This is a genomic window from Bradyrhizobium sp. USDA 3650 (assembly GCF_054057395.1).
In genome coordinates this window covers 3,926,127-3,981,989 of record NZ_JBSRZG010000001.1, presented here as the reverse complement: position 1 = coordinate 3,981,989, position 55,863 = coordinate 3,926,127, and the positions used below count along the sequence as shown (strand labels likewise).

General features: G+C 62.0%; 57 protein-coding genes, 1 tRNA gene and 1 pseudogene (2 of these 59 running past the window's edge). 31 read left to right on the top strand and 28 right to left on the bottom strand.

All coding sequences use genetic code 11. The features are described 5' to 3' along the window. Window positions 1-240, top strand: the end of a protein-coding gene (locus ACVIN2_RS18515; RefSeq protein WP_456766641.1) for a CarD family transcriptional regulator. 603 nt of this gene lie to the left of the window's left edge; only the last 240 of its 843 coding nucleotides appear in the window; its start codon lies beyond the left edge, outside the window; it ends in the stop codon at window positions 238-240. Between the two features lie 116 nt (window positions 241-356). Here ACVIN2_RS18515 and ACVIN2_RS18510 read toward each other — a convergent pair whose 3' ends face one another. Continuing rightward, on the bottom strand, window positions 357-728 hold the full coding sequence (locus ACVIN2_RS18510) for a winged helix-turn-helix transcriptional regulator (protein ID WP_456766640.1): 372 nt from the start codon (window positions 726-728) through the stop codon (window positions 357-359). Window positions 729-837: 109 nt separating this feature from the next. On the opposite strand from ACVIN2_RS18510, the gene ACVIN2_RS18505 reads away from it, so the two are divergent. Then, a complete protein-coding gene (locus tag ACVIN2_RS18505; RefSeq protein WP_456766639.1) occupies window positions 838-1,548 on the top strand; it encodes a glutathione S-transferase family protein in 711 nt (236 codons plus the stop codon). A 37-nt stretch (window positions 1,549-1,585) separates the two neighbouring features. On the opposite strand, the gene ACVIN2_RS18500 is transcribed toward ACVIN2_RS18505, so the two are convergent. From ACVIN2_RS18500 to cyoA, 7 genes are read right to left on the bottom strand one after another with little or no spacing between them, the layout of a single operon-like run. Next, window positions 1,586-2,119 (bottom strand): response regulator transcription factor, encoded by a 534-nt coding sequence (locus ACVIN2_RS18500; RefSeq protein WP_027515183.1) that lies wholly within the window; start codon window positions 2,117-2,119, stop codon window positions 1,586-1,588. Then, window positions 2,109-3,488 carry an ATP-binding protein gene (locus tag ACVIN2_RS18495; RefSeq protein ID WP_456766638.1) on the bottom strand — a complete coding sequence of 460 codons (1,380 nt, stop codon included), beginning with the start codon at window positions 3,486-3,488 and terminating at the stop codon, window positions 2,109-2,111. The genes ACVIN2_RS18500 and ACVIN2_RS18495 overlap by 11 nt, the downstream gene beginning before the upstream one ends. Then, on the bottom strand, window positions 3,460-4,320 hold the full coding sequence (locus tag ACVIN2_RS18490) for an SURF1 family protein (RefSeq protein ID WP_456766637.1): 861 nt from the start codon (window positions 4,318-4,320) through the stop codon (window positions 3,460-3,462). Before ACVIN2_RS18490 ends, ACVIN2_RS18495 begins: the two co-directional genes overlap by 29 nt. A gap of 13 nt (window positions 4,321-4,333) precedes the next feature. After that, on the bottom strand, window positions 4,334-4,714 hold the full coding sequence (gene cyoD / locus ACVIN2_RS18485; protein ID WP_456766636.1) for a cytochrome o ubiquinol oxidase subunit IV: 381 nt from the start codon (window positions 4,712-4,714) through the stop codon (window positions 4,334-4,336). Beyond that, window positions 4,711-5,340 (bottom strand): cytochrome o ubiquinol oxidase subunit III, encoded by a 630-nt coding sequence (gene cyoC, locus ACVIN2_RS18480; RefSeq protein WP_007599270.1) that lies wholly within the window; start codon window positions 5,338-5,340, stop codon window positions 4,711-4,713. Before cyoC ends, cyoD begins: the two co-directional genes overlap by 4 nt. Continuing rightward, window positions 5,341-7,338 (bottom strand): cytochrome o ubiquinol oxidase subunit I, encoded by a 1,998-nt coding sequence (gene cyoB, locus ACVIN2_RS18475; protein ID WP_247405786.1) that lies wholly within the window; start codon window positions 7,336-7,338, stop codon window positions 5,341-5,343. A gap of 11 nt (window positions 7,339-7,349) precedes the next feature. Further along, window positions 7,350-8,510: a ubiquinol oxidase subunit II gene (cyoA, locus tag ACVIN2_RS18470; RefSeq protein ID WP_456766635.1), complete on the bottom strand. Its 1,161-nt coding sequence runs from the start codon at window positions 8,508-8,510 to the stop codon at window positions 7,350-7,352. 182 nt (window positions 8,511-8,692) lie between these two features. On the opposite strand from cyoA, the gene ACVIN2_RS18465 reads away from it, so the two are divergent. After that, window positions 8,693-10,018 (top strand): MFS transporter, encoded by a 1,326-nt coding sequence (locus ACVIN2_RS18465; RefSeq protein WP_007604615.1) that lies wholly within the window; start codon window positions 8,693-8,695, stop codon window positions 10,016-10,018. A 9-nt stretch (window positions 10,019-10,027) separates the two neighbouring features. On the opposite strand, the gene ACVIN2_RS18460 is transcribed toward ACVIN2_RS18465, so the two are convergent. Both ACVIN2_RS18460 and ACVIN2_RS18455 read right to left on the bottom strand, forming a co-directional pair. Next, window positions 10,028-11,419: a M48 family metalloprotease gene (locus tag ACVIN2_RS18460; RefSeq protein ID WP_018452960.1), complete on the bottom strand. Its 1,392-nt coding sequence runs from the start codon at window positions 11,417-11,419 to the stop codon at window positions 10,028-10,030. Window positions 11,420-11,550: 131 nt separating this feature from the next. Continuing rightward, entirely contained in the window at window positions 11,551-12,390 is an 840-nt protein-coding gene (locus ACVIN2_RS18455; protein ID WP_456766634.1) for a thermonuclease family protein, read from the bottom strand. Between the two features lie 204 nt (window positions 12,391-12,594). Between ACVIN2_RS18455 and ACVIN2_RS18450 the strand changes: the two genes are divergently transcribed. The 3 genes from ACVIN2_RS18450 (at window position 12,595) to ACVIN2_RS18440 (ending at window position 15,489) form a co-directional block, all read left to right on the top strand. Continuing rightward, window positions 12,595-13,800 carry an ABC transporter substrate-binding protein gene (locus ACVIN2_RS18450; RefSeq protein WP_018452962.1) on the top strand — a complete coding sequence of 402 codons (1,206 nt, stop codon included), beginning with the start codon at window positions 12,595-12,597 and terminating at the stop codon, window positions 13,798-13,800. A 136-nt stretch (window positions 13,801-13,936) separates the two neighbouring features. Beyond that, window positions 13,937-14,725 (top strand): enoyl-CoA hydratase, encoded by a 789-nt coding sequence (locus ACVIN2_RS18445; RefSeq protein ID WP_456766633.1) that lies wholly within the window; start codon window positions 13,937-13,939, stop codon window positions 14,723-14,725. Between the two features lie 2 nt (window positions 14,726-14,727). After that, window positions 14,728-15,489: a hypothetical protein gene (locus ACVIN2_RS18440; protein ID WP_456766632.1), complete on the top strand. Its 762-nt coding sequence runs from the start codon at window positions 14,728-14,730 to the stop codon at window positions 15,487-15,489. 177 nt (window positions 15,490-15,666) lie between these two features. Here ACVIN2_RS18440 and ACVIN2_RS18435 read toward each other — a convergent pair whose 3' ends face one another. The 3 genes from ACVIN2_RS18435 to ACVIN2_RS18425 are packed head-to-tail and all read right to left on the bottom strand — an operon-like array spanning window position 15,667 to window position 18,743. Beyond that, window positions 15,667-16,485, bottom strand: a complete 819-nt coding sequence (locus ACVIN2_RS18435; RefSeq protein WP_456766631.1) for an enoyl-CoA hydratase/isomerase family protein — start codon at window positions 16,483-16,485, stop codon at window positions 15,667-15,669. A gap of 15 nt (window positions 16,486-16,500) precedes the next feature. Then, the gene (locus tag ACVIN2_RS18430) at window positions 16,501-17,661 is read right to left on the bottom strand and encodes an acyl-CoA dehydrogenase family protein (RefSeq protein WP_456766630.1); all 1,161 of its coding nucleotides are present in this window, start codon (window positions 17,659-17,661) and stop codon (window positions 16,501-16,503) included. Between the two features lie 17 nt (window positions 17,662-17,678). Further along, the gene (locus ACVIN2_RS18425) at window positions 17,679-18,743 is read right to left on the bottom strand and encodes an acyl-CoA dehydrogenase family protein (protein ID WP_456766629.1); all 1,065 of its coding nucleotides are present in this window, start codon (window positions 18,741-18,743) and stop codon (window positions 17,679-17,681) included. Window positions 18,744-18,982: 239 nt separating this feature from the next. Here ACVIN2_RS18425 and ACVIN2_RS18420 point away from each other — a divergent pair, with 239 nt between their 5' ends. Continuing rightward, the gene (locus tag ACVIN2_RS18420) at window positions 18,983-19,768 is read left to right on the top strand and encodes an SDR family NAD(P)-dependent oxidoreductase (protein ID WP_456766628.1); all 786 of its coding nucleotides are present in this window, start codon (window positions 18,983-18,985) and stop codon (window positions 19,766-19,768) included. 130 nt (window positions 19,769-19,898) lie between these two features. Here ACVIN2_RS18420 and ACVIN2_RS18415 read toward each other — a convergent pair whose 3' ends face one another. Both ACVIN2_RS18415 and ACVIN2_RS18410 read right to left on the bottom strand, forming a co-directional pair. Further along, entirely contained in the window at window positions 19,899-20,171 is a 273-nt protein-coding gene (locus ACVIN2_RS18415; protein ID WP_196236584.1) for a GlsB/YeaQ/YmgE family stress response membrane protein, read from the bottom strand. 31 nt (window positions 20,172-20,202) lie between these two features. Further along, window positions 20,203-20,784 carry a YidB family protein gene (locus ACVIN2_RS18410; protein WP_456766627.1) on the bottom strand — a complete coding sequence of 194 codons (582 nt, stop codon included), beginning with the start codon at window positions 20,782-20,784 and terminating at the stop codon, window positions 20,203-20,205. A gap of 158 nt (window positions 20,785-20,942) precedes the next feature. Here ACVIN2_RS18410 and ACVIN2_RS18405 point away from each other — a divergent pair, with 158 nt between their 5' ends. Continuing rightward, window positions 20,943-21,944 (top strand): 2-dehydropantoate 2-reductase, encoded by a 1,002-nt coding sequence (locus ACVIN2_RS18405; RefSeq protein ID WP_456766626.1) that lies wholly within the window; start codon window positions 20,943-20,945, stop codon window positions 21,942-21,944. A gap of 36 nt (window positions 21,945-21,980) precedes the next feature. After that, on the top strand, window positions 21,981-22,196 hold the full coding sequence (locus ACVIN2_RS18400) for a hypothetical protein (RefSeq protein ID WP_456766625.1): 216 nt from the start codon (window positions 21,981-21,983) through the stop codon (window positions 22,194-22,196). A 165-nt stretch (window positions 22,197-22,361) separates the two neighbouring features. Here the strand turns inward: ACVIN2_RS18400 and ACVIN2_RS18395 are convergent, their stop codons facing one another. Further along, entirely contained in the window at window positions 22,362-22,994 is a 633-nt protein-coding gene (locus tag ACVIN2_RS18395) for a hypothetical protein (protein WP_456766624.1), read from the bottom strand. 208 nt (window positions 22,995-23,202) lie between these two features. On the opposite strand from ACVIN2_RS18395, the gene ACVIN2_RS18390 reads away from it, so the two are divergent. From ACVIN2_RS18390 to ACVIN2_RS18355, 8 genes and pseudogenes are all read left to right on the top strand, one after another. Beyond that, the gene (locus tag ACVIN2_RS18390; protein ID WP_456766623.1) at window positions 23,203-24,720 is read left to right on the top strand and encodes an AMP-binding protein; all 1,518 of its coding nucleotides are present in this window, start codon (window positions 23,203-23,205) and stop codon (window positions 24,718-24,720) included. A 42-nt stretch (window positions 24,721-24,762) separates the two neighbouring features. Beyond that, entirely contained in the window at window positions 24,763-25,401 is a 639-nt protein-coding gene (locus tag ACVIN2_RS18385; RefSeq protein WP_456766622.1) for an RraA family protein, read from the top strand. A gap of 137 nt (window positions 25,402-25,538) precedes the next feature. After that, window positions 25,539-26,462 (top strand): hypothetical protein, encoded by a 924-nt coding sequence (locus tag ACVIN2_RS18380; RefSeq protein WP_456766621.1) that lies wholly within the window; start codon window positions 25,539-25,541, stop codon window positions 26,460-26,462. Window positions 26,463-26,482: 20 nt separating this feature from the next. Continuing rightward, window positions 26,483-26,854, top strand: coding sequence for a cupin domain-containing protein (locus tag ACVIN2_RS18375; protein ID WP_247283068.1), 372 nt, complete (start codon window positions 26,483-26,485; stop codon window positions 26,852-26,854). 47 nt (window positions 26,855-26,901) lie between these two features. Beyond that, a complete protein-coding gene (locus ACVIN2_RS18370; RefSeq protein WP_456766620.1) occupies window positions 26,902-27,858 on the top strand; it encodes a tripartite tricarboxylate transporter substrate-binding protein in 957 nt (318 codons plus the stop codon). Between the two features lie 97 nt (window positions 27,859-27,955). Beyond that, window positions 27,956-28,032: transfer RNA gene (locus ACVIN2_RS18365), tRNA-Arg, on the top strand. 464 nt (window positions 28,033-28,496) lie between these two features. Further along, window positions 28,497-29,223, top strand: a pseudogene (locus tag ACVIN2_RS18360) (SOS response-associated peptidase). A 115-nt stretch (window positions 29,224-29,338) separates the two neighbouring features. Continuing rightward, window positions 29,339-31,492, top strand: coding sequence for an exonuclease domain-containing protein (locus tag ACVIN2_RS18355; RefSeq protein ID WP_456766619.1), 2,154 nt, complete (start codon window positions 29,339-29,341; stop codon window positions 31,490-31,492). Window positions 31,493-31,550: 58 nt separating this feature from the next. Here ACVIN2_RS18355 and ACVIN2_RS18350 read toward each other — a convergent pair whose 3' ends face one another. Next, window positions 31,551-32,813 (bottom strand): Gfo/Idh/MocA family protein, encoded by a 1,263-nt coding sequence (locus ACVIN2_RS18350; RefSeq protein WP_456766618.1) that lies wholly within the window; start codon window positions 32,811-32,813, stop codon window positions 31,551-31,553. A gap of 250 nt (window positions 32,814-33,063) precedes the next feature. Here ACVIN2_RS18350 and ACVIN2_RS18345 point away from each other — a divergent pair, with 250 nt between their 5' ends. Next, window positions 33,064-33,288 (top strand): hypothetical protein, encoded by a 225-nt coding sequence (locus tag ACVIN2_RS18345; protein ID WP_456766617.1) that lies wholly within the window; start codon window positions 33,064-33,066, stop codon window positions 33,286-33,288. Window positions 33,289-33,467: 179 nt separating this feature from the next. On the opposite strand, the gene ACVIN2_RS18340 is transcribed toward ACVIN2_RS18345, so the two are convergent. The 3 genes from ACVIN2_RS18340 to ACVIN2_RS18330 form a co-directional block, all read right to left on the bottom strand. Beyond that, window positions 33,468-33,869, bottom strand: a complete 402-nt coding sequence (locus ACVIN2_RS18340) for a hypothetical protein (RefSeq protein WP_456766616.1) — start codon at window positions 33,867-33,869, stop codon at window positions 33,468-33,470. Between the two features lie 42 nt (window positions 33,870-33,911). Further along, complete coding sequence (locus ACVIN2_RS18335; protein WP_456766615.1) at window positions 33,912-34,175, bottom strand: recombinase family protein; 264 nt, start codon at window positions 34,173-34,175, stop codon at window positions 33,912-33,914. A 206-nt stretch (window positions 34,176-34,381) separates the two neighbouring features. Next, window positions 34,382-34,699: a recombinase family protein gene (locus tag ACVIN2_RS18330; RefSeq protein ID WP_456766614.1), complete on the bottom strand. Its 318-nt coding sequence runs from the start codon at window positions 34,697-34,699 to the stop codon at window positions 34,382-34,384. Between the two features lie 388 nt (window positions 34,700-35,087). Here ACVIN2_RS18330 and ACVIN2_RS18325 point away from each other — a divergent pair, with 388 nt between their 5' ends. Beyond that, complete coding sequence (locus ACVIN2_RS18325; RefSeq protein WP_456766613.1) at window positions 35,088-35,351, top strand: hypothetical protein; 264 nt, start codon at window positions 35,088-35,090, stop codon at window positions 35,349-35,351. Window positions 35,352-35,380: 29 nt separating this feature from the next. Here the strand turns inward: ACVIN2_RS18325 and ACVIN2_RS18320 are convergent, their stop codons facing one another. Both ACVIN2_RS18320 and ACVIN2_RS18315 read right to left on the bottom strand, forming a co-directional pair. Continuing rightward, a complete protein-coding gene (locus ACVIN2_RS18320; RefSeq protein ID WP_456766612.1) occupies window positions 35,381-36,391 on the bottom strand; it encodes an ion channel in 1,011 nt (336 codons plus the stop codon). A 186-nt stretch (window positions 36,392-36,577) separates the two neighbouring features. Continuing rightward, on the bottom strand, window positions 36,578-37,558 hold the full coding sequence (locus tag ACVIN2_RS18315) for a catalase family peroxidase (protein WP_456766611.1): 981 nt from the start codon (window positions 37,556-37,558) through the stop codon (window positions 36,578-36,580). A gap of 404 nt (window positions 37,559-37,962) precedes the next feature. Between ACVIN2_RS18315 and ACVIN2_RS18310 the strand changes: the two genes are divergently transcribed. Together ACVIN2_RS18310 and ACVIN2_RS18305 are read left to right on the top strand one after the other, a co-directional pair. Next, window positions 37,963-38,538: a hypothetical protein gene (locus ACVIN2_RS18310; RefSeq protein ID WP_456766610.1), complete on the top strand. Its 576-nt coding sequence runs from the start codon at window positions 37,963-37,965 to the stop codon at window positions 38,536-38,538. A 65-nt stretch (window positions 38,539-38,603) separates the two neighbouring features. Continuing rightward, window positions 38,604-38,819 (top strand): diguanylate cyclase domain-containing protein, encoded by a 216-nt coding sequence (locus tag ACVIN2_RS18305; protein WP_456766609.1) that lies wholly within the window; start codon window positions 38,604-38,606, stop codon window positions 38,817-38,819. A gap of 492 nt (window positions 38,820-39,311) precedes the next feature. Here the strand turns inward: ACVIN2_RS18305 and ACVIN2_RS18300 are convergent, their stop codons facing one another. Beyond that, entirely contained in the window at window positions 39,312-39,512 is a 201-nt protein-coding gene (locus ACVIN2_RS18300; protein ID WP_456769891.1) for a hypothetical protein, read from the bottom strand. Between ACVIN2_RS18300 and ACVIN2_RS18295 the strand changes: the two genes are divergently transcribed. From ACVIN2_RS18295 to ACVIN2_RS18280, 4 genes are read left to right on the top strand one after another with little or no spacing between them, the layout of a single operon-like run. Continuing rightward, window positions 39,456-39,830 (top strand): hypothetical protein, encoded by a 375-nt coding sequence (locus ACVIN2_RS18295; RefSeq protein ID WP_456769755.1) that lies wholly within the window; start codon window positions 39,456-39,458, stop codon window positions 39,828-39,830. The genes ACVIN2_RS18300 and ACVIN2_RS18295 overlap by 57 nt on opposite strands. After that, window positions 39,757-39,990, top strand: a complete 234-nt coding sequence (locus ACVIN2_RS18290) for a helix-turn-helix domain-containing protein (RefSeq protein ID WP_456766608.1) — start codon at window positions 39,757-39,759, stop codon at window positions 39,988-39,990. Before ACVIN2_RS18295 ends, ACVIN2_RS18290 begins: the two co-directional genes overlap by 74 nt. 1 nt (window position 39,991) lies before the next feature. Then, window positions 39,992-40,180: a winged helix-turn-helix domain-containing protein gene (locus ACVIN2_RS18285; RefSeq protein WP_456766607.1), complete on the top strand. Its 189-nt coding sequence runs from the start codon at window positions 39,992-39,994 to the stop codon at window positions 40,178-40,180. A gap of 7 nt (window positions 40,181-40,187) precedes the next feature. Beyond that, on the top strand, window positions 40,188-41,441 hold the full coding sequence (locus tag ACVIN2_RS18280; protein ID WP_456766606.1) for a tetratricopeptide repeat protein: 1,254 nt from the start codon (window positions 40,188-40,190) through the stop codon (window positions 41,439-41,441). 107 nt (window positions 41,442-41,548) lie between these two features. On the opposite strand, the gene ACVIN2_RS18275 is transcribed toward ACVIN2_RS18280, so the two are convergent. Beyond that, a complete protein-coding gene (locus tag ACVIN2_RS18275; protein ID WP_456766605.1) occupies window positions 41,549-43,339 on the bottom strand; it encodes an adenylate/guanylate cyclase domain-containing protein in 1,791 nt (596 codons plus the stop codon). A 378-nt stretch (window positions 43,340-43,717) separates the two neighbouring features. Between ACVIN2_RS18275 and ACVIN2_RS18270 the strand changes: the two genes are divergently transcribed. After that, on the top strand, window positions 43,718-44,221 hold the full coding sequence (locus ACVIN2_RS18270; RefSeq protein ID WP_456766604.1) for a T6SS effector amidase Tae4 family protein: 504 nt from the start codon (window positions 43,718-43,720) through the stop codon (window positions 44,219-44,221). Between the two features lie 348 nt (window positions 44,222-44,569). Here ACVIN2_RS18270 and ACVIN2_RS18265 read toward each other — a convergent pair whose 3' ends face one another. Then, window positions 44,570-45,688, bottom strand: coding sequence for a hypothetical protein (locus ACVIN2_RS18265; RefSeq protein ID WP_456766603.1), 1,119 nt, complete (start codon window positions 45,686-45,688; stop codon window positions 44,570-44,572). 403 nt (window positions 45,689-46,091) lie between these two features. Between ACVIN2_RS18265 and ACVIN2_RS18260 the strand changes: the two genes are divergently transcribed. Both ACVIN2_RS18260 and ACVIN2_RS18255 read left to right on the top strand, forming a co-directional pair. Continuing rightward, window positions 46,092-47,462: an IS1182 family transposase gene (locus ACVIN2_RS18260; RefSeq protein WP_026233905.1), complete on the top strand. Its 1,371-nt coding sequence runs from the start codon at window positions 46,092-46,094 to the stop codon at window positions 47,460-47,462. 246 nt (window positions 47,463-47,708) lie between these two features. Further along, on the top strand, window positions 47,709-48,158 hold the full coding sequence (locus ACVIN2_RS18255) for a YybH family protein (protein WP_456766602.1): 450 nt from the start codon (window positions 47,709-47,711) through the stop codon (window positions 48,156-48,158). Here ACVIN2_RS18255 and ACVIN2_RS18250 read toward each other — a convergent pair. From ACVIN2_RS18250 to ACVIN2_RS18240, 3 genes are all read right to left on the bottom strand, one after another. Then, window positions 48,109-48,549 carry a hypothetical protein gene (locus ACVIN2_RS18250; protein WP_456766601.1) on the bottom strand — a complete coding sequence of 147 codons (441 nt, stop codon included), beginning with the start codon at window positions 48,547-48,549 and terminating at the stop codon, window positions 48,109-48,111. The two genes, ACVIN2_RS18255 and ACVIN2_RS18250, sit on opposite strands and share 50 nt — an antisense overlap. Window positions 48,550-48,809: 260 nt before the next feature. Further along, a complete protein-coding gene (locus ACVIN2_RS18245; protein WP_456766600.1) occupies window positions 48,810-49,838 on the bottom strand; it encodes a hypothetical protein in 1,029 nt (342 codons plus the stop codon). A gap of 295 nt (window positions 49,839-50,133) precedes the next feature. Then, window positions 50,134-51,930 (bottom strand): SUMF1/EgtB/PvdO family nonheme iron enzyme, encoded by a 1,797-nt coding sequence (locus ACVIN2_RS18240; protein WP_456766599.1) that lies wholly within the window; start codon window positions 51,928-51,930, stop codon window positions 50,134-50,136. Window positions 51,931-52,131: 201 nt separating this feature from the next. On the opposite strand from ACVIN2_RS18240, the gene ACVIN2_RS18235 reads away from it, so the two are divergent. From ACVIN2_RS18235 to ACVIN2_RS18225, 3 genes are all read left to right on the top strand, one after another. After that, window positions 52,132-53,613, top strand: a complete 1,482-nt coding sequence (locus ACVIN2_RS18235; RefSeq protein WP_456766598.1) for a caspase family protein — start codon at window positions 52,132-52,134, stop codon at window positions 53,611-53,613. Between the two features lie 26 nt (window positions 53,614-53,639). Next, on the top strand, window positions 53,640-54,866 hold the full coding sequence (locus ACVIN2_RS18230; RefSeq protein WP_456766597.1) for an OmpA family protein: 1,227 nt from the start codon (window positions 53,640-53,642) through the stop codon (window positions 54,864-54,866). Window positions 54,867-54,985: 119 nt separating this feature from the next. Then, window positions 54,986-55,863, top strand: the 5' portion of a protein-coding gene (locus ACVIN2_RS18225) for a DUF4399 domain-containing protein (protein ID WP_456766596.1). The gene runs 22 nt beyond the window's last position; only the first 878 of its 900 coding nucleotides appear in the window; its start codon is at window positions 54,986-54,988; its stop codon lies off the right edge, out of view.

Sequence of the window (55,863 nt, the reverse complement as noted above, 5' to 3'; positions counted from 1 at the left end):
CAGTCCTACAGCGAACGCCAGCTCTATGAAGCCGCGCTCGACCGTCTCTCCCGCGAGATCGCGGTGGTGCAGCACTCGACCGAGACCGAAGCGGTCAAGGAGATCGAGGCCCAGCTCGCCAAGAGCCCGCGCCGCACCGGCGCCAAGTCCGAAGCCGCCGAAGGCGAAGGCGATGCGGACGCCGAGGGCGAGAGCGACGAGACCGATGGCGGCGCCACGGTCGCCGACGAGGCCGCGTAGGCCTCTCGCGCGTTCATCGCAACAGATCAAAAGCCCGGCCATTTGGCCGGGCTTTTTGTTTCGGAGGGGCGGTCAGCGGGCGGAATTGCTTTGAGCCTATGCGGTCCTGAACGGGATCAAATCCGCGACGCGCTTCCCGAAGCGCCGCGCCCGGTCTCGCGGTGGTCTCCGCCCGCGTCAGTCGCAACCGTTGACCACCAGGCGCCCAACGCATCGATCAACGGCACCAAGGTGTGGCCGGCGGCGGTCAGATCGTACTCGACCCTCAAGGGGTATCCGTCGAATTCCGTGCGGGTCACGATCCCGGCGTCCTCCAGTTTGCGAAGCTCGAGGGCGAGCATCCTGTGCGAGATGGTCGGATTGTCCCGACGCAAATCGCTGAACCGTTTGGTGCCCTGCTTCAAATAGTAGATCAGAAGCGTGGGCCACCGGCCGCTCAGGATCTGCATCACTTCCTCGATGGGACATCTCGAAACGAGATCTTTCATCGGCGGACTCCAGGTTACAAAAATGTTCGCAATTTACATGATGGAGCGAGCGACTAGGGTTCGGGACCGCTGCGCAGCGTGATCATAAGAAATCACGGAGAATAGATCGATGGACCCAATCCTACTTTACGGCTTCCCGATGGGAAGCTCCATGGGACTCGTTGCAGCTCTTGAATGGCTGGGCAGGCCATATCGCCTGTGTCGCGTCGACATGCTGGGCGAGATGCTGAGCCCGTCATATGCCAGGATCAATCCCCGACACGAGACGCCTGCACTCATCACGGACGAGGGCAATGTGCTGACGGAAACCATGGCGATCGCGGCTTGGCTCGAAGCCCGGGACACCGAACGGCGCATCAGCTTTGATCCGTTGTCGCCGCAAGCCGATCGCATGCACCAGCTGATGGCGTTCGTGAACACCGGCTTTACCGGCGCCTTCGCGCCGCTTTGGGTCGCAATGGAAGGCGTGGCGATGGACGACACCATGCGCTCGGCTTTGCGGGACTTCGGAAGGAGAAAGGTGATCGAACGCCACGACAAGCTCGAAGCCATGATCGAACCGACAAGGTTCCTGCTCTGCGACCGGCCGACCCTCGCGGACGCCTTGCTGGCAGGTGTGGCGCGCTGGCTCGACTTCCACGCCGTCGCGGAGAGGAGCCGCTGGCCAAAGCTGGCGGCGCTGCGCCAACAACTCGAGGCCGATCCCGGGGTCATCTACGCCACCGCTGTGGAGAGCGGGAGCAATGATTCGGGAGCAGGTCCCTGCGCAGGCCATATCGCGCTGGCCGACATCATCGCCCGATATGGCAGGCAAGCCTAGCCAGTGGGGAGGAGGAGCGGCTTCGATCCGCTCCTCCCTACTTCACCGGCCGCTTCTCGAGCTTCCGCGCCAGGGTCCGGCGGTGCATCCCGAGCCGTCTTGCGGCTTCCGAGATGTTGAAATCGGTCTCGATCAGGGTCTGGTGGATGCGTTCCCATTCCAGCGTCTTGATCGATGTCGGCCGGGCGTCGAGCGCGACCTCGGCATTACCTGCGGCCTTGTTGAAGGCGGCCTCGATGTCGTCGGTGTTCGACGGCTTGGCCAGATAGTGGCAGGCGCCGAGCTTGATGGCCTCGACGGCGGTGGAGATGCTGGCAAAGCCCGTCAGCACCACGATCAGCATCTCCGGATCGTGCGTGTGCAAGAGCTCGACGCAGGCCAGCCCAGAGGCGCCCCCGAGCTTGAGGTCGACGACGGCATAGCCGAACGATCGCTCTTCCAGGACCTTCCGCACCTCCTCGATCGAGGCGGCGAGCACGACCTCGTAGTCGCGGCGCTCGAACGAACGCTTCAGGGTGCGCGCAAAGCCGGCATCGTCCTCGACGACGATCAGCGAACGGTCAGGCGTCAAAGCTGCCTCCGATCGCGAGCGTTGCGAGCGGCAGCGTGAGGCGGACCGTCGCGCCGCGCTTCCTGTGGTTCTCGGCGGTCACGCTGCCCCCTAACTTGCGCACCACGTTCACCACCAGGAACAGGCCGAGCCCGCCGCCGGCGCGGCCCTTGCTCGACTGATAGGGCTTTCCGAGCTGGGCCAGCATCTCCGGCGCAAAGCCGGGGCCGCGATCGCTGATCGACAGCACGAGATGATCGCCCTCGCGCCCGGCAACGAGCTCGACCCAGTCGCGCGAGACCTCGTAGGCGTTGTCGAGCACGTTGAAGATCACCTGCTTCAGCGCGACGTCCGAGACGATCGCGACGTCCTCGCCGAAGGTGTTGACGAAATACAGCGTGCGTGCCGAGCGCGCGTCGCGCCACTCTTCCACCAGCGCGGTGACGAAAGCCGCCACCGTCGTCGGCGACGATCCTTCGCCGCGGGCTTCGCCCGCCGACACCAGGATGCCCGTCACGATCGACTTGCAGCGTTGCAGCGAGGTCTCCATCTCCGCCAGGTCCTCGGCCAGCTCCTGATCGGCCGCGAGGTCGGGCATGCGGCGCCAGTCGCCGAGGATGACCGAGAGCGAGGCGAGCGGCGTGCCGAGCTCGTGAGCCGCGCCGGAGGCGAGCAGGCCCATGCGCACGATATGATCCTGCTCGGCGGCATGCTGGCGCAGCGCCGCCAGATGCGCGTCGCGCTCGCGCAAATTCCTGTTGATGCGGGTGACGAACACCACCAGCAGCACGGCGTTGAGCACGAAGCCCAGCAGCATGCCGGCAACCGTGAGCGTGTAGGTCTCGCTCAGCGGGTTCGGCGGCAGATCGAGCGGCCGATAGGCGACGGTCAGCCAGACGAAGCTCGCGCAGGTCAGCGCGACCAGCGACCAGGTCGAGCGGCCATCGAGCAGCACCGCGCCCAGCGTCACCTGGAGCAGGAACAGCGAGGTGAAGGGATTGGTGGCGCCGCCGCTGAGGTAAAGCTGCGCGGTCAGCGCGGCGACGTCCAGCATCAGGGCGACCAGCAGCTCGTTGTTGGTGATCGCGGCGCGATGGCGCACCCAGACCAGGCTGGAGATGTTGAGAAATATCAGGGCTCCGATCACCGCGCCCATCCGGGTGAGGGGCAGGGGAATGCCGAGCCAGACATGCACGCCGCCGATGGTCACGATCTGGCCGACCACTGCGGTCCAGCGCAGCTGGATCAGCAGCGCCATGTTCTTGCGGTTGGTCTCGTCGTCGGTCGGCGCAGCGCCGATCAGCTCGCTGCGCGCGTCCGCCTGCGATTGCAGCGTGACGGCGTCATGCGTTCTTCCGTCGTCAGGTGGGCTCGACGATCGTTCCAGCATCTGATCCCGTCCTGCGGGCGCCGGCATCGGAGCCGCCGACCGCTTCGTGGACGAAGCCGCTCCAGGGCTTCCTGCGGCGGAACAGTCCGCCGCCGAATGTGACGATAAGTCTGCCGGCTAGCATGAAAGCCAGGGCAAACCACGTCAGCGCGTAGATCAGGTGGTTATTGGGAAAGCTGATCACGGTCAATCCGCCGATTGGGCCGCTGCCGGATTGTGATCCAGCGTCGGCATCGACGAAGAAGGGCGCGACATGGTCGAGGCCGCGTGCCGCCGCAATCGCAGCGACATCCCGCGAATACCAGCGATTGTGCTCCGGCACGTTGGTCCTGAGGAATCCGCCTTTTGGCTCCGTGATGCGCAAGAGGCCGGTGATCTCGACCTGGCCGTCCGGATTGCCGTCCCGGCGCGTCGAGGCGTCGCGCCGCTCGGACGGCACGAAGCCACGGTTGACCAGGACCAGCGTGCCGTCGCTACGCTGAAGCGGCGTCAGCACCCAATAGCCCGGACCTTCGTCGGTGACGGCCTGAACCAGGGTCTCGCGATCATGCAGGAAACGGCCGGAGACGCTGACGTGCCTGTATTCGTCGTTTGCGGCGGAGACGGTCGGCCATGCCGCCGGCGAGGGGATCGGCTGGGCCGGAGCATGAACGCGCTGCTCGACGCGATCGATCAGCGCCAGCTTCCAGGCGCGGCGCTCGACTTGCCAGACGCCGAGCGCGATCAGAACTGCAATGGCCGTGAGCGAGAGGACCGCGAGCCACAAGGACGGGCGCGCGACCTTTCCGCGAGCCCCGTTTGCCTTGCTTGTCACGGTCCGGGTCTTGCTCACTTCAGAGCCTCGCTCATTTCATACCGGTCATCTGGTGGATCGGCATCATGTTGCTGTTGAGGTGGTTCATCACCCACAGCGAACCGGACAGCGCGATCACCACCATGACGATGGTGAAGATCAGCGCCATCATGCTCCAGCCGTTCTCGGACGTCGTGTTCATGTGCAGGAAGTAGATCATGTGCACGACGATCTGCACGACCGCGAAGGCCATGATCACGAGCGCGGTGATCTGCTTGCTCGGAAGCGCGCCGCTCATCACCAGCCAGAACGGGATCGCGGTGAGCACGACCGAGAGCACGAAGCCGAGCATATAGGTCGAGAACGAGCCGTGGGCGTGGCTGTCACCGTGGTGATGATCGTCCGCGTGGGCGGCGTTGATATCGGTGTTCATCGCAGAACTCCCAGAAGATAGACGAAGGTGAAGACGCCGATCCAGACCACGTCCAGGAAGTGCCAGAACATCGACAGGCACATCAGGCGGCGGCGGTTGGCCTCGATCAGGCCGAACTTCCAGACCTGCACCATCAGGGTCACCAGCCAGATCAGGCCGCAACTGACGTGCAGGCCGTGAGTGCCGACCAGGGTGAAGAAGGCGGACAGGAAGGCGCTGCGCTGGGGCGTCGCGCCTTCATGGATCATGTGGGCGAACTCGGACAGCTCGATGCCGATGAACGCGGCGCCGAACAGGCCGGTGATCGCCAGCCAAATCTGGGTCTGCGCGATCTTGTTCTGCTGCATCGTCAGCATGGCGAAGCCGTAGGTGATCGACGACAGCAGCAGCATCGAGGTGTTGACCGCGACCAGCGGCAGCTCGAACAGATCCTTCGGCGCCGGACCGGCGGCGTAATTGCCGCCGAGCACGCCGAAGGTGGCGAACAGGATTGCGAAGATGAGACAGTCGCTCATCAGATAGATCCAGAAGCCGAGCGAGGTGCTGTAGCCTTCCGGATGCGGGTGTTCGTCGGCGAGGTAGAACACCGGCTCGCCGGTTTGCGTGGGATTGACAGCGACAGTCATTTACTTGGCTCCGGCGAGCAGTTTGGTGCGCGCGTCCTCGGCCCGGATGACGTCCTCGGCCGGAATGTCGAAATCGCGGTGATAGTTGAAGGTGTGACCGATGCCGACGGCGAGCATCGCGATGAAGCTCGCGGCCGCCAGCCACCAGATGTACCAGATCAAACCGAATCCCATCGCGGTGGCAAAGCCGGCGAGGATGATGCCGGTGCCGGTGCTGCTGGGCATGTGGATCGGCTTGAACCCGGTGAGCGGGCGCTGATAACCGCGCCTCTTCATGTCCCACCACGCGTCATTGTCGTGAACGACGGGAGTGAAGGCGAAGTTGTAGGCCGGCGGCGGCGAGGAGGTCGCCCATTCTAGCGTACGCGCATCCCAGGGATCGCCGGTGACGTCCTTGAGCTGCTCGCGCCTGAGAAAGCTGACGGCGAACTGCATCAGCATTGAGAGGATGCCGAGGAAGACCAGGAAGGCGCCAATGCCGGCGACGATGAACCAGATCTGCAGGCTCGGGTCGTCGAACACGCGGAGCCGGCGGGTCACGCCCATCAGGCCGAGCACATACAGCGGCATGAAGGCGAGATAGAAGCCCGTGACCCAGAACCAGAACGACAGCTTGCCCCAGAACGGGTCGAGCTTGAAGCCGAACGCCTTCGGGAACCAGTAGCCGATACCGGCGAACGCGCCGAACACCACGCCGCCGATGATCACGTTGTGGAAGTGCGCGATCAGGAACAGGCTGTTGTGCAGGACGAAGTCGGCCGGCGGCACTGCGAGCAGAACGCCGGTCATACCGCCGAGCACGAAGGTCAGCATGAACGCGATCGTCCACATCATCGGCAGCTCGAAGCGGATGCGGCCGCGATACATCGTGAACAGCCAGTTGAACATCTTCGCGCCCGTCGGGATCGAGATGATCATCGTGGTGATGCCGAAGAAGGAGTTGACGCTGGCGCCAGACCCCATCGTGAAGAAGTGGTGCAGCCAGACCAGGTAGGACAGGATGGTAATGACCACCGTGGCGTAGACCATCGAGGTGTAGCCGAACAGCCGCTTGCCCGAGAAGGTCGATGTCACTTCCGAGAAGATGCCGAAGGCGGGGAGAACCAGGATGTAGACCTCGGGATGACCCCAGATCCAGATCAGGTTCACATACATCATCGGGCTGCCGCCGAAATCGTTGGTGAAGAAGTTGGTGCCGACGTAGCGGTCGAGCGAAAGCAGCGCGAGCACGACGGTCAAAACCGGGAAGGAAGCGACGATCAGCACGTTGGTGCAGAGCGCGGTCCAGGTGAACACCGGCATCCGCATCATGGTCATGCCGGGGCACCGCAGCTTGACGATGGTGCAGATCAGGTTGATGCCGGACAATGTCGTTCCGACGCCCGCGACCTGTAGTCCCCATATGTAATAGTCGACGCCGACATCCGGACTGTAGCCGATGTTCGACAGCGGCGGATAAGCGAGCCAGCCGGTGCGGGCGAATTCGCCGATGAACAGCGAAGCCATCACCAGCACCGCGCCGCCGACCGTCATCCAGAAGCTGAAATTGTTCAGGAACGGGAACGACACGTCGCGCGCACCGATCTGGAGCGGCACGACGAAGTTCATCAGGCCGGTGACCAGCGGCATCGCCACGAAGAAGATCATGATCACGCCGTGGGCGGTGAAGACCTGGTCATAGTGATGCGAGTTGAGATAACCCTCGGAGCCGCCGAAGGCGAGCGCCTGCTGCAGCCGCATCATCAACGCGTCGGCGAAGCCGCGCAGCAGCATCACGATGCCGAGGATCATGTACATGATGCCGATGCGCTTGTGGTCGACGCTGGTGAACCACTCGCTCCAGAGATAACCCCAGACGCGGAAATAGGTCAGGCCGGCAAGCATGATGAGGCCGCCGGTCGCCACCACCGCAAAGGTGCCGACGACGATCGGCTCGTGCAGCGGCAGCGATTCGAAGGTGAGCCGGCCGAAGATGAGCTTGAGAAGATCAGGAGACATGCGGGATCTCTTTACGAATCTGACTTCGGACGTTGTCCGAGGAAGAAGGACGAGGACTTCAGCGGTGTGAACGTCGGCCGCTTCAGGCCGGCGCCGAGCAGCGGCGCGGTGTCGACAGGCGCCGCGATGGAGGCGGTGGTCCTGCCCTGCGGCGCCTCGGGCGTGCAGGTGCCGGCGACGAAGCTCGGCTCCGGCCCAAGCGCCGTGCCGCGGCGGGCGTATTTGTCGTAGGCCAGCGGCAGGGTGTTGTTCAGGCCCTCATGGCCGAGGCCGCCCTTGGCGTCGATCGCCATCATCTCGCTCTGGCACATCTTGCCGGTCTCGACGCACATGTTGAGGATCAGGCGGTAGAGATCGGAATCGACGGTGCCGAAGCGCCGCACCGGCTCGTTCTGGCTGGGCTTTTCGAGCTGGAGATATTCGGCGCGGCCGAGCGAGCCGCCGCCGGACTTGGCGCTGGCGATCCAGGCGTCAAAGCCCTTGTCGTCGAGACCCTGGAAGTTGAAGTGCATGCCGGAGAAGCCGGCGCCGCTATAGTTCGCCGAAAAGCCCCGGTAGGTGCCGGCGTGGTTTACGACGGCGTGGAGCTTGGTCTCCATGCCCGGCATCGCGTAGATCTGGCCGGCCAGCGCGGGGATGTAGAACGAGTTCATCACCGAGGACGCGGTGATGCGGAAGTTGATGGGGCGATCGACCGGAGCTGCCAGATCGTTGACGGTGGCGATGCCGTAGTCCGGATAGATAAAGAGCCACTTCCAGTCGAGCGCGACGACGTCGACCTCGAGCGGGGCCTTGGACTGGTCCACGGCGCGGTCGGCATGGATGCGGCCGAGCGTGCGATAGGGGTCGAGCAGATGCGTGCCCATCCAGGTCAGCGCGCCCAGGCAAACGATGATCAAGAGCGGCGCCGACCAGATCACCAGCTCGAGGCTGGTCGAGTGGTCCCATTCCGGCTCGTAGCGGGCGTCGGTGTTGGACTGGCGGTAGCGCCAGGCGAATAGCACCGTCAACGCCATCACCGGGACGACGATCAGGAGCATCAGGACGGTGGAGATGATGACGAGGTCGCGCTGCTGCGCGGCGATATCGCCGGCCGGCGCCAGCACGACGTAGTTGCAGCCGCTGAGCGCAACCGCCAGGGGTAGCAGCGCCAGGATCTTGAAACGGGACACGGGCCGAGCCTTATGAGAATGAGTTTCTTTTGCGGGACCAAGGGGTAGCTGCGGCGCAGCAATCCGGACATTGGACAATTTGTCCAATGTTGCAGTGCGGGATGTTGCGCCAGACAGGGCTAGGTTGCCTGGCGCCTTGCCGGGCGGTCGGCTTTGGTTTTCAGGACGTTAAGGGCGCACGAATGGCGATGGCACAGACCCCCGCAATGGCAGACCACTCGGGCGAGCACGGCCACGACCAGGCCAGTCCAGGCGAGATCGCTATCGGCGTCATCATCGGCCGCACCTCGGAATTCTTCGACTTCTTCGTCTTTGCGATCGCCTCGGTGATCGTCTTCCCGCGCCTGGTGTTTCCGTTCACGAGCGAACTGACCGGCACCCTCTATTCCTTCATGATCTTCGCGCTGGCCTTCATGGCCCGGCCGATCGGCACCGTCATTTTCATGACGGTCGACCGCGAATACGGCAAGACGGCCAAGCTGATCTCGGCACTGTTCCTGCTCGGCACCGCCACCGTCGCGATCGCGTTCCTGCCCGGCTATCACGAGATCGGCGCTGCCGCGATCTGGCTGCTGGCGCTGGCGCGCATCGCACAGGGTCTGGCCTGGGGCGGCGCCTGGGACGGCATGGCCTCGCTGCTGGCGCTGAACGCGCCGCCTTCGAAGCGTGGCTGGTACGCGATGGTGCCGCAGCTTGGCGCGCCGCTCGGTCTGATCGTGGCGAGCGGGCTGTTCGCCTATTTCGCCGGAAATCTCTCGGCCGACGATTTCTTCGACTGGGGCTGGCGCTATCCGTTCTTCGTCGCCTTTGCCATCAACGTCGTGGCGCTGTTCGCGCGCCTACGCATGGTGACGACGGAAGAATATGCCTCGCTGTTCGAGACCCGCGAATTGCAGCCCTCGCGCATCTCCGAGACCGTCGCGCGCGAAGGCCAGAACATCATGCTCGGTGCGTTTGCGCCGCTGGCAAGCTTCGCGCTGTTCCACATGGTCACGGTGTTTCCGCTGTCCTGGGTGTTCCTGTTCACCCGCGAAAGCCCGGTGCGCTTCCTGATCATCGAGATCGTCGCCGCCGTGTTCGGCGTCGGCGCGATCGTGCTCTCCGGCGTCATCGCCGACCGCGTCGGCCGCAAGTCGCTGTTGATGGGATCGGCGATCGCGATCGCGATCTACAGCGGCTTCGCCCCGCAACTGCTCGATGCTGGCGCGTTCGGCGAGACCATCTACATGGTGATCGGCTTCATCCTGCTCGGCCTGTCGTTCGGCCAGTCGTCGGGCGCGATCGCGTCGAACTTCAAGCAGGCCTATCGCTACACGGCCTCGGCGCTGACCTCCGACATGGCCTGGCTGTTCGGCGCAGGTTTCGCACCGCTGGTCGCCCTGTTGCTTGCGACCAATCTCGGCGTCATCGCTTCGGGTGCGTACCTACTGTCAGGCGCGTTCTGGACCTTGCTCGCGCTCTGGCTCAGCGGCCAGCGCGAGGCCGGCGACATGGACGCGGGCGGTTAGGCTCAAGCCTCAATCCGCCACGACCTTCACACGATCACGCACCTTCACCTGCGCGTTGCGATCGAGGCCGTTGAGGACGCGAAAACGCTCGGCCGGGTGATCGACGCCGGCCATGCGGTGGGAGAGCGATTCCACGGTGTCGCCGGGCTGCACGGTGATGACCTTGATGCGCAGCGGGCGCGCGGCCTGGATCTCGTCGAGCGTCAGGCGGCGGAATGAACCGACGGTCTCGCGCGCATTGCGCTCGCTCTCGGTCGATTTCTGCCGGGCCGCGAAGATGAAGCGGTAGACGTCGCTGCCGAAGCGCAACGCATAGACCTTGAACTGCCACTGGTCGCCCTTGGCGGTGGCGGACGCAGCCGGAAAACCGTTGATGGTGATGTCCTCGGTGGAGGCCTTCTCGACGCCCTCCATCCAGCCGGAATTCAGGTAATCGCCGAGCGACTGTTCGGCCGGCACCCGCACGACGTCGAAACGCATCGCCTGCGAGCCGCCGTCGCGCACGCCGATCACGGCCTGCGCGGTATTGTCGAGCGTAAAATTATCCGGTGCCTGGAAGGTGAAGCCGAGCTTCGGATGCAGGAAGCGCCGGCCGCGGACAAAGCCTTCGCTGGGGTCTTCGCCGTAGACGAGATTGTCGATCGCGGCGAGATAGGTCTCGCGGTCGCGCTCGCCGCCCTCTGGCGCAGCGTATTGCCGCGCGATGGTCTGCGCGTTCTGCACGCGCTCGGGCGTTGCCGGATGCGACGAGGTGAAATCCTGTGCGCGCGGATCGAGCGAGGTCTTGCCGACCTTCAGCTCGGCATTGCGCTCCATCGCCGAGAGAAAGCGTGCGGCACCATAAGGGTCGAAGTGGGCCTTGGCGGAGATGCCGACGCCGACGCCGTCGGCCTCGAACTCCTGATTGCGCGAAAAGCTCGCCATGGTCAGCTTGGTCTTGGCGAGCGCGAGCGCCGTGAGATCGGGATCGTTGCTCATGTCGGTGACGACGCGGGTGACGATCGCGGCCTGGCGGGCCTGGTCCTCGCGCATCGCGGCGTGCTTCGACAGCACATGCGCCATCTCGTGGCTGAGCACGGAGGACAATTCCGAGGTGTCGCTCGCCAGCGCAAGAAGACCGCGCGTGACATAGAGCTGGCCGTTCGGCAGCGCGAAGGCGTTCACCGCGCCGGAATTGAGGATCGTGACCCTGTAACCCTGGTCGGGGCGGTCGGACGCCGCGACCAGCCGGTCGACGGTCTTGGTGACCAGCGATTCGAGCCTGGGGTCGTCATAGGTGCCGCCATAGCTCGCCAGGATGCGCTCGTGCTCCTTCTCGGTGGCGGGGGTCTGCGCGACGGCCGGCTTCGGCTTGGGCATCGCGACGGTCGGCGGGGCCGCCGCGGTCTGGAATCGGCCCATATCGCCGCAACCGGCAAGGGCTGAACCCAGCACGAGGCATAGCACAGCCGGCGCTGCCCGCAGGCGGCGTTCACCTCGTCCGTGCCGTCCTAGCACCCCATTCACGTCGCTTAACCCGTGCCTGGCCCCTTTTAGGGCCTTACCCCTGTCGGCTCGTTTGCGCCCAGCAACTCGATTTGTCCCACGAGGCGTACATCGATACGCGGCCCCGTATTCCCCTCAGCCCAGCCCCGGACACGAATACGTTTATTTTCCAGAGACTTAAGGGCGATCCCGGCGCTTTCGAACGCGGGTACCATGCGCTTTGAAATAGTCACGGCGAAGCCGCGTGTCCAGATTCGTCCGAAGTTGAGGTAGGTCATTGCCCCAGCTTGCCGGACCGACAGGACTTTGCCCTCGACCACCACAAAACGCCCGATCCCCGCCAAAATATCGTCCGGACTTTCCGCGTTTTTTATGGCCGACGGGTCAGCCCAGCTGCCCTTTTTTTGGCGCCTCGCCTCGGCCTCCGCCGCCATCAGGGCGGCCGCGCAGTCCTTATCGGCGATCTCGGCGGAGACGATGGCGTCGCCCTGGGCGAGGAGCGTCGCCTGCACGGAGATGTCGCTCTCGCCGACAAAGACCAGCGCGCCCTGGCGACCATAGCGGTCGGGCGTGTCGTCGGCGCTGCGGAGGATCACGTCGCGACCGACCAGCAACGAAGTCAGCGCCTGCTTCGTGGTCGCGGTCGGCTCGATGCCGGTCAAGCGGATTTCCCGGCCGTCATCGAGACGCAGACTGCGCGCATCGATCGCGGTGACGCGGCCTTCGCCCTGGGACTCGAACTGGCACGGCGTGGCGGACGCACCGCAAGCCGCGACCAGAAGACATGCGACGATGAGATGAAGCAGTCGCGTCACGTTGCCCGGAAAGGTTGCGTTGCGCTCCAACCATAACCCAAGCGCGGTGGGGCGCGAAGACTGTTTGTTCATACTCCGTCATTGCTTCGCTGCGCTCGCAATGACGGCGGAGGCACTCTTCCGCATCTCGTCATTCCGCTTTGCGGAAAGCGCGTGTCGATCGTTCATCTGCATCGTCCCGCGCGCTTGCTGCGCTGTCGCGCATGCGGCATGATTGCGACAACACCAATAACCAAGCCGCCATTAGAGACAGGCGATCAAGGGAGGTCTTTTTCGATGAAGCATGTTTTGTCGGGCATTTTCGCTGCTGCGCTGGCGCTGAGTGCAAGCGCCGTGCAGGCGCAGGACAAGCCGCCACTGAAGATCGGCGGCATTCTCGACATGTCGAGCCTGTATGCCGACATCACCGGCCCCGGCAGCGAGACCGCGGCCAAGATGGCCGTGGAGGACTTTGGCGGCGAGGTGCTCGGCCGCAAGATTCAGGTGCTGGCCGCCGACCACCAGAACAAGGCCGATCTCTCCGCCAACATCGCCCGCGACATGCTCGACAATCAGGGCGTCGAGATGATCTACGACGTCGCGGCCTCCGCGACCGCGCTTGCCGCCGGCGAGATCGCCAAAGCGCGCAACAAGATCATCATGTTCAACGGCCCGGGCTCGATCCGCCTCACCAACGAGGCCTGCGGTCCCTATACCATTCACTACGTGTTCGACACCTACGGCCAGGCCAATGTGACCGGCCTTGCGGCCGTGAAGTCGGGCCTCGACACCTGGTACTTCCTCACCGCCGACTACGCCTTCGGTCAGGATCTGGAGAAGGACACCAGCGCGGTCGTGACCAAGACCGGCGGCAAGGTGCTCGGCAGCGTGCGCCATCCGCTCAACACGTCGGATTTCTCGTCGTTCCTGCTCCAGGCCCAAGCCTCGAAGGCAAAGGTGATCGGGCTCGCGAACGCCGGCGGCGACACCGTCAACGCCATCAAGCAGGCGGCCGAGTTCGGCATCACCAAGGGCGGCCAGAAGGTCTCGCCGCTGCTCGCCTTCGTGACCGACATCGACTCGATCGGGCTCGAGACCGCGCAGGGCCTGTTGCTGGCGGAAGCCTTCTACTGGGATCTCAACGATGACACCCGCGCGTTCTCGAAGCGCTTCCAGGAGCGCATGAAGCGGCCGCCGACCTCGGCGCAGGCCGGCGTCTATTCTTCGGTGACGCACTACCTCAAGGCCGTGAAGGCGGCCGGCACGACCGACGCCGCGACGGTGATGAAAGTGATGAAGGAGACGCCGATCAACGACTTCTTCGCCAAGAACGGCAAAATCCGCGAGGACGGCCGCATGTTGCACGACATGTACCTGTTCGAGGTCAAGAAGCCGTCGGAATCCAAGGGCCGCTGGGACGACTACAAGCTGCTCGCCACCGTACCCGGCAGCGAGGCGTTCCAGTCGCTCGAGCAGTCGCGCTGTCCGCTGGTGAAGAAATAAACCTCGTCATTGCGAGGAGCGAAGCGACGAAGCGATCCAGGCTGTCTCCGCGGAAACATTTCTGGATTGCTTCGCTTCGCTCGCAATGACGAGTGTGGTGATAGACTAAGCAAAACAACGACAAGGGAGACGTCCCATGAACGACATGGTCCTGCAGAAGCTTGAAGGCGGGCTGCTCACCATCACCATGAACCGGCCCGAGCGGAAGAACGCGCTCAACCCGGACATGGTCGCCGGGCTGGTCGTGGCGGCACGGCGCGCGGCGGATGATCCGGAGGTGCGCGCGGTCTTGTTCAAGGGCGCGGGCGGCAGCTTCTGCGTCGGCGGCGACGTCAAGTCGATGGCCGAGGGCCGTGCGCCGCTGCCGTTCGAAGTGAAGATGGCGAACCTGCGCCGCGGCATGGAAGTGTCGCGCATCCTGCACCAGATGCCAAAGCCCGTGGTGGCACAGCTCGATGGTGCTGCGGCCGGCGCGGGTCTGTCGATGGCGCTGTCGTGCGACCTCCGCGTCGCCTCCGAATCCTGCAAGATCACGACCGCCTTCGCAAAGGTCGGCTTCTCCGGCGATTACGGCGGCACCTATTTCCTCACTCAGCTCCTCGGCAGCGCGCGGGCGCGCGAGCTCTATCTGACCTCGCCGGTGCTGACCGCGAAGGAGGCTCATGCGATCGGGATGGTGACCAAGGTCGTGCCCGACGCGGAGATCGACGCGGCCGCGCACGAGCTCGCACTGTCGCTGGCGCAAGGGCCCTCGATCGCGCTCGGCTTCATCAAGCGCAACATCAATAATGCCGAGCATCTGGCGCTGGAGGATTGCTTCGATGGCGAGGCAATCCACCACACCCGCTGCAGCGATACCGAGGATCACAAGGAAGCTGCAAAGGCGTTCGTCGAGAAGCGCAAGCCGGCCTTCAAGGGCGCATGACGATGGGCGCCTATATGCGGTTGCGGCAGATCTGCCTGGTCGCGCCGCAGCTCGCGCCTGTGATCACCGATATCGCTGATATCATGGGCCTCGCCGTCTGCTATCGCGACGGCAACGTCGCGAAGTACGGCCTGGAGAACGCGCTGCTGCCAGTCGACGCGATCCTGCTGGAGGTGGTCGCGCCGTTCAAGGACGGCACCACTGCCGGCCGCTTCATCGAGAAGAGCGGCGGGCGGGGCGGCTACATGGCGATCTTCTGCTGCAACGATCCCGACGAGCGCGGTCGTAACGCTAACGCGATGGGCGTGCGCACCGCCAATGTCATCGACCATGCGCCCTATCACGGCGTGCAGCTCCATCCCCGCGACTGCCGCGCCGCCTTCATCGAGTTCAACCACACCGAAGGCAGCGACGACATTTTGGGGCCTTATCCGCCGGCGGGGCCCGAGTGGCAAAAATTCATCCGCAAGGACGTGACGCAGGCGTTGACGAGCGTGGAAATGCAGAGCCCGGATCCGCAAGGGCTGGCCGAGCATTGGGGCAAGATCATTGGTGTTGCGCCGAGTGGCGGTGCCGACGGTGGGGCCGAGCTGAAGCTGCCCAATGCGAGCTTTCGCTTCGTCAAAGGCGCCAGCGAAATCATGAGCGCGCTGGAGTTTCGGGTCGCCGATGTGGCCGGCGTGCTGCATGCTGCCAGGGCGAAGGGACATGCCGTGGCAGGCAACGAGTTTTTGCTCGGTGGGGTGACGTTCCGCGTCAGTTGAGTGCTTGGTCGTGATCCGTCACCCTGAGGTGCTCGCCCCTTCGGCGAGCCTCGAAGTGCGACGGCCACCGGCGGGGCCGCTCATCCTTCGAGGCTCTCAGCGCGATGCTCGGCATCGCGCTACTCGCACCTCAGGATGACGGATCGAGAGAGGGCGTGCGGCGCGACCCTGCCGCAATCACCGCCCCCTGAAATTCGCCGTCCGCCGTTCTTCCGTGGCTTTCACGCCTTCCTTGAAATCCTCCGTCGCGCGCAGCCGGGTCTGCTCCTCGAGTTCGTGATTGGTCGCGGCCATCACGCGATCGGCCAGCCCCGCGCGCATCGTGGCGCGGGTGGAGACGAGGCCGAGCGGGGAGCATTCGGCGATTTCGCCGGCGAGCTTCAGTGCGGCCGCCTTGACCTGGTCCTGCGGCACCAGTTCGTTGGCGAGGCCCCATTTGAAGGCCTCTTCGCCGGTGACGCGGCGACTGGTGTAGAACATCAGCTCGGCGTTGTTCTTGCCGATCAGCTCGGGCAGCGTCACGGTCAGGCCGAAGCCGGGATGGAAGCCGAGCTTGGTAAAGTTCGCGGAGAAGCGCGCTTCGGGGCAGGTGACCCGGAAGTCCGCCGAGACCGCGAGGCCCAATCCGCCACCGATGGCGGCGCCCTGCACGGCCGCGACGATCGGCTTCTTGGCGCGGAAGATGCGCACGGCCTGGATGTAGAGATGGTTGATCGCCCCGAGGCTGTCGGCCGGATCGCCCTTGGCCGTCTTGTCGGCTTCGCGCGCCTCCTGAGCCTGCCGTGCCGGGTCCTGGAAATTCGCGCCGGCGCAAAACGCCTTGCCCTGCGCCGACAGTACCGAGGCGCGAATCTCGATGTCGCGATCGAACGCGTCGAGCGCGTCCGCGATCTGGTTGATCAGCGAAATGTCGAAGAAGTTGAGCGGCGGGCGGCGGATCTCGATGGTGCCGACGTGACCAACTTTCTCGACGCCGATATCTTTGTAAGTGCTCATGATGTCCTCGAATGATTAGCGCAAACCAAGCCCGCGGGCGATGATGCCGCGCAGCACCTCGGTGGTGCCGCCCTGGATGGTGAGTTTCGGCGCGGTCTTGATGGCGAAGTCGAGCTGCCGCTCCAGCGTCTCGCGGTTGGTCGCGGTCTCCTCGACGAAGGCGGCGAGATCGCGCACGCGGTGCGGCAGCTGCTGTTCCCACACCGTGCCGATGTCCTTGACGATGGAGGCTTCGACGACCGGCTCCTTGCCGGCTTGCAGCATGCCCGCGACCGAGACCGACATGCGCCGCATGGTGTGGAGCTGCGCCACCAGCCGGCCGATGCCTTCGGCACTGCGGGTATCAGGATTGGGACCAACCGCGCGAACCAGCTCGGTCAGCACGTAATAGGTCTCCAGGAAGCGCTCGGGGCCCGAACGCTCATAAGCGAGCTCGCTCGTCGCCTGCTTCCAGGCGCCGTCGACTTCGCCGAGCACGTGATCGTCAGGCACGAAGAAATCGGTGAACACGACCTCGTTGAACTCGTACTGGCCGGTGATCTGGCCGATCGGGTTCACCTTGATGCCGGGCTGCTTCATCTTGACCAGGAACTGGGTCAGGCCGTGACGCCGGTTTTCCTCGGTCGGCTGCGACGTCCGGAAGATCGCGATCATGTAGTCGGCGATATGCGCCGACGAGGTCCAGATCTTGGTGCCGTTGATGAGATAGCCGCCGTCGGTCTTGGTCGCGCGGGTCTTCGCGGCGAACAGGTCCGAGCCGGAGTTCGGCTCGCTCATGCCGATCGCGAAGCAGATCTCGCCGCGGCAAATGCGCGGCAGGATGTCCATCTTGATATGCTCAGGCGCGTATTTGATCAGAACCGGCCCGCTCTGGCGGTCGGCGACGAAGAACCGTCGCGTCGGCGCGTTGGCGACGCGCATCTCCTCCGTCACCACGTAACGTTCGAGGAACGAGCGCTCCTGGCCGCCATATTTTTTCGGCCATGTCATGCCGAGCCAACCCTTGGCGCCGACCCGGCGGGAAAATTCCGGCGCGTCGGTGTCTTCGCGATTGGGTTTGTGCGGATCGAAGGTGCCGGCGGCGATTTCCTCCGCGAGGAAGGCGCGCACTTCCTTGCGCAATTGCTCGCATTTCTCGGGCAGGCGGATCGGATCGAAACGAAGGGCAGCGGTCATTATTGTCTCGTCCCTGATCAGCGCGAAGCCACGAGCGGCCACAATTCGTCGGCGCCGCTGACGGCGATGAGCTTGCCGAGCTCGACGGCCCAGTGGCTTTCCGAACCGAAATCGTCGCGCCAGGCCAATGCCCGCAGCGAGTAGCGGTGCAGAATGTGCTCCAGGGTGAAGCCGATCGCGCCATGGACCTGATGCGCGATGGCGCCGCCCTTTTCCGCGGCTTCCGCGCATCGGATCTTTGCCGAGGCGGCTTCGAGGTAGACCGCGTCATCGAACGATCTTGCGTTGGCGATGGCGTCGGCCGCGGAGGTCGCCGCGGCAAGGGCAGCAGCCGACTCGCCGGCGAGGCGGGCGAGGTTGTGCTGCACCGCCTGGAATTTGGAGATCTTCTTCTCGAAGGCGACGCGCTCGTTGGAATAGCGCACCGAGATGTCGAGCATCGATTCCAGCGCGCCCGCGATCTGAAGGCTGCGCGCGACGCCGCCCATCAGCATCATTGTGGTCTGGTCGAAACCGCTCGGGGCGGGCTTAACGGTAATGGGCTGCGCCTTGTCGAGCGTGACGGTGTCGCTGTGGTCGTAGCCGACATTGAGCCCGGTCTCGATCCGACCCTTGCTCGCGTCGACCAGAGCGATCGAGGCACCGTCCTTGCCGTGTGCCAACACCGCGAAGTGCTTTGCCGCCTTTGCGAAGGGCACGCCGCGGGCGCGGCCGGAGAGCGCGCCGTCGGCGTCGCGGGTGATGCGATCCTTAGGCGACGCCGGCAGCACCGTCATCTCCCCTTCGGGGGATGCGATCTTCGCCTGCGCCAGCAGCCAGCCCGCCAGCATGGTTTCGGCCAGGGGAACCGCGACGGCGAAACGGCCGGCGGCGTTTAGCAGCGCAAAGCCGTCGGCAAGGCTCGCGCCGGAGCCGCCGAGATCATCCGGCACCCAGGACAACGGCAAGCCGGCCTCGCTCAGCGCCTGCCACAGCGGCGCTTGCCACGAATCCTTCTTGTCGTTGTTGACGGTCTGCGGATCGGCGAGATCGGCGAAGATTTTCTCCGCAGTCTCGACGACGATATTGTCACTCTCCGCCACAGCGTTCCCCGTGTTTTGCCATTGGCGCTTCCGGCCCCGTGGGCGGACGCGCAGGTTCTTCTTGCGCCCGATGATCCAAAAAAGCCATGGCCCTGACAAGCGCTGATCGCAGGTCAACCTGCGGCGCGGGCATGGGCGCAAGAAGGCTAATTCCGCTTAGCGGAGTTTGCTCGATTTGCAGGGCGCCGCAAACTCGCTAAACAGAACGCCGATGTTCAATCAAGGGGAAGGAAATCCGGATGGCAAAGGACAGTTTGTGCGCAATCGTGACGGGGTCCGCCTCCGGCCTGGGTGCTGCGACCGCGGAAATTCTCGCACGGAGCGGGACGCGGCTACTCATCAACTATTCCTCGAGCGAGAGGGAAGCGGAGGCGACCGCTGAGCTGTGCCGCAAAGCGGGCTCACCGGAAGTTCTGGTCGCGCAGGGCGACGTCTCGAAGGATGACGATTGCCGCAAGATTGTTGCGGCAGCCAGCGGCTGGGGCCGGCTCGACGTGCTCGTCAACAATGCCGGCACCACCAAGCATGTCGCTCATGCCGATCTCGACGGGTTGTCGGCAGAAGATTTCCAGCGTCTGTACGGTGTCAACACCATCGGCCCGTTCCAGATGGTGCGCGCGGCGCGCAGCCTGCTGGAGGCCGGCGCCAAGGCCTCGGGGCGGCCGTCCGCCGTGGTCAACATCTCCTCGGTCGCCGGCATCAGCGGCGTCGGATCGTCGATTGCCTATGCCGCGAGCAAGGGCGCGCTCAACACCATGACGCTGTCGCTGTCGCGCGCGTTGGCGCCGCTGATCCGTGTCAACACGGTATGCCCGGGCTATATCGACACGCCCTGGTTCACCAAGGGCCGCGGCGAGGCTGGCGCCAAGCAGGTGCGCGACAGCGTCGTGGCCAAGGTGCCGCTGAAGGTCGCATCATCGGCGGAAGACATCGCGCAGCTCGTCTGCTTCCTGGCGATGCCGGCCTCCAGCAACATGACCGGCGAGGTCGTGCGCATGGATGCGGGGATGCATTTGGTGACGTGAAGTCGTCATTGCGAGCGAAGCGAAGCAATCCAGACTGCCTCCAAGGCAACACTCTGGATTGCTTCGTCGCAAGAGCTCCTCGCAATGACGATGTGGGGGCCGTGTGCCTTTCCCCAGACGCCTTAGCTCGTCACCCCTTGATCACACCGCTCGCCACCAGCCGGTGCCAGATGAACAGCACCACCACGGCGCCGATGGTGGCCATGATGAATCCCGCGCCCTGGTCGGGACTGTAATGCCCGATGGCCTGGCCGATGAAGGTCGCGAGAAACGCGCCGGCGATGCCAAGGATGGTGGTGAGGATGAAGCCGCTCGGATTGTTCGGTCCCGGCGCCAGCCAACGCGCGATGAGGCCGGCGACGAAGCCGACGACGATGATCCACAACAAGCCACCCATGCTCATGTCCGTGCTCCCCTCGTTTGACTAAACCAAATCAGACTCTGCCCGCGATTTCTTGCTCGGTCGGCAGCCGTCCGTCTGGCGTCAGATGATCGACCACCTGCGGCAGATATTGGCTGAGGCCGGAGAGCAGATCGTCACGCGACAGGCCGCTCTGGGCGGACAGGCTCTCGATCTGGTCGGCGCCGAGCGCATTGGCGAGATCGCCTGGTGCGATCGCCTTGTTCTCGCCCTTGCCGACCCAGGTATTGGCAGCGTCGCCATGTCCGCTCTGCTGGAGCTGGTTGAGGAGATCGCCGAGCCCGCCGCTGAGCACGCTGCCGGCCGCGCCGCCCGCAAGCAGGCCGCCCAGGCCGCCCTTCAACAGGTCGCCGAGGCCGCCGCCAGCGCCTGCATTCACCGACGGGGGGAGATGCGTCGGCGTCGGCGCCGGGGACGGCTGCGGCGCGCTGCCGCTCTGGTTGCCGCTCAAATGTTTGAAGGCCTTCCAGGCGAGCAGGCCAAGCAGCGCCATGGTCATGGGCGACATGCCGCCGCTGGAAGAGGATTGTGAACTCGGCGTGCTTGGCCCGCGCGGGCCGTTCTGCATGCCGTTGAGGACGTCGAGCAAACCCATGGCGTTCTCCTTTGGCGCTTTCTTGCGGTAACAAGCCCCGATCGAAAACATATGAGCCTGTCATGACGGTTACAAGGCGATTGCGCCGCAACTGCGGGAATGGGCAGCAGGCACAGCCTCTGCTATCGAGGGCAGATCGTTAAAGGGGGCAAGCCGAGGTGATGACGGATCGACCGATCGTGGTGGCCGGCGCAGGCGCCATCGGATGTTTCGTCGGCGGCACCCTGGCGGCTGCCGGCCGCCGCGTCGCGTTCCTGGTGCGGCCGCGGGTGAAGACCGAGATCGAGCGGTTCGGCCTGCTTCTGACCGATTTCGACGGCTCCGAGACGAAGCTCGACCCGGGTCGCCTCGCGCTGTCGGAAGATCCCGCGATCTTCCACAGCGCCGGCATCGTGCTGGTCACGGTGAAGAGCGCCGACACGGCAGGTGTCGCCGACCAGATCGCGCAGCATGCGCCGCAGGACGCCGTCATCGTCTCGCTGCAGAACGGCGTCGGCAATGTCGCGGTACTGCGCGAGCGCCTCGGCGACCGCCGTGTGCTCGCCGGCATGGTGCCTTTCAACGTGGTCGGGATGGGCGAGGGCCGCTTCCACCGCTCGACCTCCGGCGACATTCATGTCGGCGAGGATGATACGAACACGGCCGCAGCGCTGTCGGTGCCGGGGCTCGCCATGCGCGCGAGCCGCGACATCACCGGCGTGCAATGGGGCAAGCTGATCATCAATTTGAACAACGCGCTCAGCGCCTTGTCCGATATGCCGCTCGCCGTGCAATTGGCGAACCGCGACTGGCGAAGGCTTTTCGCCGACCAGATGACGGAGGGGCTGGCTGCGATGAGGGCCGCCGGCATCACACCGGTCTCGGCGACGCCGATCCCGTCGTCCTGGACGCCCAGCTTGTTGAGGCTGCCTGATCCGATTTTCAAGCTGATCCTGGGACGGACCATGAAGATCGATCCCGAGGCGCGTTCCTCGATGTGGCAGGATTTGAAGCAGGGCCGCAAGACCGAGATCGACTATCTCCAGGGCGCGATCATCGCCCTCGCCGAGCAGAACAATGTCGACGTGCCGCTGTCGCGCCGCATTATTGCGCTGATCAAAGAGGCTGAGGCCGCGGGCAAAGGTCCACCGCGGCTGACGCCGCAGCAGGTTCGCGGGTAACGCGTGAGTGCAGGCTGCGCGACGGGAGGAGCAACGATGAAGCGTCGTCTGATGATCGGATTCGCGTTGGCCGTGCTCTGCGCCGCGTCCTCGGTCGCGGAGGCCCGGCCGCCGACGGTCATGAACTCTCCCGGCTATGACAGGCGATTGCAGGAGAGCAGGTCGCAGTTGGGGAGTTCTCCGACGACAACGGCGCCTGCGAATGCGCCGGTTGCAGCTCCCAAGCGCAGCAAGAAGAAGCCTCCGAACTGAGGCCGCATCCTTAGCCGTCGTCCTGGCGAAAGCCAGGACCCATACCGCGGAATCTATCGATAGTGAACGGTCGGAGTACCGAACTACAAGTCTGCCGCCCAACTGCTTCCTGGGGTAATGGGTCCTGGCTTTCGCCAGGACGACGGCGGGGCTTGTGGGCGCAGCTCAGCCCTTCTTCGCGGGCTTGCTCGGCGTCGGGCTGAACAGCTTCTTGATGTCGTTCAATCCATCCGACAGCCGCGGCCATTCGCAGGAGAACGAGCCCTTGGTGCAGGGGGCGCCCTTCGGCCGCGGCCGTGCGTCGCCGATGGCGGCCTGCTGGACTTTCGGCCGCTCGACCGGCACCGGCACGCGCTCGACCTCGGTTCGCAACGCGACCCGCTGGAGCTGCTGCAGCTGTTGTTCCTGCTGCTCGCGCTGCTGGCGCGCGGTGGCCTGCGCGGCTTCATTGCTGCGGCGCTGATTGGCGAGATAGGCGGTGTAGGATTCGTCGATCTTCTTCTGCTCCTCCGGCGTCGGATTGGGGCCGGCGATGTCGAAGGTGCGGTCCTGGAGGAAGTCGTAATAGGAATAGCCGCCACCTGCCTTGCGCCGGCCGGCGAATTTGGCGTTGCAGTCGGCAAGCGCAGCCGTCTTCTCGGATTTGGTCGTGGCTTTCTCGGCGGCGTCGGCGCAGGCCTCGAAGTCGACAGGCGCGCGCTTCCACCATTGTGCCTGGGCATGCGACGGCGCCAGCAGGAAAAATCCTGCTGCGGCAACCACAAGCGCCGCACGACGCGATGCAACTACGTCCGACATTCTACGAGAGCATTCCTTGCAAAACTCAACCCGAACTGAGTCGGACTGATTTTTGCCCCTTTATGGCCGGCTTGTCACCCATGGAACCGGGGAATTTCATGGCTGCGATGCTGACATTTTTTGCTTGACGTGGCGCAGGAGTCACAGCGTCACTTCGTCCTGCGGTCGCCTCATTGGCGACGCCAAGAAAACGAAGTGGAAACGCCTGATGCTGCTGCCCCTGTCCGACGTACCGCGCTGGTACGCCGAGCGCAAACCGCAAGGCACGATCGCCGTCCGTCACGGGCAGGATACGCTGACATGGGACGCGCTCGAACGCGGCGCCAATCGGCGCGCGCGGGCGTTCATGGCGAAGGGCGTCAAGCCCGGCGACTTCGTCGCGATCGGTTTGCCCAACGGCAATGCGTTCTTCGAGACTTCCTTTGCGGTGTGGAAATGCGGAGCGACCCCGACCTCGCTGTCATGGCGGCTGCCGCGCGGCGAAGCCGCCGCGGTGCTCGATATCCTGAAGCCGGCGCTGGTGGTCGGCGGCGAAACCGACTGGAACGCGCCCAACCGTCTGCCCGCGGATTTCGTGCCGGATGGCTTTTCGGACGAGCCGCTCGCCGCACCGGTGGCGCGCTATTGGAAGGCGATGACCAGCGGCGGTTCGACCGGCCGCCCGAAGGTGATCCTCGATCACCAGCCGGCAGTGATCGACACCGTCGCCACGCCGCCGCTCAACATCCCCTTCGGGGTCTCGCTGCTCAATCCCGGTCCGCTCTATCACAACGCGCCGTTCATCGTGTCGCACTATGCGCTGTTCACCGGCGGTCAGCTCACTGGCCTCGTCAAATTCGATGCCGAGGAGGCGCTGCGGCAAATTGCGCGCGAGCGCGTGCAATGGGTCAATTTCGTTCCGACCATGATGCACCGGATCTGGGCGCTGCCGGAGCACGTGCGCAACGCCTACGATGTGTCGAGCCTGCAGACCGTCTTCCACATGGCCGCTCCGATGCCACCCTGGCTGAAGGAGAACTGGATCGCCTGGCTCGGGCCCGAGCGAATCTGGGAGCTCTATGGCGGCACCGAGCGACAAGGCTCCTGCATCATCTCCGGCACGGAATGGCTGACGCATAAGGGCTCCGTCGGCAAGATCAGCGAGATGGCGCGCTTGCGCATCATCGGCGAAGACGGCAACGACGTCGCGCCTGGTGAGAGCGGCGAGATCTATTTCCTCAACAATGACGGCAAGGATGCCACCTATCACTATCTCGGTGCCGAGCCGAAGCGCCGCGCGGACGGCTGGGAATCGCTCGGCGACATCGGCAGGCTGGACGCGGAAGGCTATCTGTATCTCGGTGACCGCCTCGCCGACATGGTGCTGCGCGGCGGCGCCAACATCTATCCCGCCGAGATCGAAGCTGCCGTCTCCGAGAGCCCGGGCGTGCGCTCCTGCGTGGTGGTGGGATTGCCTGATCCGGAATTGGGCCAGCGCGTACACGCCATCATCGAGCCGGAGGGCGATGCGGACGGTCAGGCCATCGCCGACGGCATGGCGGATTTTTTGAGGGACCGGCTCAGTCGCTACAAGCACCCCGAGAGCTTCGAGATCGTCACCGCCCCGCCGCGCGACGATTCCGGAAAAGTTCGCCGCACGCTGTTGCGCGACGAGCGCGCGGCGTGGATGAAGGAGGGGCGCGCCTTCCGGATTTGGCCGGCGAAGGCGCGGGCGGACGCAGAGTAAGGGCGCACGCCAAGCAAGACAATTACGGAAGGATTTTGGGATATGACCATCACCATCGCTGCGAACGCTGTGCCGAAGCCGCCGGCCGAGATCATCGAAGGTTTTCGCGGTGCGCCGACCTCGGTCATTTCGGACAATCTCGCCCGGCTGCCGGGCGCGGTGGGGCTCAAGCCCTATCACCGCGGCGCCAAGCTGGTGGGCACGGCCTTCACGGTCCGCACCCGTCCCGGCGACAATCTCGCCATCCACCGCGCGCTCGAGCTGGTGGGCCCCGGCGACGTCATCGTGGTCGATGGCGGCGGCGATGAGACCCGCGCGCTGGTCGGCGAGATCATGAAGAACATCGCGCAATGGCGCAAAGCCGAAGGCTATGTCATCGACGGCGCGATCCGCGACGTCGCGGCGTTCGCGGCCGATGACTTTCCCTGCTACGCCCGCGCGGTGATCCACCGTGGGCCCTACAAGAACGGCCCCGGCGAGATCAACGTGCCTGTCACGATCGGCGGCAGCGTGATCTCGCCCGGCGACATCGTGGTCGGCGACGAGGACGGCGTGGTGTCGTTTGCCGCCGCCGGTGCCGCCGCGCTGCTGGACGCCGTGCGCGCCCAGGTCGCGCGCGAGGAGGAGACGCTGAAGGCGATCCGCGAGGGCCGTTATCAAGGCTCGTATGGCAAATCCTGATCAACGCGAGGCTTAAGTCAAAGCAATGGTCGGCTCGATCGCACGTCGACGTTGGCCATTGCCTCTTTCGAAAGTGATTTCACGACTTTGTTTCGGTCAGACTTGCTTCATGCTTTTTGCTGCTGGGGATACTTCACGTGACGAGGAATTACGCGATCGTCCTGCCTAGCTTCTTCGTTCTGTTGGTCTCTGGAAGCAACGAGGTTGGTTCGTGGAAGATGCCGCCTTTTGGCTCCGGCCGCGGGGCAGCGCCCATTTTCAATCGCGATCGCGTCACTGATAGTCATCTGGCAGTCGAGGCCGCTTCGACCGAGGCAGAGCGACGACTGACTGAAGGGGTTTACGCAAAAGCCAACGGTCTCCCCCCAGGTGAGGTGGAAAAGCGCTTTGCGGCAAGTGGAGTCCTGCGATGTCCTGGTGGAGATAGCAGCGCTCAAGTGACTGGTGCGCGCGACGTGATTACCACGGCGGCTCACGCGTTTCGGGACCTTTGCAAACCGCATACGTCACCTGACAAATGTATCTTCGAGTACTATCTCGGAGCCGAGAGGCGTACCATTCCTCTGTCAGCGACCCTATGGATGGGCACATGCGTTGAGAGTGCGCCCAAGGCGATTGTCAGCGATTGGGCAGTCGCAAAGCTCGAGTCGGCCGCGGAAGTGACGCCTTACGAGATCAATGAACGGACTGAAAGTGTGGTCGAGTTGGAGCGTGTCCTGGCGGTTGTCGGTTACGACATCGAAGCCACGGGAAAGAGGGACAGGTACGGCCCCTTCAACAAGACGATTCAGGAGTGCCAGATACGTGACGTAAGGGACTGGTCGATATTCGAAACGAGCTGCGAGTTCACAGTAGGGGCATCAGGTAGCGCTTTGTTTCGTCTGTTGGACGGTCGAATGACTCTGTTCGGCGTCCTTAATGGAGACTATCACGACAAAGAATATTGCCCACGAGGCAGCTGCGAGTTCAAGAGCCGGCATTGGTCGAGCGTGTATGTTACCGTGAAGGGTGAGTTCAAGGACCGCCTTCTGGCCGCCGTGAGCCAGTCTGCTGCAAAATAAAACGTAAAAGGGAGGATGGCGTGAGCCAGAAGGACGAATTCCACAATCTCGACGACACAGCCGACGGATTGTTTCGCGAGCTCGCGGCAGGCGTGACCACGCGCATCTTCTCCGGCGAGCAGGCGATGCTGTCGGTGGTGACCCTGGCGCCGCATGCGCAAGGCACGCTGCACCATCATCCCGAGGAGCAATGGGGCGTGCTGCTCGACGGCTCCGCCATCCGTGTCCAGGGCGACGAGGAGATTGCCGTGAAGAAAGGCGACTTCTGGCGCACGCCGGGCAACGTGCCGCACACCATGCGCGCCGGCCCCGACGGCGCCCGCGTGCTGGACATTTTCAGTCCGCCGCGGCCAGAATACAGAAAAGCGGGATCCGGTTTCGGGACCACTTAAAGCGCCAAGAGCAAAAGCCGGGCGCGAGACACAAGAGGGAGGGGACCATGACGATCACACGACGGACGCTGCTCGCAGCGCCGGCTATTCTCGCGATGACGCCGGCGTTGGCGCAGGCTTCAAAAATCACGCTGGTGGTGCCGTTTCCGCCGGGCGGATCGACCGACGCGATGGCGCGGCTGCTCCAGAGCCATCTGCAAACCAAGCTCAACCGCATCGTCATCGTCGAGAACAAGTCGGGCGCCGCCGGCGCGCTCGGTGCGGCGCAGGTCGCCAAGAGCCCGCCTGATGGCTCGACGTTCCTGGTCACCTTCGATTCCCACGCGGTGATCCCCTCCATCCTCGACAAGCCGCCCGTCGATGTCGAGCGCGAGCTGATGCCGGTGTTGCTGGTCGGCACCGCGCCTTACGTGATCGCCGCCGGTGCGGGCCGTCCCTACAAAAGCTTTGCCGACGTGGTGGCGGCCTGCAAGGCGACGCCCGGCGCGGTGAAATATGCCTCCGTCGGCATCGGCACGCTTGGCCATCTCGCCATGACCGTGCTCGGCAACAAGGCCGGCGTCGAGATCATGCACGTGCCCTATCGCGGCGGTGGCCCCGCCATGAACGACGTGCTCGGCGGCCATGTCGATTTGATCGCCGGATCGGCGGCGCTGGTCGCAGCCCAGCTCGGCACCAACATGCTGCGTCCGATCCTGCAGCTCGGCCGCGAGCGGCTGCCCGGCCTGCCGGATACGCCGACCGCGATCGAGGCGGGCTTCCCGGATTTCGAGACGCTGGCCTGGTGGGGCATCTTCGCGCCGACGGGGACGCCGCCGGACATCGTCGCCAGCCTCGCAACGGCGTCCAAGGAGATCCTGAGCGAGCCCGCCACCGCCGCCCAGCTCAAGGAGACGCAGCAGATGACGCTGCTGCTCGAGGACGGTCCCGCTTTCAAGACCTTCTTCGACAAGCAGGTCGCCATTTGGGGCAAGGTGGTGAAGGACAACAATATCAGGGCGTGAGATGACCGGCAGCCCGCCGCATTGAGCAACGCGGAGGGCTTCCGATCTCCCCTCCGCTTTGATATGAAGCCCCGGTAACCCGTTCTGCGGGTTCCGCGGTCCCGTAGCTCAGCCGGATAGAGCGACGGTTTCCTAAACCGTAGGTCGGAAGTTCGAGTCTTCCCGGGATCGCCAGCTTCCTACCGCGGTAAACCCCTTAAAACGTAGGCTTTTTGAACCGTGCGCTGTCCGTTCTCCATGAGGATGGGTGCTAAAACGTCATTACCGTCCATTACGCCCAGTACCATGGATTACAATGGGTTACGCCCAGTGCCGTCAGCTCCGTGCAACGCGGATGCAACACGGAGGTAGCCCTTTGTTCGTGATCCGTCCGCCGCCCTGGGCGTCCTGCGAGCGAGGTTGCTCGGCGGATTGCCCACGAACTTGCAGGACGCAGTAGATGGAAGGACCGATCGGTCGATACGCGCGAGCCCCCGAAGATTACACTGGCACTAAGAGTGTCGCCCATGTGCTTGGAGCGTGCGTAGCGAACACCATCTCGGCCAGCGGGCTTTGTCCGCGCAAACAGGCCGGACATCTGATAGCAAGCGATCTGGCCAAAAGTCTGCTACAATCCTGACAAGTGGGGGGCCGTCCACATCTGCAATCTGTACTCGATCACCACCAACCAAGCCGCCATCAGCTCGCTGTTCCGTGTCGTCAACCGGTACGTCGGCAACCTGGCGCCGCTGGCCGGCGTCTTTCCGGACTACAAGGCGCCGATCGTCCGGACCGGCGCCGAGGGTCGCGAGCTCGTCACGGCCCGATGGGGTATGCCTTCGTCTGCGCACGCGCTCATGGAGGCGACCAAGAAGCGCGCGGCCAAGCTGGAGGCAAAGGGCAAGCCCGTCCACTTCAAGGAATTGCTCCGGATGGAGCCGGATTCTGGAACCACCAACATCCGCAACGTGAAGAGCAAGCACTGGACGAGATGGTTGGGTCCGGAGCACCGCTGCGTCGTGCCGCTCAACAGTTTCAGCGAATTCAACACGGCCGAGGGCGGCGACATCTGGTTCGCACTCGACGAGTCCCGCCCGCTCGCCTGCTTCGCCGGCATCTGGGCCAACTGGACGTCGGTAAGGAAAGTCAAGGAAGGCGAGACCACCAACGACCTCTACGCATTCCTCACGACGGAGCCGAACGCCGAGGTCGGTGCCATCCACCCGAAGGCGATGCCCGTGATCCTGACGACGCCGGACGAAGTCGAGACCTGGATGACGGCGCCTGTGGAGGGAAGCCCTGAAGCTGCAGTGGCCGCTTCCGGATGGAGCGCTCCGGATCGTCGCCCGGGGCGTCAAGGAAGATACCCCGGCTTCGCCTTCGTAACTCCGGGAACACCCACCGGTCGGCGACTAGGGAGCTGGAGCCCATTGAGGCGCTTGACTTCACGCTCGCCATTCGAACAAAAATAGAACAAACGATTCCTGCCGCGAAGGTCCGCGTGACTAAACTGCCGCAACTGCCCGTCTACTATTATCTCGACCATTTCGCCGAAATGCTCGGGTTCGTGCAGCGAACGTACGAACCCGTTCTTGGCCCGGATCATCACGCGTTCATAGCGCGCTTCGAGGGCCTTTCGAGAGATGCCCGATGCCTGTTGATCCGCATGATCAACCGGCGTGGTGCGATATTCAATCGGTCCCTTTTCGACTACACCGAGATCGACGATATCGAGCAGGCGACGTCGGATCTGATGATGGTCGGTCATGCCCGGGTGCTCGGTGAAATCGACTACGCAGGGTTTGTCGCGTGTCTTCCCAAAGATGTCCTCTTCACCGGTGCACAGGCGGCTGGGTGCAAAGACGTCCGCAAGTCTTGGGCCAAAGCCAAGTTCATCGACTACTATCTCGAACAGATCCCGTTCTCGACGGCCGCGCAGCGCTGCGGCGCCCGGAAATTCATCGCTCTCGACGGCACGCGGCCAATCGAATTCCTGCTCTATCTCTACTTCGGCAAGACCGAGGTGAACCTCAAGAACTTCGCGCTGCGGGACTTGGGCATCCTCCGCACCAACCGCGAGACCGCGTTCAGCGCACGCTTCACCGATGCCGAGGAGGCGCTTGCCTCTTTCCACTACAGCCAAATTCTCGACCGCCTTGAGCACGGATCAGAACCTGTCCACAGGCGGGCCGCCATCGACGTTCTGTCCGGGCCTGCCTGCGAGACACAGTACGCCAAGGACCTCCGCAGCCGAGCGGCTCATCAGACCGGACTTTTCTTCGAGAAAGCGGGCGAGAGCGATCTTGCCCGTCAGCTCTACCGCGCGGGATGCTCGCCGGAGTGCAACGAGCGCCTGGTCCGCCTGCTTTGCAATACCGGGGATCGCACCGGAGCCGAAGACCTGCTGCAGCGGATGATCGATGATCCCGCCAGCGACGGGGAGCACATTTTCGCAACCGACTTCTACGCTCGCAAGTTCGGAGGGAGGCGCACAGGCGTCTACACCGAACTGCTGCGGTCCGGGCGAACGATCACCGTCGACGATACCCATCGGGGCAATCCAGAAGCAGGCGTCGCCGGCGTTCTGCGGCGCGAGGGCACCAAGGTTTTCTTCACTGAGAATGTGCTGTGGCGTACCCTGTTCGGCCTTCTCTTCTGGGACGAGCTCTTCGAGAGCGCCCGTATGCCCAGCGGGTTCGACTGGCTACCGCATTGCCTGAAGGACCGCAGCTTCCGTCGGCTCTTCGCCGGGCCGATCGACGAGAAGCTGGCCGCCATCGCCTCCGGAGCTTCTCTTCCGTTGATCCTCCGCACCGTCGCAGCAAAATGGGGCCGCCCGAATGGGATCTTCAGCTGGGATCTCGTGCAAGTGGAGGCGCTCCGCGCGCTGCTCGAAGGATGCGATCCGAGCTCCATAGCCAGCATCATCCGCAGCATGTGCGACGACTTCCGCGGCATGCGGGACGGTTTCCCCGATCTGATGCTGGTACAGGACGGCAAAGCGTCCTTCATGGAGGTCAAGGCCGAGGGGGACGTGATCCGCCGCAACCAGCTGACCCGCCTCCGCCAGCTCGGCGCCGCCGGCATCAACGCCGAGATCGGTCGGGTGGATTATCGTTTCGACCCCGAGCAGGATTACGTAGTGGTCGACATCGAGACGACCGGCTCCTGGTCGAACGGCGATCGCATCACCGAGATCGGCGCGGTGAAGGTTCGCAATCACTGTGTCGTCGACGAGTGGCATTCTCTCATCAATCCTCAGCGGTCCATTCCCGCAAAGATCGTTCAGCTGACTGGCATCACCAACGAAATGGTTCGGGACGCACCTGTGTTCGCGGAGGTAGCGGACCGGTTCATGGACTTCATGGGGGACGGCATTTTCGTGGCCCATAATGTCAGCTTCGACTACGGTTTCATGGCTTACGAATTCGAAAGGCTCGCGCGGCGCTTCAGATTCCCGAAGCTCTGCACGTGCGCGGGAATGCGACGGCGCTATCCGGGACACAAGTCCTACGGACTTGGGAAACTTTGCGAGATATATGGCATCTCGCTCCACAATCATCATCGAGCCTTATGCGACGCGCGGGCAACGGCGCAGTTGTTGAACCTCATCAACAAGAAGCGGGACGAAGAGGGGTGCCGCGAAGCAGCGTAGCCAATCATAATCCAGCAGGTGCCTGGAAGGACCAAGCTATGCGGCCGCATCTGAGAATTCAGTCGATCCTGACAAGGGTTCGTTGATCCGCTGACTTGTAGATCGCTTCCATGAGCTTCATGTCGCGCAATCCTTCCTCGCCCGGCGTTCTTGGCAGAGTGTCGGTGAGAACGCATTCCGCCATGTGATCCAATTCCAGGGCGAACTGGTCTTTTGCGGGGATCTCGATCAACGCCTCGGTCTCGCGGCTATCTATTGCGCGACGCACTGTCAACCGCTGCCCTTTGTAGGGATAGGCATTGTCCAACAGGAGATTGCCGCCGTCCGAATGGACCGCCAGGCGCGATGCCCTATGGATGCCGTAGCTGGTGGAAAGGTTGGCCATAGCGCCGGAAGGGAAACGCATGATCCAGGCGACGCTCTCTTCCACTTCGCGAAAACGCGGATCGCCGTCGGCCGAGTGGATGCGAGCCTCGATATCGACGGGCTCCTCGCCGGTAACCGCCCGCGCGGCGTTGAGACAATAGATGCCGACGTCTGGCAGGGATCCGCCGCCGGCCAATGCCTTGCGGAGCCGCCATTGCTCCGGATCTCCTTGATTCTGACCGTTGATCGATTCGATCAGCTTGATCGGCCCGAGGTCTCCGCTTTGCGCACGACGAATGACCTCCAAGTGATGAGGCTGGTAGCGACACCGATAGGCGATCATCAGCTTGACGCGCGCCGATGAGCACGCTTCGACCATCGACCGAGCATCCTCCGAACTCGTGGCCATCGGCTTCTCGCACAGCACATGCTTGCCGATGGCCGCCGATCGGAGAACGTACTCCTTGTGCATCGAGTTCGGCAGAACGACGTAGACGACCTTGACGTCTTCCATCTCGCGGAGCCGCTCGAGTTCCTCATAACCGAGCAGAGCTTCCCGTTGGACGCCATACTGGCGGCCAAGCACGGTCAGCTTGTCCGGCGATCCCGAAACCAGCGCGGCCACGCGGCTTTTCTTCGCTTGCCCGAAGGCAGGCAGTATTTGCTCGACAGAGAGACGACCCAAAGCGACGACGGCGAAGCCGACGCGTTCACTCGACGGGAGGGGGCCGTCCGCATTCTCTTCGCCCGCTTCACTTGATCTTACGATGGACGGGAAGGTTAACTTGTCTCCTTGCGTCATCCCGGTGTCTACAGGTGCGGCTTGAGCCAATCCGGCACGCGATGCGTTTGCAGCCAGTAGCGTCGCTGCCGAAAGTCCGAGCGCACCACGGCGCGTCAGGGAAGAATGCGGAGAGCCTATGCCGAGCTTTGTCATCGCACTCAAACCTGCCAAGATTGCACCGGTTCCTCCACATCCGGCATCAGCCGGCGAATAAACATCGCGCAGCTAGTGATCCAAAGAACCACCGAAATCGTTTGGCGCTGCCCAGGATGGAAGGCCGCCTTCACCGTGCAATGCAGGGAGCGTCAGGCCAAGTTCCAGCGATAAGGTAATTTCTGATAACACGAAATATCACTTGCGCCGTCGGGCAAAACAGTGGTTCATAAGGCGCTGGTCCTAGCAAGACGAAGGAGCCAGCCCGATGGCAAATGACGTCGATACATCTTCGGAATTGTCCAAGATTGCGAAACTGAACGGCGACTTCCGAAGGAACTACGGCACGCTCATCGGAGCGATTTTGTATCTCCGGACCGTGAGCGCCGCCCGCCGAAGCCCTTGGCTTTGGGCCGGCCTGATTTCGATCGCTCTTTCGACCGTGCTGAGCTGGTTGGGGCGGCACGGTTGGTATTTGCCAGCCTTGCCTTGATGGCACCGAACAATGCCCCCTTTTCCTTGTAAAGCGCGCCCCGACGCCGACGAAGGGAATCAGATGAGAGCCAGACGTAGCGTCCCGAACTCAGCGGGGCAGGTAACAGCACGTAGTCCTCGATCTCCCGATTCGCCGCATCCAACCGCATCACGGCAAGCAGGCCCGATGAGATCTGCCTACGGTAGGCTTTCCATTGCGCAGCGTGGTCCTTTCCACGATGCGCCAGTCGTCGCGCGACGAGAAACGAAATCATGCGCGCGCCTCCGACAGTCAAGCCCTATGCCGTTCGGAACAAGATCAGCCTGAAGGCCAAGGCCGGTTCGCAGCGCCTCCGCGAGTTCGGTGGCATGCCTCGATTGTTCGGCGGCCCAAAAATCCTGCATATCGATCCAGTCGCAGTCGCGCGGCGACACGTATCCGATCAGCGCATAGGCCTTCCGCAGCGAACCGAAGTGCTTCACGTACGAGGAGACGTGATTGAGACCCAGCGTCGTATTGATGATGTGCGAGTTGAGTTTACCGCGCCGGCGGAGCGTGAGACGAAGGCGCAACAGCATCTCTTCTTCCGGAATCTCCACGCGGCGCTCGGCCAGCAGCTTCTGGGCGCGAGCGAAGATGCCTTAGTCCACGATAGGCTCGATCGCCGCAGCGCCCCGGACCCAAGCGTTATCCGGATTCTTGACCAGCTTCTGCCCCAAGCGTCTTGAGGTGCGATTGTAGACGGTCTTACCGATGTAGTTCTCGTTCCCGAGAATGGTGGGTATCATGCCGTCGGTCCAGGGCCGACCGTTGTGATTGGCGATGCCCGCCTCGTTCAGTTGGCGACTGATGTCGCTGTAGGACTTCCTGCAGTTGACGAACTGGTCGAAGATGTCCCGGATCACGGCGGCCTCTTCGGCCGACCCGTGCTGCAGGCGAACGCGATCCGATTGCAGAGCCTTGAATTGTCCCTTGCGAGAAGGGCCTTCGGATGCTCGCTTTCGTCGACCATCAAGCGTCGGAGGCCGTAGCCAACGGGAGCGCCAACGCGGTATCCAAGGCTCGCGACCCGGCAGTGTCCGGCGTGCACCTTGACGGAGAGCTCCCGGCTCTACTCGGCGGCCATGCCGCGCTTCAGGCTTTTCGCGATCCCGGAAACAAAGGTGCCGTCGTTCTTGAATATCTCCGCGCAGTATTCGACCTGGACGCCACTCCGCTTGCACAGGAATTCGTAGTAGGCACTCTCGTCGACATCTTGGAACCGGCCCCAGCGACCGACGTCGTAAGCGAGGATGTGGTCGAAATCGGCTCGACCCGACTGAACATCTTCGATCAACTCGATGAGACCAGGACGCCCCTTGATCCGGAGTCCGCTCCGGCCCTCGTCGCGATAGGTGCGCGCAATCGTGAGCGCGTTTCGTCTCGGCATAGGCGGCGATGGCAGCGATCTGGTTCGCGATCGAGTAGCGCTGGAGCTCCCTCGACATTCGAACGTACTGCGCAGCACGGGCCGCCCGGGATCGCCTCGCCAAGCTTGTCCCTTTGGGAACAACGAGCCAGTTACCTATGCACCCTCCTGCCACGTCGGAGGTACCTGCGAGTGCAATTACACCTTTCACGGTCGGGATAGCAATGCCGAGCAGCCTGCCGGCGGCACTGCGGCGCACCTCATGCCGGCACCGGAAGGTGGCGTTGTGCACAGCGCCGCGGAATACGGGGACAAACCTCAGCCCTGCCGATTGCGAATCCCTGCTGCGTGCTAACCGCCCGGAACGAGAAGACAGGCGAATGGATTCGTCCCGTTAGGAGCAAGCTCGATGCTGATGACGAAGGAAAGACGGCCGGCGATCAGAATGCTGCGCGGATGGGCGCTCAGCCTTCGGCAGGAGGCGGGCGCCATCCACGAATGCGAGGAGCACGGCTGGGCAAAGGACCGGGCCGACCTTCACGCGCGCGAGCGCGCGTTGGACATCGCGAGGCAGGAGCCGCCGGACGGCTTGTCTCCGGATCAGGCTGTCGCCGAGCTGCGCGGAATGCTGGATTCGATCGGCGATTCCTGCCCTGAATGCCCGCCCGACTGAACCGCACGGACCGATCCCGTCGTCAACGGTCAAGGGATCAGGGGTGCCTCCATAGTGCCGAGATGCTCAGCAGCGGCACGCACTCTGCCAGCGTGCTTTCGCCGCTTGTCCGCGAACTCCGCTGCGTCTACCGACGAACGCACCTTGTAGCCAGCCGCCGTCAAGCGGGCGCACACCCGCGGCACTTCCGCAGCACTGGTGTCGTCGGATTGTGGCTTGAGGCCGATCAGTCCATTCAGGTCGTCGATGAGGCGCAATCCTTCGCTTCGGAGCAGGATCGCCAGCGCTCGGCTCCCGCGGTCCTCGATCAGCAGTTCGAACATCAGTGCGAGGTCCAGCATGGCCCCGAGCGTTGCAGGCCAAGCCGAGCCGACGCCAACCGATCGAAAGTAGATCAGGGATGGATGGGAAGCATGGCTCTGCAGGACGGTGGCGCACCAGTCCCGTCCTTTGTAAAGCACGCGCCTGATTTCCTCCGGAGACTCGAGGTCGGCGTAACGCTCCAGCAATCCGAGAGCCGAGGGTGGCTGACCTGCAGCCGTCGTAAGTTTGAGAATTCCGGCATCGCGGCGGGAAATACCCTCTTGTACCTGAAGGAGGTAAGTAACAGCCATTGTCAGGACCGAGAGGCCCGAAAGGCCGGCCAGGATGAGCGCCCAGCGTGCCGGGCCATGGGCCTCGATGCCGCTCAGTCCCACGGTGCACAGCGCGCTTCCGACGATGAAAAGTGCCTCCTGGAAATCGGCTGGTGGAGAAAACCAGTCCCCCAACGCATGTGCGATCAGGCCGAAGCCCAGCCACAGAAGGACCATCCAGATAAGGAAGGAGCCCATGAGGATCGCCGGAGCGAAGCTGGTCGAGACCCCGCTCTTGCCACGTCGAGCCCACTTCCAAACCGGAAGCGCGACTGCGAGGAGTCGTCGCGCCACGCGTAGTGCACCGCGGCTCTCTCCCGGCACCACCACAGTATCGAATACGTCTCGAAGCGCGAAGACGACGAGGACGACGCCTGCCGCAATCTCGATCCCGTGTACGAACATCGGCCACTAACAGACCTCTGCTCCGGTCGTTCCAATAGATCCGATCGGCGAGCGGAACACAGTCGGTACCGCCCTGGAGACCACGCTAGTTCGGCCGCCGCCCTGCTGGTCAGCGTCGGCGGAAATTCCGAGTAGGTCGCGGCCAACCACTTAGCATTCCGAGATGAACTGCTGACTAACCGACCGTCAAGGATTGCGCCGCGAGAACGAGATCGCGTAGGCGCCGTTGCGGACATCGACCATCGGATCGTCGGACTGCTCGATCCCGTCGGTGAGTTGGCCCGGCAGGAACAGGAGCTTCTTTTGCGCCTCCTCACTGTTCGCCACGGCTTTGTCGATCGTCAGCACGCCAAGATCGACCAGCTTGCGATCATCAGGCCAAGGCTTCGATGGGTCCTTGGTGGAGTCGCCCTCGGCAGCGAGTTGCGCCTTGAACCGGAAGGTCACCGGCCCCTGCTTCAATCGTGAGGGCAGCTCCTCCATCAGGAAGTCCGGCGTCATCTTCGCAGCCTCCGCCTTGTCCAGGTGCACGAGCTTCTCGGGAATCATCTGGTAGCGGACGGCCTGTCGCTGACCACCTTTGTTGACTAACACAAACGCATTGATGCCGAAGTAGGCCTCGTTAGCAAAGCTGTTCGGCGTGGCGACCGTGGCGAAGGCAGCTGGGACAGTGGGGTGGCTTGCCACGAACTGCTCAAATTTCGTCGGCTTGGCCGCGTCCGGTGGGCTCTGCGCGATTGCGACGAGCAGGTCGCGAAATTCCTCGCTGGTAGCGACGGGGAAGAATTTGAGCGAATTGATCACGATGTCCGTGTCGCTGCCGTCGGGCAGGTGAAATTTCACCGAGATGCCATGCGGATTGGCGTCATCCGATCCGTCGGGCAGATTTGGTACTCCCGTGGAGTCCGAGAACCGCACCGTCACCGGGATGTCGGTGCCGCCGAAATGCACGGCCTTGCTCAAGCCGGCAGCTTCCGGAGATGCCTTAAACTTCCCCTCGGCCACGACCCCCTTGGCGTGATTGGCACGGAATCCAGCGTGGACGCCGAATACCTTGTTCATCTGGTTGACGATCTGCTCCTCGACCGGCGCGTCCTCCGCTCGGGTGACAGCGGGCAAGGCCAGGCCAAACGTGACCAGCGCGGCGACGAAGTTGCGGTTCATCATCAGCGGCTTCTCCTCTAACGGATATTGCAGCATAGCAGCATAGCTAAGCAGACCAACAGGGGCCCTGTAACTCTAACGGACCTTTGACTGGTTGGCCCCGTCCTGTCGCGTAAGCTCAGCATGAGCGCACTGGGACGCACCGGCGATCACGGATCTGGGTGCGTCCCTGGCGCGGCTTGTTGGCTGCCACACAATTGAGTGGGGCCGAACGCAAAACTCTTTAGGTGTCTTACGGACGTAATCGTCCAAAATGTCGAGGGACAACTATGTTTGCCAGAATGACTATTGTGAGTGTCATTGCTTGCACTGCGGCCGCATTAACCGCGATTGACGCGTCTTCTTTAGGAGGGCCCGAGTTCTTTCTCCCCCTCGATGACGCGGCACAGGTTGCGGCACGAAACGTCTTGGTGAAGGCGGTCGATTACCGGGGCAGTCCGGCGCTCGAGGTTCGCCGCCTTGTCTCGGGCGCTGCTCCGGACATAGACACCTTTGCTTTCGTGCCCAGCTTTGACTTTCATAACGGCACCATCGAGATCGAACTTGCCGGTAGCCCGCTTCCTGACGCGCCTCCAGGAGCGCGCGGATTCGTCGGGGTGGTGTTTCGGGTTCAGACAAGTGATGGGTCCTTTGCCACCGAGGGCATTTACGTGCGCCCGACCAACGGCCGTGCGGAGGACCAAGTTCGGCGCAATCACTCAACGCAGTACTTCGCCTATCCAGGTTACGACTTTGCTCGCCTCCGCCGCGAGGCGCCGGGCCAATACGAGTCCTACGTCGACTTGAGTCCGGGCGAATGGACGCCGGTGCGCATCGAGGTAAAAGATAACACCGCAAGGCTGTTTGTGGGCGATGCTTCGCAACCAGCTTTGATCGTCAACGATCTGAAGCACGGACCGGACGCGCACGGCAGCGTTGGGCTCTATGTCGACAACGGCACTGATGGGCATTTTCGGAAGCTCCGCGTCCGGCGTACGAACTGACCTGTGGAAGCTGATACGTCACCCTCCCTATTGCTCCGTTGCCAAAGAGCGCCTCAGCCGCCCTGATGTCTGCTTTCGCTGGGATTGTGTTGGCAGCTCGGTACGGCGGCGAGGAGTTCGCGCTTTTGCTGCCCAACACCGGCGCGGAGGGATGCGGCGAGGTGAGTGAGCGAGTTCGGAAGGCGTTGCGCGAACTCAGCATGCTGCACGCTCTAAATCTTCCTTCCAAGCTCGTCACGGTCAGCCTCGGAGGCACCACCAACACCCCATCCAAGGTATGACCGAAGATGCCCTTGTCGCGACAGCAGACCGGGCGCTCTATGCGGCCAAGGAAAGCGGTCGCGATCGGCTGTGTGTGCAGGTCAGGTTATCCCTTGGCCCGGCGCAAAGACCGCATGAGCCCAGGCGCCTGAGCGCCATCCACCCGAAGGCGATCCCCGTGCCCGACGGTGTCGGAAGAGGTCGAGACCTGGGCTGCCGAACGCGAATGAAGCAGGATCCGGCATCCGACTTAGCGCTGCGGATCCATGGTCGTTCACGCAGTTGTTGCGGCGCTTTCTTAACTTGGATCAATGCGCTGGCGCTAAACTGGCCAAAAGTACCGTCTGAGGCGCACAGGACCTGTTTCTTTCCGGCTAAGTTAGTTTCTATCGCCGGCAGATACCGTTGGGCGCCGGCGCTGAGAGTTCAAGCGGGCTCCCGCCTATCAGGCCGGGAGTGGCGTGTCGTCATTCAGGTCGCACGAGGGTGATCCGATGCCGGCAAATCTTGCGTCAGCGCTCATTACCAAACTCGCTGTGTCGAACCATCTGGATGGCGAGGACATCCGCGCCATTCAGGGCCTGCGCATTCGTGAGCGGCATCTCGGCGCCCGTGAAATTATTGTCGCGGATGGCGTTCGTCCGGGCGAGTGCTGCTTGATCGTTGAGGGGTTTGCCTTCCGCTCGAAAACCACCGCCGACGGAGAGCGACAAGTCCTGTCCTTGCATATTCCCGGTGACATACCTGACCTTCGAAGCCTTCACCTCGGGATCATGGACCACGATCTGGTCAGCCTTTCGCCTTGCACGCTGGGGTTCATTTCGCAAACCCGAGCTGACGGAAGTGACGGCACGACACCCGCACCTGGCCGCTGCCTTGTGGCGAGAGACGCTGATCGATGGTTCTATCTTCCGCGAATGGATCGTGAATGTCGGGCGGCGGCCCGCGCTGCAGCGAATGGCTCACCTGTTGATGGAAGTGCACGAGCGGCTTCAAGCAATCGGGCGCACTCGGGGGGGGGGAGAGTTTAGCTTGCCCATCACTCAAATTGACCTTGGCGATTGTTTGGGACTTTCAGTGGTCCATACGAACCGTACCCTTCAAGCTCTGCGCGGGGAACGGTTGGTGGAAACGGACAGATCGGGCTTCAACTTGCTCGATGAGGAGCGGTCTGCGGCCCAAGAGCTTTGAAGTGCTGCGCTATCTCGCCGAGCGCGCCGGACGGACGGTTACCAAGGAAGAATTGATCGCGGCCATCTGGCCGAACGTCACGGTCAGCGAGGAGTCGCTGACCCGCTGCATCAGCGACATTCGCCTCGCGATCGGCCGTCGCCGCCCAAGAGATCATCAAGACGCTGCCCAAGCGAGGCTATTTGCTTGAAGGACCCGTGTCACGCGACGACGACCAGATCGATCCGTCGGCAGGCAACCTCGCGCTACCCGACAGGCCTTCGATCGCCGTTCTGCCCTTTGTCAACCTAAGCGCCGATCCCGCGCAGGACTTCTTCGCTGATGGAATGGTCGACGACATCATCACGGCGTTGTCCCACTTCAAAGCGCTCTTCGTCATAGCGCGGAACTCGAGCTTCACCTACAGGGGGCGCGCGGTCGACGTGAAACAGATCGGGCGCGAGCTTGGTGTGCGCTATGTCCTGGAAGGAAGCGTTCGCAAAGCCGCTGACCGGGTACGGATCACGGGACAGCTGATCGATACCACCTCTGGAGCACATCTGTGGGCCAATCGGGTCGATGGCAGCCACCGCGATATATTTGGCCTGCAGGATCAAGTCACCGAGAGGGTCGTCAGCGCCATCGCATCGGCCGTCGAAAAGGCGGAGATCGAGCGCGCGAGGCGCAAGCCAAAGCCGAGTCTGGATGCCTATGCGCTATATTTGCGCGGGATGGCCAAGGTGTATCAGTTTGCGAGCCGGCAAGCGAACGAAGAAGCCTTGCGCCTGTTCTACCGTGCGATCGAACTCGATCCAGACTTTGCATCTGCCTACGGTCGCGCCGCCTCTTGTTACGCCCGTTCCAAGGCCGACGGATGGATTGCGGTCACGCCAAACGAGATTGCCGAGGTGAAGCGACTCGCTCGGAAAGCGATTGAACTGGGGAGAGACGATGCGATCGCGCTTGCCGCGAGCGGGTGGGCTTTAGCGTTTGTCGTTCGCGATCTCGCCGCAGCCGCTGACTTGATGGATCGGGCGCTTGTGCTCAACTCCAATTTGGCAGAGGCTTGGCGTTTCAGCGGATGGGTGAAGAGCTGGCTCGGGCAGCCCGAAGCGTCGATCGAGCGCTTCGCACGCGCCATGCGCTTGGACCCGCTCGATCCTCGGATGAGCGGGATACGAAGCGGCGTCGCCCACGCACATTTCTTCGCGGGCCATTACGACGAGGCGGCAGGCTGGGCTGCAATGGCATTGCTGGACAGTCCAGATTTTCAACCCGCTTTACGTATCGCTGCCGCAAGCAATGCAGTGGCCGGTCGTCTGGAGCAGGCACGGCGTTCGGTGGCCAGGCTGCGGGGCCTAAATCCGAAGCTGCTTGTTTCCAGTTTGACAGACAGCTTGGGGCCTTATCAAAAGGCCGAGAACGTGTCGCGATACGAAGAAGGATTGCGTCGGGCCGGACTGCCGGAATAACGATCGGCAATGAGGTCTCACGACCCAGTGAAGCACTTCCGGTTTTGGCCCCTAGCTGACCTGCCACCCGCAGTTGGTCCAGGACCGCTTGTGACCCAATTCGGACATCACCCCTCCGGCACCCCTACGAGGCGCAAGCCTGCATACACCCGCTCGCGCCAGGCAAGGTAAGTCGGATCATCGCTTGATTTGGCGGCGCGCAAGCGATTGACGGTAAAGCCCGGGTTGAGCGAAAGTCCCACCTTTGCGGCGGTTCGCGCCTCATCCAGCGCGCCGAGTAAGCCCAAGGCAGCGGCCAAATATAAATGGGCGAGAGGATAATTGCGGTTGGCTTCAATGCTTCGTCTTAGCCAACCAGCAGCTTCGGCATCCGCACAGAGCTGCAGCTTGGCCATGCCCACACAATAGAACCACCAATAGGCAGCGATATCCCGGGGGGAGAGACGGAGGGCCTCGAGTATATGGCCTTCGGTCTCAGCAGCGCGACCGGTAAACATTTTGGCCAATCCGATAGCGCTATGAGCGTTGGCCAAATTGGCATTGAGTACTAACGCATGTTCGCATTCAGCGATCCCTCGGGCAGCGCGGTTTGTAAAAATGTAGACATAACCCAAGACCAGGTGGGCTTGTGCATGGTCCGGGGCCAATGAAAGCGCTTTGATCGCATACGTTTCGGCTGCCGAAAAGAGCGGGGCTCGGTTGTCCGTTAACAGGTCGGCCCCGATGGTCACATCGACAAATGCCATGCCGACCATTGCCTCGATACTTCGTTGATCGATGGCTAAGGCCTGTTCGAAAAAACCGCGCGCCTGAGTCAGGTACTCGGGGGTCGGCCCCATAAATATGGAAGCCATGCCCTGGAAATATAGATCCATCGCATCGGGATGGGACGAACGCTCCGCTCGTCGTGCCTCGGCTACGATGAGTTGGGCATCTAATGTGCGGGCGAGCCTCGATACGATTTCGTCCTGCATATCGAAAAGATCGGCGACGGGCTTCTCGAAGCGCTCCGCCCAAAGAGTTCTTGCGCTCTCGGCGTCAATTAGCTGCACGTTCACCCGAAGCCGCTTGCCACGACGCTGTACTGAGCCTTCAAGCACATAGCGGATATTCAACTCCCGCCCGATCTCGCGTACGTCGTTTGATTTGCCCTTGTATGAGAAGGCGCTGTTGCGGGCGATGACGAACGAGCCGCTGATGCGCGACAGGTCAGTGGTCAGGCTCTCAGTGACACCATCGACAAAGTAATCTTGCTCCGGGTCACCGCTAAGGTTGGCGAACGGCAGCACAACGATGGAAAGGCGAGGCGGCGAAAGTGGGCCCGACCTGGTGCGCTCAGCTTGTGCCGCTCGGCTGGGCCTGTCCGGGACCACCGCATAAGCTCGGACCGGAAGGGCAATGTTCTTGAGATTCTGCTCGCCCAGATCGAAGAACTCAACCGCGACCTTGCCTCGAACGTAATCGTAGGCAGAAGACGAGATGCAGATGCCGCCGGGCTCTGCGATGCTCTCAAGCCGCGCCGCAATGTTAACGCCGTCTCCAAAGACATCATGGGGCTCGACGATTACGTCGCCGATATTGATGCCCACGCGGAAGGCAATACACCTGTCTTCAACCTCACCGATGGTAAGTTCCTTGATGCGGGTCTGGAATTGAATAGCAGCTCGGACCGCTTTGACCGCGCTCGGAAACTCGGCCAAGAACCCGTCGCCGGTGTTCTTCACGACGCGGCCGCCGTGTTCCGCAATCGCGGGCTCAACATTTTCTGCTAGGAGGGCGGTCAGTTTCGAATGCGTCCCCTCTTCGTCGTGGTGCATCAGCCGGGAATAGCCAGCCACGTCAGCGGCCAATATTGCCGCCAACCTGCGCTCAACCCGGACTGGCCGCTCTTCCACCATGGCATGCAATCCGACCTACAGCATACCGTACGACGGATCAGAGGTGAGTGCCAAACGCGTTTTGACGGGATTCCCATCCGAGATGATGTCGGTTGTTGGCCCAAAGCCGACCTGCCGCGCGCATCCGGTCAAGGACCGCTTGTGACCCACAAGCGAAGTCAGGCCATGTCTGCTTCCCGGCGTTCCAGATGCTTGCGAACGCGACAGCGGCCGGTTAGTTGGCGCGAAACGAACACCCTACTTCGCGCGAAACGAACACCCTACTTCGGCAAAAGCTGTTGACCCGTTCAATGGCCAAGGCAAGATGCCACAGTGTGCGCACGCATACCTCTCTCATCGGATACCGCGACGCTAAGGGTTCAACGGTAAGGGCAAATCATGGGCTTTATCAACATAGGCTACAGCACGTTGCTGGCTAACCATCCAAGTATGACGGACGAATTCAAAACGATGATCAACGGCTCCATAAAGAAGTTCCACGACGAACCAGGGCACAAGAATACGTGCGCCTCGAAAATCAGTTGGGCGTTCAACCATGTCGATGGTCACTATATCAATTGCGATGGGGACTACGGAAAAGGTGGCGTGCTCGTCAAGAAAGTTCGGTTTCTTATAGACGACGACGGTTGGGAGTATATTTTTTCGACTCTCGATCTTCGGCAGTACCTCAATAATAGATATGGCGCCGGACAGATGTTTCCGAACACATCTAAAATAGGGAGCCGGAACGGAGTGATCATATTTGAGCCAACGGACACGAGTACCATCGGCCATACTGACATCTGGGTGAATGGGCAGATACACGACGCTGACTTGTACTTTGGCAGTTGGTATTCGGCAGTGACAAACGACAGAGTCTTTTTTTGGGACCTCAATTCGTAACTTAGTGAAAAGCACAGGGTAATATCGGCTAGTGGGCAGCCGGCTTATGCCTGCAACACCTTGTCCGGAACTGGCCCACCTCGGACCTCCCGACCGGCACCGGTTATGTCCGCTTTCGGTGCTGAACCGGAAGTAAGCAGCCGGGATGCCGAAAGGCCGCTTTTGACCCAACTGAGACATCGGCTGTCATCGAACCGTGAAGAGCAATAGTCACACTTTCGGCCCCTTCCATTGAGGGCGGCCCTGCTGGCAGCATCCGTTGCGATAGTTTGGGGACTGGCATGAGGCGGCGGGAGTTTCTCGCGGGTCTGTTGTACAGTCGAGCCAGCGGCTCGAAAGCGAGGCTGATCACTGTGCATCCGCCGGAATCTTGCCTGTCGAAACGAGTACGTAAATTCGTCTGCCGGCAAGCGTGATCGTGCCGATCACGGTCCCCTCGGTTATAACCTCTGACAACGTCACGTAGCCTGCGGTGATTGGAAAGTAGAGCGCCTTGAATGTCGACAGCACTCCGTTGGCTTTAAGTTGCGCAAAGCCTTCTGCCAGCATCTCCTCGAGGTATCTCAGCAGCCACGACCGCGCGTATGCGTCGATATTCAGCTGTGCCCGAAATCGTCGCAGCAGCGCGAGGCGAGGCGAGAAGAAGCGGTGGACCAGTTCATGCAGCAGAGTTTCTTTCGCAGAAGCGGCTGACTGCTGCAGTGAGACCTTGATATTTCCATACGCGTCCGTTGACCCCAACGCATTGTTTGGCAGCGTTGGTTTGTACGTGGTGGATGGAGGCGTTCCGGGCGGTGGCGGAGCTCCGACCCTCGCTGGTGCGGCGTAGCGGGCTCGGGCGGCTTTTATCGGCCCGCGAAGCAGCAGGGCCTGGATAGTCGCTATTCCGAGAACGACGAGGGCGCGGGCGAAGTGCTGGCCGGCCTCGTCGAGATCTTCATTCGTACTCGCATCGAGCGCGGTTTCGACGAAGTCAACTAACGCGCCCGCGCCCGAGAATATCGAAAAGCCCACCGACAGGACGCCAATGCCCAGCAGGACCAAATCGATGACCTCTCCGATCCCGAAGGCATGCGACGCGGCCCAGGCAAGGAGCGTGCCCACCATGATCGCCAGCGCCTTGGGCTCCAGCAACGCCTCACCGACGGACTTGAGATTCGCCGGCAGATACTTCAGGGAATGTGCGATTCCTGCTGATAGTTTCTGGGCCTTCGACATGTGTACGACCGGGTCTGTTGGGACCGGGGGGCTCGAGAAGTCGAACCGGTAGCCAGACTGAGACGCCCAGATCATAGCCTGTCGAGCAACCGCATAGTTTATGCCGCGCGGGCGGCTTTCGGCGTAGACCGCCTGTGTCCACTCTCTAGGAACCATCCCTGTGAAACACGGAACGTTTTGTTTGATCCACTGGAGCACGTCAAACGAGTTGTGGATGTTGCCTCTGAACTCGGTGAAGCCTACCGACATCGTATTTCCCGCGTAATTTTTTCCTATGCTGACATAGCATCAACCGTGACAGAAAGACTCCGGTTGAGCTTGATTCGAGATTGAGGACAGCTTGATTTCTCCTTTAGATGAGCACGCGGGCAGTTTCGCCTTACTTGCAATCGGGGCATCGCGAGCCTCGCGAATTGTCGTCGTCAATGCCGCAGGGCAGGCGCACACGCAGTGATCACCGCCTCAGCCAAGACGAAATGGCTGATGGTTGATCCCGCCGCTGCCAGCTTTGAGGGTGAGTTCTCCAGCGTCACTACCAGCTACGCCGGACCAGTGACTTCCGTTCTTGGCCGATTTTGTTGCAAAAGTCGGTTGAGACAAGTCACGAACCGTGATTCCGTTGTGTTGACGCGAATCTCGGCGAGGTCGATCCATGATGGGCCGTCTGAAGAGTGACCAAGGTCAACTGTTCTACGAGTTTCGTCTTGGCGACGCGATACCCGAAGATCATCTGGTGCGGAAGATCGATGCTGCTCTCGATCTGTCCTGGCTTCGCGGTGAACTAGCATCTCACTATTCGTCGATGGGGCGCCCGTCGATTGATCCGGAACTGATGATCCGGATGCTGGTCGTGGGGTATGTCTTTGCGATCCGCTCGGAACGGCTGATCTGCCGTGAAGTGCAGGTGAACCTCGCCTATCGCTGGTTCTGCAAGCTTGGTATCGAGGACGCTGTCCCGGATCATTCGGCATTTTCGCGCGCCCGCAACGAGCGCTTCCGTGATGGAGATGTTCTCCGCCGCGTGTTCGAACGGATTGTCGAGACATGCATTGCCGCCGGTCTGGTTGGTGGCGAAGGATTTGCAGTCGATGCGAGCCTGATTGCGGCCGACGCGAACAAGCAGCGCTCGATCGCAGGTCAGGACTGGCGCAGGGATCGCGATCCGGCCAGGTCCAGCCGCGCGGTGAAGGAGTATTTGGCAACCCTCGACGATCCGGCGTGGGGCGCCGCCAGCGATGTCATCCCGAAGTTTGTCTCGCCATCCGATCCGGCAGCGCAGTGGACCGGCGCTCACAAGGGGCCGGCATTCTTCGCGTACTCCGACAACTATCTCATCGACGTGAAGTTCGGCGTCATCGTGGATGTCGAGGCCTCCCGCGCCATTCGCCAGGCCGAGGTCGGTGCAGCAAAAACCATGATCGAACGAACCGAGGAGCGCTTTGGTCTCAAGCCAGAGCGACTTGTCGGGGATACCGCTTACGGAGCGGCTCCGATGCTGAACTGGCTGGTCGAGGAGAAGGGCATCGCGCCGCATATCCCTGTGTTCGATAAGTCGAAGCGGGATGATGGCACCTTCTCGCGGAGCGACTTTCGATATGACCCAACCGGGGACGTTTACCACTGCCCGGGTGGTAAGCGGCTTGGGACGAGCGGTACCGTGCACGAGGGCAAGACCCTTCTGTATCGTGCCAGCAAGCTCGACTGCGATGTATGCCCGCTCAAACCGCAGTGCTGCCCAAAGGAACCATCACGCAAGATCCCGCGCGATATCCATGAGCATGCCCGAGACGTTGCCCGGTCGTTCGCTGGCACCGAGGGCTTCGAGCTCTCTCGGCGTCAGCGCAAGAAGATCGAGATGAGGTTCGCACACTTGAAGCGCATCCTGAAGCTTGGTCGGCTCCGATTGCGAGGCCCGCAAGGTGCCCAGGATGAGTTTGTTCTAGCCGCCATCGCTCAGAATCTGAGGCGGTTTGCATCGCTGGTCGCACGACCGCCGCCGGCTCAGGTTCTGCGCATCGCGTAGCGTAGCGTCAAAGTTGCGTAAAATGCGTCAGGGCCAGCGCTTCAAAGCGCGGCTCAACAAAAGGCCCAGCGGCCAAATCCATTGCAGCCAACTTTTGCAACAAAATCGGCCCATAGCTGACCTGCCGCGCGCAGCCGGCGGAGGACGGCTTGTGACCTATAATAGACCTTTGAAGGCCCGACACTCCACGCATCGTGTACGCTAAGGCAATGCTCGTTGTCGGACGGAACAGCCAACGGAGGGAACATGGCGTTCAGATCAGCGACTTTTGTCCTTTGCCTGCTGCTCGCCACTCCGCGCATCTTGATCGCGGGAGAAACTCTCGATGCTGCCGCCATGGACGAGATGCATAAGCATTTTTCAGAAGCGTACAATCGCGGCGATCTGAGCACCATGGCCGCGACATTCACAGAGAACGCCGTGCGAGTAACGCCCAGCGGCATCTTTCAAGGCAGGAACGCCATTCGCCAAAGTTTCAGCGACGCCCTCAAGCTCGGACTGCATGATTATTCGGTCCAAAGAACCCTCTCTCGCGCCGAGGGCTCGTTCGTCTTTAATGCTGGAAAATGGCAGGCCAAGGTGGGAGACAGGGCGTTTCGCGGATATTACTCATCCATACTTACCAGCGAAGATGGACAGCCGAAGATCATAGATAGGCACTCTCGAACGCGAATCCAGCGGGTCTCGAGCGCGTGAAACGATCGTACCAGTCCGGCATTCCATCTGACAAAAAACGTTCATTCGGCGTGGGAAGCGCCCATCTCGGCAAATGCACGGATTCGAACTGCTCCCACACATACATGCCGTTCAATGGATAGCGCCTATCGGAGGAGCAGCCAGCTGCGGCTTCCTCGAGCGTGAAAATTCCGTCCCTTTGCGCTTCCAGAACCTGACCAGTGAGCCGCTTGTGCCCACTGATGACGGCAGCCTGGTGAGCACTCGCGATGGCCGCGCGGATGCTGTAGTCGCGGTCACTGACCCAGATTTCCAGAAGCGGTTGCCGAGCTTCGTTGGCGCGGCCGTAGGAGTGATAGAACCAAAGCCCGAAGTCGCCGTCGCTCTCATCGACCTTCAGCTCGCCTGCCATGGTGGGTAGACCAGCAAGCCGGAGATCTCGTATCCACGGGTACCAGCGGTGTTTTGAGTGGTGCTTTTGCCGAAGCCGGTCACCTTCGTTACGCTGGTGAATGTAAACGTCGAAACAGTCCCGCTCTGCAAAGGAAGCTTGTGTCTTTTCATCCCAACAAGGCCGTTGTTCTTTGACCGTTTTGCCGGATCGGTGCTGTTGACCCAAAGGTGCTATTCAACGTCTAGCGTGACGTCCGGCTTCTGTCCGTTCTTCGGATGCTAACCGGGGAAGTCGCGGAACTCCTTGACGAGATTAAACGGAATTTTCCACCCGGCGCCTCCGTCGCGCATCAGCATCTTGATGTCCTCCGTCCTGTTTTCTTTTCCGGTTTTTGGATCGGTCTCCAGTGTGTGGCCGTTGCTGTCCCAAGGTTTGGTCGCGCTCTTCGAGTAGTAGCCGAGAAAATGCCCGGCTTCATGGGCAGACGTGTTAGGCCCGCGTTGCGAGCTGATAAAGGCAAGGTCTAACGATCGAGCAAATGAGCCATTCGGGAAGGAGCCATTGGACAGAAGCTTGTCGACACAGAAAATGGTTAAGTGGGCGCCCCGGACTTTGTGTTTGGCGAAGAAGCCCTTCAGTTTTTCGACTTCGATCATATCGGGAAAGGTCGCCAGACTCGCATCCTTCATGCCAACCGCGTTGGCGAGCTCCTGTTTGACGGCAGTCTGCGCGTCGTCGATGAAGAGCCAGTCGCTTGGCACTCGCTCGAAGCGGATGTTGGCCTGCGGCTTCCATATATTGTTCATAGTCAGCAATTCATCTTGGTCGCTGCAAGGCTTCTTGGCGTGAAACATGGGAGCGCCGCCACTGCCCGGAACCATGACATTGCGGAACGCCACCTTGATCTTGATTTCCGGCAGCACGACGACATGGAGCTTGGCTTCGATCTTCCGGTCGGCCGACCGGGCCACCACCTCCAGACCGGGAAAGCCAATCGGCTTGATCCGGCCATTGATTTCGAAAAACCGTGCATCGCCATTGAATGTGGCGGGAAGTGACGCCGCCCTGAGCTGCGGATCGATATCGGGTGCGGAGAATGCATCTCTGGCCTGCATGACGCGTCTAAGGGTATCGGCGCCGTCGATCTCCTTGATTGCGAGGGCATGGGCGTTAGGATCGACTTTGAGCTTTCTTCCGGGATCGATCAGGGCCACGATGTTGGAGCCGCCGAACGGCACCACCACGCCTGGCGGGCTACGGCGCTCATCGATGCCGGAGCGGCGGAAAACCTCCTGGAAAGCGGCCATGTCCGGTTCTCCTGTTGTGGTTCGGCGCGTCAACGCGAAGTTTTGCGCGCGGGCGGTTTGAATCAAAGCGCCGGCTCAGTCGAAAGTGTATGGTGTCGGGTCCGTCTGGGTCGTCAGGCCCGACAGGAAGAGCTACGGCACGAAGTAGGTGCGAAAATCGGCTAACGAACTGGGACGGGTTCAAATGCCGGAATGTTCAATGAAGTTGCCGGCGGTCCAGCTCAATTCTGGTCAGAGTCACACGTCAACGGTGCCTGGGCTAAGGCGGTTTGAACCTGCCGACGGGAAACTCCGATCACCGTCCTAGTCGCCGTCCGTTCTCGCGAACGACTCGAAATCCATTCGCCTGATAGCGAACATTGAAATCATATCTAAACCGTGCGGCTGAGCGCAGATATTTCGGGTCATTGTTAAACGAGCCGCCCCGAAGCACCCGCTCGGGACAACCCGGTTTGACCGAAGCGGATCCATCAGTGGGCGTCCCTCGATAGCCCTCGGTCCAGCAATCCTCGACCCACTCTGCGGCGTTGCCGGCCATGTCATAAATATCAAACGCATTTGGTTTGAATGATCCAACCTGCATGGTGGCGTGGTGCGGTTCATTGGTGCAGCCCGCACAATTTGCGCGGTCCTTCTCCACTGACCGGCCCCAAGAATAGGGTGAACTGGTGCCGCCTCGGGCGGCGTACTCCCATTCACTTTCCGTTGGCAGTCGGTAGGTCTTCCCAGTCTTTTGCGACAGCCATGCGGCATAGGTTTTTGCGTCGTTCCAATCGACATCAGTGACGGGACGGCGGCCGCGTCCCGCTCCGGCATCGGCCGGCCGATAGGTGCAGCCCCTGTCCATGACACAGGCGTCCCACTCATCGTATGTGACTTCGTACTTACCGATGTAGAACGGCTTGCGAATCGACACCTGATGCACAGGGCCTTCAAAAGGGAAGACCTCAGTCGAACCCATGTTGAAATTGCCTGAAGGTATCAGCACCATTTCCGGGCATTGGGAACAGTCACGAATTGTAGACCTCGGCGGCGGCGAGACCGGCGGCGCGGGCATGTTGGTCACAGTCGGTGTTTGCGGCTTTGCCGGGCTGACTACCGCGCCAAGGCGTTGCAGGCCTGACCGCGCCTCGGAGGCATACGGACCGCTCGGATAGGCATCGAGATAGGCCTGAAAATCGGCCGCGTTGTTGCTGCTCTTGATCGTATCCCAGAAACCTTGTTCCACCGTATCAGGCGGGGTGCCCAATCTCGCGACCGCACGCGACGCCGTGTCTGTTGGTTCGTTGCGGCCTGTAACGACAAAGTCAGCGGCCTCGAGCGACGCTTCCCAGGGGAGTTGCTTGTTGCGGCTTCCCTTCGCGACCGCAGCCCGGGTTTGGCCAAATGCTTCCTTGAAGGTTCGACCGGGGGACTTGGCGGCTTTCACGAACTCGTCAGCAAACAGGCTGAGCGCTCCCTTTTGATCCTCCACGACCTGCCCGGGGAGTGCGGGGTAAGCTTGAGTGATGCCCTGGATAGGACTGACGTTGGCGAGCCCAATTGCCTTGACCGATGTTTTTTGCTGCCATGGATTTTTCCTCGCCGCATCAAGGATGACGGCTGAACCTCTGGGCCGGGCAACGATCAACGGATCGAGAATGAGATCGCCATCCACCGCGTTGGAGTGGATGTCGAGATCCGATGCAATGGTACCATCGATCGGGATGAGGAAATTGCGGCCTTCATACTGGATGGCATGACCGGCGAAGTAGACGACGGCGGTGGCGCCGCGTTCCAGTTTTTGGCTGAATTGTTGGATTGCCGCATCCATATCGGCATGCCGCGCATCCTGCGCATAAACCACGTCAAAACCACCAGCCTTCAAAAGCTCGGCGATCGCTTTCGCGTCCGAAACCGCCGTACGGACAGGCGACTGCGGATAAGATCCATTTCCGATAACGAGAGCGACCCTCTTGTCGGCCTGCGCAGCACTCGCGTTCTGGCCCCGGGCGGCCGAAAGAAAAAAGAGCTGTGGGATGAACGCGCCAGCCGCAAAGGCGCACAAAACAACGAGCACCTTTAAAGCGCGGCCCATGCCTGACAGTTTCATCGCTTCATCAGCCCTGGACCTGGATCAACGCAAAATGCCCCAGACTTGGATCAGCGCAAAACTCCGGTTCATATGCGGTCTGCTCAGCCTGAAGCAAACGAACGGGCGCAGTGTGCAAATATGTTGGTGAGGCTAACACGCTGGCTGAATGGAAACAAGAAGTTGCGAGATTCAGCGATTGCTCCTAGTCTCAGACTACCGGTGCCGCTCGGCAAGCCATTTGGCGGAACTCCGTTCGTGAAATTCGTTTGCACACTTTGCTTGATTGCTTGTTCCATGTGCCTGTCTCTGCTTCTTTCGCAAGAGGCGCGCGCTGACGGGCGTGTCGCGCTAGTCATAGGCAATGCGGCATATGCCAATGCAACATTGCTCCGCAACAGCCGCAACGATGCTGACGACATCTCCGATCAATTGCGTCGCCTCGGGTTCGAGGTCATCGACGGTCGCGATCTCGATGGCCGTGGCATGCGCGCTGCATTGGCGCGTTTTGCGCAGAAGCTGCGGGGCACTGATGCTGCGTTGTTCTATTATTCGGGCCATGGGCTTCAGATTGAAGGTCAGAACTACCTTGTCCCTGTCGATGCGCAAGTCGATCCCGATTCAATCGTGACATTCGACCTCGTGAAGCTTGACGACGTGGTCGAAGCGCTCGGATATAGCTCGGGGACGCGACTTATGGTTCTGGATGCCTGCCGGACCAATCCGTTTGCGAAGGCTATAGCCCAACGCAGCGGCAATCGCGGCGGGGAAATCACCCGAGGACTTGCCCGGATCGACCGGACTCAGGGCATGTTGATCGCCTATGCGACCCAGGCCAACGCGGTGGCGGCTGATGGTATCGGCCGCAACAGTCCGTTTACCAACGCGCTGGTTCGCGAGATGCAGGAACCGGGGATCGAAGTCGGCGCGCTGTTCCGGCATGTCGCCGTCAGTGTCAACCGTGAGACGCGCGGGCAACAAATACCGGAGCTCTCGGTCTCCCTGCTGGGGGATTTCTATTTGAATCCCCAAGAGAGCGATCTGGACGCATGGAAGAAGATAGGACCGCTGTCTTCCGCGAGCGTTGCGACGTTGAAGGCATTCATCACGAAGTTTCCGTCGAGCAGCCTTGTCGACGCGGCCCGCGCCCGGATCGACACTATCGAGAATGCCAACGAGCGTGACCGACTTGTCAACGAATACAACGAAAAGGAGCGGCAGCTTCGGGTTGATCTGGAGCAGGCCGAAGCCGGCTTCCGAAAAGCCAGCGAAGAATTGGCCCAATTGCGTAAGCGCGACGAGGTCAGGCAAGCCGACGACGAAAAGCGATTGAGTTCGAGCGCCCCCGCGCAACCGTCCAGGCCTTCGCCTCCCGAACCTGGCGCTGAGGAAAAAGATCGGCGTGATCAGCTCGCGAATGAAGTGGCGGCACTCGAGGCAAACAGGATCAGATTGGCCGAGCAACGCGCCACACTGGAGCGCGCGATGGCGGAGAAACTGTCGAAGGCGCAATCCGATCGTGAGCGCGCCGAGCAACGCCTTGCGATCGAGACTGCCCGGCTGCCGTCGGTCGCGGCTGACTCGCGGGCAGCCCCTACACCGACTCGGCAGAAATCGACGCCCCGTTGCCAGGAGATTAATGCACGTGCGCAACTGGGTGACATATCGGAATCCGATCGCACTGCCCTTCGCCAATGTCGCTAGTTCATTTTAGCCAAGGTTGAACAGACATGATTGATCGCGCTCCAATCGTCACCTGCTTCGCGATCGGCTTCCTGATGACGGCCATCCAGGCGTGCTATGCGCAGGCGACCTCGCCAACGCCTTCGCCGCCACAAGCCTCTTCGGCTCCGCCGCCACTGCCCACGCCGATCGCTTTCGACGACGCGCTGTTGCGGGCTGCCAACGATCTCTTTTCCAAGGCTACGGTGCCGGCAGGGTCGGACAAGGTTGAACTCGTCATCGATCCGTTGATTGACGCTGCGACCGGCGCGCAATCAGCTGCAACCCGCCTGATGCAGGAGCGCATCAAGGACCTCGTAGCCAAGTCATATCCCCGCTTCGCCGTGTTGCCATTTTCCAGCGAGGCCCTGAGCCGCGCTCCTGTTGTCCTGATCGGGACCTTTACGGCCATAAACAATGCCGGTGCACCTGACGGTGCTCGGGACGCCTATAGGATCTGTCTTGCATTGGCAGACCTTCGCAGCAAGAGCATCGTATCCAAGGGCGTTGCGAGGGCAAGACCCGACGGCGTTAAAGCCGAACCCACGCCGGCATTCGCCGAGGCTCCGATCTGGACCAATGATCCGGCGATCGCCGTCTACATCAAGACCTGCCAGGGGACGAAGCCGGGCGACCCGATCGATCCCCTATATGTCGAGAGGATCGCCACGTCGGCATTTGTGAGCGACGCAATCCTCGAATACGACGACAGACGCTATCGAGAGGCGCTGGCGTTCTACCGGACGGCCCGGCAAATGTCGGGCGGCGACCAACTTCGTGTTCATTCTGGTATTTATCTGTCCAGCTGGAAGCTTAATCGCCGGACCGATGCCACCGAGGCATTTGGCAGTCTCGTCAAGTATGGCCTGACGGCCAATAAGTTGTCCGTACGGCTTCTGTTCAAGCCGGGCACGACGCAGTTCCTCGATGACCAGAATATCACAGGTCCATACCCGATGTGGCTAAGTCAGATCGCGTCGCAGGCGATGCAGAACGATTCCTGCATCGATGTCGTTGGGCACACATCAAATACCGGACCGGCGCAAATCAATGAACGCCTGTCGGTGCTGAGGGCGCAGTTCATCAAGGATCTCCTGCAGAGTGCTTCTCCCAGCCTGGCTGACCGGCTGAAGGCGGTCGGCGCCGGATCTCGAGAATCGATCGTCGGGACGGGCCGCGATGACGCGAGCGATGCGATCGACCGCCGCGTCGATTTCAACGTACACCGATGCTGAATGCGCATTGAACTCTCGACGCTGCCGCGCACTCTCTACTTTTGTCTTGTCTGGCCACGTTCATTTCCTTCAATCCAGAGCGCATCGCGCTCAAAATTATCGGCCTTAGGGGGTCTCTCATGGTATCGAAAGCCTTGGTCGCAATGACGACGTCCCTCCTGATTTTAGCGGGAGCGTTCGGCTCAGCGCATGCACAGCCAAAGCCCGCCGGCGGTCCTACGACCTCGCCTGCTGGTGCTGCGGTCTATTTCGTGGACATCAAGGACGGGCAGACCGTCCCGACGAAATTCACCGTTCATTTTGGTTTGAAGGGAATGGGCGTAGCGCCGGCCGGATCCGACAAGGGAAACTCCGGTCACCATCATCTGTTGATTGATGCCGAGCTGCCGCCGATGGACAGTCCCATTCCGAGCGACTTCAATCATCTGCATTTCGGTGCAGGTCAGACCGAAGCCGAAGTTACGCTCACGCCGGGAGACCACACACTACAGCTGCTGTTGGGCGACAAGAATCATGTGCCGACGTCACCGCCGCTGTTCTCTGATCGTATCCATGTTCACGTCGTCGATCAGACTGCAGTCCCGTCGGCCCAGGCCACGCCGCATTCGGGACGTCACCCGTCGCCCTCCGGAGCGAAAGTCTATTTTGTCTATCCCGGGGACGGGGCGTACGTCACGCCAACGCCTGTTGTCCGTTTCGGCCTGGTCGGCATGGGCGTTGCTCCCGCCGGCTTCGAAAAGGCGAATACGGGGCACCACCATTTGCTGGTCGATACCAGCCTGCCGCCATTTGATCAGCCGATCCCCAATGATTTCAACCATCTTCATTTTGGCGCGGGTCAAACCGAAGCCAAAATCAATCTGCCGCTGGGTCGTCACACGCTGCAGCTGATCCTGGCCGACGAAAATCACATACCACACGATCCCCCGGTTTTCTCGCAGCTTATCAATGTTGTGGTGACCGCCAGCGGTCGTAAGTCGCCGACGCGGAAACATCA

Coding starts and splice junctions, on each gene's coding strand:
- ACVIN2_RS18510 (WP_456766640.1), bottom strand. CDS start 728: ATGAAAGATCTCGTTTCGAGATGTCCCATCGAGGAAGTGATGCAGATC.
- ACVIN2_RS18505 (WP_456766639.1), top strand. CDS start 838: ATGGACCCAATCCTACTTTACGGCTTCCCGATGGGAAGCTCCATGGGA.
- ACVIN2_RS18495 (WP_456766638.1), bottom strand. CDS start 3,488: ATGCTGGAACGATCGTCGAGCCCACCTGACGACGGAAGAACGCATGAC.
- cyoD (WP_456766636.1), bottom strand. CDS start 4,714: ATGAACACCGATATCAACGCCGCCCACGCGGACGATCATCACCACGGT.
- cyoC (WP_007599270.1), bottom strand. CDS start 5,340: ATGACTGTCGCTGTCAATCCCACGCAAACCGGCGAGCCGGTGTTCTAC.
- cyoB (WP_247405786.1), bottom strand. CDS start 7,338: ATGTCTCCTGATCTTCTCAAGCTCATCTTCGGCCGGCTCACCTTCGAA.
- ACVIN2_RS18465 (WP_007604615.1), top strand. CDS start 8,693: ATGGCGATGGCACAGACCCCCGCAATGGCAGACCACTCGGGCGAGCAC.
- ACVIN2_RS18460 (WP_018452960.1), bottom strand. CDS start 11,419: ATGGGCCGATTCCAGACCGCGGCGGCCCCGCCGACCGTCGCGATGCCC.
- ACVIN2_RS18455 (WP_456766634.1), bottom strand. CDS start 12,390: ATGAACAAACAGTCTTCGCGCCCCACCGCGCTTGGGTTATGGTTGGAG.
- ACVIN2_RS18450 (WP_018452962.1), top strand. CDS start 12,595: ATGAAGCATGTTTTGTCGGGCATTTTCGCTGCTGCGCTGGCGCTGAGT.
- ACVIN2_RS18445 (WP_456766633.1), top strand. CDS start 13,937: ATGAACGACATGGTCCTGCAGAAGCTTGAAGGCGGGCTGCTCACCATC.
- ACVIN2_RS18440 (WP_456766632.1), top strand. CDS start 14,728: ATGGGCGCCTATATGCGGTTGCGGCAGATCTGCCTGGTCGCGCCGCAG.
- ACVIN2_RS18435 (WP_456766631.1), bottom strand. CDS start 16,485: ATGAGCACTTACAAAGATATCGGCGTCGAGAAAGTTGGTCACGTCGGC.
- ACVIN2_RS18430 (WP_456766630.1), bottom strand. CDS start 17,661: ATGACCGCTGCCCTTCGTTTCGATCCGATCCGCCTGCCCGAGAAATGC.
- ACVIN2_RS18420 (WP_456766628.1), top strand. CDS start 18,983: ATGGCAAAGGACAGTTTGTGCGCAATCGTGACGGGGTCCGCCTCCGGC.
- ACVIN2_RS18415 (WP_196236584.1), bottom strand. CDS start 20,171: ATGAGCATGGGTGGCTTGTTGTGGATCATCGTCGTCGGCTTCGTCGCC.
- ACVIN2_RS18410 (WP_456766627.1), bottom strand. CDS start 20,784: ATGGGTTTGCTCGACGTCCTCAACGGCATGCAGAACGGCCCGCGCGGG.
- ACVIN2_RS18400 (WP_456766625.1), top strand. CDS start 21,981: ATGAAGCGTCGTCTGATGATCGGATTCGCGTTGGCCGTGCTCTGCGCC.
- ACVIN2_RS18395 (WP_456766624.1), bottom strand. CDS start 22,994: ATGTCGGACGTAGTTGCATCGCGTCGTGCGGCGCTTGTGGTTGCCGCA.
- ACVIN2_RS18390 (WP_456766623.1), top strand. CDS start 23,203: ATGCTGCTGCCCCTGTCCGACGTACCGCGCTGGTACGCCGAGCGCAAA.
- ACVIN2_RS18385 (WP_456766622.1), top strand. CDS start 24,763: ATGACCATCACCATCGCTGCGAACGCTGTGCCGAAGCCGCCGGCCGAG.
- ACVIN2_RS18370 (WP_456766620.1), top strand. CDS start 26,902: ATGACGATCACACGACGGACGCTGCTCGCAGCGCCGGCTATTCTCGCG.
- ACVIN2_RS18345 (WP_456766617.1), top strand. CDS start 33,064: ATGGCAAATGACGTCGATACATCTTCGGAATTGTCCAAGATTGCGAAA.
- ACVIN2_RS18330 (WP_456766614.1), bottom strand. CDS start 34,699: ATGCCGAGACGAAACGCGCTCACGATTGCGCGCACCTATCGCGACGAG.
- ACVIN2_RS18325 (WP_456766613.1), top strand. CDS start 35,088: ATGCTGATGACGAAGGAAAGACGGCCGGCGATCAGAATGCTGCGCGGA.
- ACVIN2_RS18320 (WP_456766612.1), bottom strand. CDS start 36,391: ATGTTCGTACACGGGATCGAGATTGCGGCAGGCGTCGTCCTCGTCGTC.
- ACVIN2_RS18315 (WP_456766611.1), bottom strand. CDS start 37,558: ATGATGAACCGCAACTTCGTCGCCGCGCTGGTCACGTTTGGCCTGGCC.
- ACVIN2_RS18305 (WP_456766609.1), top strand. CDS start 38,604: ATGTCTGCTTTCGCTGGGATTGTGTTGGCAGCTCGGTACGGCGGCGAG.
- ACVIN2_RS18290 (WP_456766608.1), top strand. CDS start 39,757: ATGGCTCACCTGTTGATGGAAGTGCACGAGCGGCTTCAAGCAATCGGG.
- ACVIN2_RS18275 (WP_456766605.1), bottom strand. CDS start 43,339: ATGGTGGAAGAGCGGCCAGTCCGGGTTGAGCGCAGGTTGGCGGCAATA.
- ACVIN2_RS18270 (WP_456766604.1), top strand. CDS start 43,718: ATGGGCTTTATCAACATAGGCTACAGCACGTTGCTGGCTAACCATCCA.
- ACVIN2_RS18265 (WP_456766603.1), bottom strand. CDS start 45,688: ATGTCGGTAGGCTTCACCGAGTTCAGAGGCAACATCCACAACTCGTTT.
- ACVIN2_RS18260 (WP_026233905.1), top strand. CDS start 46,092: ATGATGGGCCGTCTGAAGAGTGACCAAGGTCAACTGTTCTACGAGTTT.
- ACVIN2_RS18255 (WP_456766602.1), top strand. CDS start 47,709: ATGGCGTTCAGATCAGCGACTTTTGTCCTTTGCCTGCTGCTCGCCACT.
- ACVIN2_RS18250 (WP_456766601.1), bottom strand. CDS start 48,549: ATGGCAGGCGAGCTGAAGGTCGATGAGAGCGACGGCGACTTCGGGCTT.
- ACVIN2_RS18245 (WP_456766600.1), bottom strand. CDS start 49,838: ATGGCCGCTTTCCAGGAGGTTTTCCGCCGCTCCGGCATCGATGAGCGC.
- ACVIN2_RS18240 (WP_456766599.1), bottom strand. CDS start 51,930: ATGAAACTGTCAGGCATGGGCCGCGCTTTAAAGGTGCTCGTTGTTTTG.
- ACVIN2_RS18230 (WP_456766597.1), top strand. CDS start 53,640: ATGATTGATCGCGCTCCAATCGTCACCTGCTTCGCGATCGGCTTCCTG.